The 57,016-nt window shown below is 68.9% G+C and carries 53 protein-coding genes and 7 pseudogenes (1 of these 60 cut by a window edge); 27 read left to right on the top strand and 33 right to left on the bottom strand.

Annotation, left to right across the window (positions count from 1 at the left end):
* On the bottom strand, window positions 1-112 hold the start of the coding sequence (locus tag QMK24_RS23865; RefSeq protein WP_283468719.1) for a hypothetical protein. Its footprint begins 515 nt before the window's first position; the window shows 112 of its 627 coding nt (coding positions 1-112); its start codon is at window positions 110-112; the stop codon falls past the left edge of the window.
* Window positions 113-442: 330 nt separating this feature from the next.
* Here QMK24_RS23865 and QMK24_RS23860 point away from each other — a divergent pair, with 330 nt between their 5' ends.
* From QMK24_RS23860 to QMK24_RS23850, 3 genes are all read left to right on the top strand, one after another.
* Complete coding sequence (locus tag QMK24_RS23860) at window positions 443-616, top strand: polysaccharide deacetylase family protein (protein ID WP_283468717.1); 174 nt, start codon at window positions 443-445, stop codon at window positions 614-616.
* A gap of 381 nt (window positions 617-997) precedes the next feature.
* Window positions 998-2,257 carry a glycosyltransferase family 2 protein gene (locus tag QMK24_RS23855; RefSeq protein WP_349307880.1) on the top strand — a complete coding sequence of 420 codons (1,260 nt, stop codon included), beginning with the start codon at window positions 998-1,000 and terminating at the stop codon, window positions 2,255-2,257.
* Window positions 2,233-2,667 (top strand): S8/S53 family peptidase, encoded by a 435-nt coding sequence (locus QMK24_RS23850; protein ID WP_283468716.1) that lies wholly within the window; start codon window positions 2,233-2,235, stop codon window positions 2,665-2,667. The genes QMK24_RS23855 and QMK24_RS23850 overlap by 25 nt, the downstream gene beginning before the upstream one ends.
* 63 nt (window positions 2,668-2,730) lie before the next feature.
* Here QMK24_RS23850 and QMK24_RS23845 read toward each other — a convergent pair whose 3' ends face one another.
* On the bottom strand, window positions 2,731-3,171 hold the full coding sequence (locus QMK24_RS23845) for a hypothetical protein (protein WP_283468714.1): 441 nt from the start codon (window positions 3,169-3,171) through the stop codon (window positions 2,731-2,733).
* Between the two features lie 327 nt (window positions 3,172-3,498).
* Here QMK24_RS23845 and QMK24_RS23840 point away from each other — a divergent pair, with 327 nt between their 5' ends.
* Window positions 3,499-5,028 (top strand): APC family permease, encoded by a 1,530-nt coding sequence (locus QMK24_RS23840; protein ID WP_283468713.1) that lies wholly within the window; start codon window positions 3,499-3,501, stop codon window positions 5,026-5,028.
* 89 nt (window positions 5,029-5,117) lie between these two features.
* Window positions 5,118-6,800 (top strand): flavin monoamine oxidase family protein, encoded by a 1,683-nt coding sequence (locus tag QMK24_RS23835; protein WP_283468711.1) that lies wholly within the window; start codon window positions 5,118-5,120, stop codon window positions 6,798-6,800.
* A 16-nt stretch (window positions 6,801-6,816) separates the two neighbouring features.
* Here the strand turns inward: QMK24_RS23835 and QMK24_RS23830 are convergent.
* Together QMK24_RS23830 and QMK24_RS23825 are read right to left on the bottom strand one after the other, a co-directional pair.
* Window positions 6,817-6,945: pseudogene (locus QMK24_RS23830) on the bottom strand (IS630 family transposase); the annotation flags it as partial.
* 68 nt (window positions 6,946-7,013) lie between these two features.
* Complete coding sequence (locus QMK24_RS23825; protein WP_283468709.1) at window positions 7,014-7,883, bottom strand: UbiA family prenyltransferase; 870 nt, start codon at window positions 7,881-7,883, stop codon at window positions 7,014-7,016.
* Window positions 7,884-8,023: 140 nt separating this feature from the next.
* Here QMK24_RS23825 and QMK24_RS23820 point away from each other — a divergent pair, with 140 nt between their 5' ends.
* The 4 genes and pseudogenes from QMK24_RS23820 to QMK24_RS23805 form a co-directional block, all read left to right on the top strand.
* The gene (locus tag QMK24_RS23820) at window positions 8,024-9,082 is read left to right on the top strand and encodes a type III polyketide synthase (RefSeq protein ID WP_283468706.1); all 1,059 of its coding nucleotides are present in this window, start codon (window positions 8,024-8,026) and stop codon (window positions 9,080-9,082) included.
* 12 nt (window positions 9,083-9,094) lie between these two features.
* Window positions 9,095-9,646, top strand: a complete 552-nt coding sequence (locus QMK24_RS23815; protein WP_283468705.1) for an isoprenylcysteine carboxyl methyltransferase family protein — start codon at window positions 9,095-9,097, stop codon at window positions 9,644-9,646.
* Window positions 9,643-10,659, top strand: coding sequence for an NAD(P)/FAD-dependent oxidoreductase (locus QMK24_RS23810; RefSeq protein WP_283468704.1), 1,017 nt, complete (start codon window positions 9,643-9,645; stop codon window positions 10,657-10,659). The genes QMK24_RS23815 and QMK24_RS23810 overlap by 4 nt, the downstream gene beginning before the upstream one ends.
* A 190-nt stretch (window positions 10,660-10,849) precedes the next feature.
* A pseudogene (locus tag QMK24_RS23805) lies at window positions 10,850-11,101 on the top strand (LysR substrate-binding domain-containing protein); the annotation flags it as partial.
* Here the strand turns inward: QMK24_RS23805 and QMK24_RS23800 are convergent.
* Window positions 11,071-11,399 (bottom strand): annotated as a pseudogene (locus tag QMK24_RS23800) (transposase); the annotation flags it as partial. The pseudogenes QMK24_RS23805 and QMK24_RS23800 overlap by 31 nt on opposite strands.
* Before the next feature lie 200 nt (window positions 11,400-11,599).
* Complete coding sequence (locus QMK24_RS23795) at window positions 11,600-12,112, bottom strand: nuclear transport factor 2 family protein (protein ID WP_283468703.1); 513 nt, start codon at window positions 12,110-12,112, stop codon at window positions 11,600-11,602.
* On the opposite strand from QMK24_RS23795, the pseudogene QMK24_RS23790 reads away from it, so the two are divergent.
* Window positions 12,062-12,493 (top strand): annotated as a pseudogene (locus QMK24_RS23790) (hypothetical protein); the annotation flags it as partial. The gene QMK24_RS23795 and the pseudogene QMK24_RS23790 overlap by 51 nt on opposite strands.
* A 213-nt stretch (window positions 12,494-12,706) precedes the next feature.
* Here the strand turns inward: QMK24_RS23790 and QMK24_RS23785 are convergent.
* From QMK24_RS23785 to QMK24_RS23770, 4 genes are all read right to left on the bottom strand, one after another.
* On the bottom strand, window positions 12,707-13,306 hold the full coding sequence (locus tag QMK24_RS23785) for a TetR/AcrR family transcriptional regulator (protein WP_283468701.1): 600 nt from the start codon (window positions 13,304-13,306) through the stop codon (window positions 12,707-12,709).
* Window positions 13,307-13,555: 249 nt separating this feature from the next.
* Entirely contained in the window at window positions 13,556-13,900 is a 345-nt protein-coding gene (locus QMK24_RS23780) for a hypothetical protein (RefSeq protein WP_283468699.1), read from the bottom strand.
* Complete coding sequence (locus QMK24_RS23775) at window positions 13,897-14,535, bottom strand: RNA polymerase sigma factor (RefSeq protein WP_283468697.1); 639 nt, start codon at window positions 14,533-14,535, stop codon at window positions 13,897-13,899. The genes QMK24_RS23780 and QMK24_RS23775 overlap by 4 nt, the downstream gene beginning before the upstream one ends.
* A 75-nt stretch (window positions 14,536-14,610) precedes the next feature.
* Window positions 14,611-14,937 (bottom strand): hypothetical protein, encoded by a 327-nt coding sequence (locus tag QMK24_RS23770; protein WP_283468695.1) that lies wholly within the window; start codon window positions 14,935-14,937, stop codon window positions 14,611-14,613.
* 328 nt (window positions 14,938-15,265) lie between these two features.
* Here QMK24_RS23770 and QMK24_RS23765 point away from each other — a divergent pair, with 328 nt between their 5' ends.
* Window positions 15,266-17,659 (top strand): alkaline phosphatase family protein, encoded by a 2,394-nt coding sequence (locus QMK24_RS23765; protein ID WP_349361998.1) that lies wholly within the window; start codon window positions 15,266-15,268, stop codon window positions 17,657-17,659.
* A gap of 540 nt (window positions 17,660-18,199) precedes the next feature.
* Here the strand turns inward: QMK24_RS23765 and QMK24_RS23755 are convergent.
* Complete coding sequence (locus QMK24_RS23755) at window positions 18,200-18,790, bottom strand: hypothetical protein (protein WP_283468693.1); 591 nt, start codon at window positions 18,788-18,790, stop codon at window positions 18,200-18,202.
* Window positions 18,791-18,935: 145 nt separating this feature from the next.
* Between QMK24_RS23755 and QMK24_RS23750 the strand changes: the two are divergent.
* Window positions 18,936-19,612 (top strand): annotated as a pseudogene (locus QMK24_RS23750) (response regulator transcription factor).
* Between the two features lie 397 nt (window positions 19,613-20,009).
* Window positions 20,010-20,150: pseudogene (locus QMK24_RS23745) on the top strand (transcriptional regulator); the annotation flags it as partial.
* A gap of 106 nt (window positions 20,151-20,256) precedes the next feature.
* Here QMK24_RS23745 and QMK24_RS23740 read toward each other — a convergent pair.
* Window positions 20,257-20,661, bottom strand: a complete 405-nt coding sequence (locus QMK24_RS23740; protein ID WP_283468691.1) for a winged helix-turn-helix transcriptional regulator — start codon at window positions 20,659-20,661, stop codon at window positions 20,257-20,259.
* A gap of 34 nt (window positions 20,662-20,695) precedes the next feature.
* Here QMK24_RS23740 and QMK24_RS23735 point away from each other — a divergent pair, with 34 nt between their 5' ends.
* The 3 genes from QMK24_RS23735 to QMK24_RS23725 all read left to right on the top strand — a co-directional run bounded on the left by QMK24_RS23735 (window position 20,696) and on the right by QMK24_RS23725 (window position 23,029).
* Entirely contained in the window at window positions 20,696-20,854 is a 159-nt protein-coding gene (locus QMK24_RS23735; RefSeq protein ID WP_283468690.1) for a hypothetical protein, read from the top strand.
* 218 nt (window positions 20,855-21,072) lie between these two features.
* Window positions 21,073-21,459 (top strand): transporter substrate-binding domain-containing protein, encoded by a 387-nt coding sequence (locus QMK24_RS23730; protein ID WP_283468688.1) that lies wholly within the window; start codon window positions 21,073-21,075, stop codon window positions 21,457-21,459.
* A 394-nt stretch (window positions 21,460-21,853) separates the two neighbouring features.
* Entirely contained in the window at window positions 21,854-23,029 is a 1,176-nt protein-coding gene (locus QMK24_RS23725) for a serine hydrolase domain-containing protein (RefSeq protein ID WP_283468743.1), read from the top strand.
* A 408-nt stretch (window positions 23,030-23,437) separates the two neighbouring features.
* On the opposite strand, the gene QMK24_RS23720 is transcribed toward QMK24_RS23725, so the two are convergent.
* From QMK24_RS23720 to QMK24_RS23705, 4 genes are read right to left on the bottom strand one after another with little or no spacing between them, the layout of a single operon-like run.
* Complete coding sequence (locus tag QMK24_RS23720) at window positions 23,438-24,277, bottom strand: class II fructose-bisphosphate aldolase (protein WP_283468686.1); 840 nt, start codon at window positions 24,275-24,277, stop codon at window positions 23,438-23,440.
* On the bottom strand, window positions 24,255-25,190 hold the full coding sequence (locus QMK24_RS23715; protein WP_283468684.1) for a 1-phosphofructokinase family hexose kinase: 936 nt from the start codon (window positions 25,188-25,190) through the stop codon (window positions 24,255-24,257). Before QMK24_RS23715 ends, QMK24_RS23720 begins: the two co-directional genes overlap by 23 nt.
* Window positions 25,187-26,203 carry an ROK family protein gene (locus QMK24_RS23710; RefSeq protein ID WP_283468683.1) on the bottom strand — a complete coding sequence of 339 codons (1,017 nt, stop codon included), beginning with the start codon at window positions 26,201-26,203 and terminating at the stop codon, window positions 25,187-25,189. Before QMK24_RS23710 ends, QMK24_RS23715 begins: the two co-directional genes overlap by 4 nt.
* Window positions 26,196-27,149, bottom strand: a complete 954-nt coding sequence (locus tag QMK24_RS23705) for an SIS domain-containing protein (protein ID WP_283468682.1) — start codon at window positions 27,147-27,149, stop codon at window positions 26,196-26,198. Before QMK24_RS23705 ends, QMK24_RS23710 begins: the two co-directional genes overlap by 8 nt.
* 369 nt (window positions 27,150-27,518) lie before the next feature.
* Here QMK24_RS23705 and QMK24_RS23700 point away from each other — a divergent pair, with 369 nt between their 5' ends.
* Both QMK24_RS23700 and QMK24_RS23695 read left to right on the top strand, forming a co-directional pair.
* Window positions 27,519-29,507 (top strand): alpha-galactosidase, encoded by a 1,989-nt coding sequence (locus tag QMK24_RS23700; protein ID WP_283468681.1) that lies wholly within the window; start codon window positions 27,519-27,521, stop codon window positions 29,505-29,507.
* A gap of 128 nt (window positions 29,508-29,635) precedes the next feature.
* Complete coding sequence (locus tag QMK24_RS23695; RefSeq protein WP_283468677.1) at window positions 29,636-30,394, top strand: DeoR/GlpR family DNA-binding transcription regulator; 759 nt, start codon at window positions 29,636-29,638, stop codon at window positions 30,392-30,394.
* A gap of 323 nt (window positions 30,395-30,717) precedes the next feature.
* Here QMK24_RS23695 and QMK24_RS23690 read toward each other — a convergent pair whose 3' ends face one another.
* Complete coding sequence (locus tag QMK24_RS23690) at window positions 30,718-31,350, bottom strand: tetratricopeptide repeat protein (RefSeq protein ID WP_283468740.1); 633 nt, start codon at window positions 31,348-31,350, stop codon at window positions 30,718-30,720.
* 80 nt (window positions 31,351-31,430) lie between these two features.
* Between QMK24_RS23690 and QMK24_RS23685 the strand changes: the two genes are divergently transcribed.
* The gene (locus QMK24_RS23685; protein ID WP_283468748.1) at window positions 31,431-32,348 is read left to right on the top strand and encodes a hypothetical protein; all 918 of its coding nucleotides are present in this window, start codon (window positions 31,431-31,433) and stop codon (window positions 32,346-32,348) included.
* A gap of 1,063 nt (window positions 32,349-33,411) precedes the next feature.
* On the opposite strand, the gene QMK24_RS23680 is transcribed toward QMK24_RS23685, so the two are convergent.
* Window positions 33,412-34,989 carry a hypothetical protein gene (locus QMK24_RS23680; protein WP_283468674.1) on the bottom strand — a complete coding sequence of 526 codons (1,578 nt, stop codon included), beginning with the start codon at window positions 34,987-34,989 and terminating at the stop codon, window positions 33,412-33,414.
* A gap of 41 nt (window positions 34,990-35,030) precedes the next feature.
* Window positions 35,031-37,676 carry a hypothetical protein gene (locus QMK24_RS23675; RefSeq protein ID WP_283468671.1) on the bottom strand — a complete coding sequence of 882 codons (2,646 nt, stop codon included), beginning with the start codon at window positions 37,674-37,676 and terminating at the stop codon, window positions 35,031-35,033.
* Window positions 37,677-38,620: 944 nt separating this feature from the next.
* Here QMK24_RS23675 and QMK24_RS23670 point away from each other — a divergent pair.
* Window positions 38,621-39,019: an ArsR/SmtB family transcription factor gene (locus tag QMK24_RS23670; RefSeq protein WP_283468669.1), complete on the top strand. Its 399-nt coding sequence runs from the start codon at window positions 38,621-38,623 to the stop codon at window positions 39,017-39,019.
* Between the two features lie 309 nt (window positions 39,020-39,328).
* On the opposite strand, the gene QMK24_RS23665 is transcribed toward QMK24_RS23670, so the two are convergent.
* Complete coding sequence (locus QMK24_RS23665; protein ID WP_283468668.1) at window positions 39,329-40,024, bottom strand: hypothetical protein; 696 nt, start codon at window positions 40,022-40,024, stop codon at window positions 39,329-39,331.
* 617 nt (window positions 40,025-40,641) lie between these two features.
* Window positions 40,642-40,887: a hypothetical protein gene (locus QMK24_RS23660; RefSeq protein WP_283468667.1), complete on the bottom strand. Its 246-nt coding sequence runs from the start codon at window positions 40,885-40,887 to the stop codon at window positions 40,642-40,644.
* A 1,036-nt stretch (window positions 40,888-41,923) separates the two neighbouring features.
* On the opposite strand from QMK24_RS23660, the gene QMK24_RS23655 reads away from it, so the two are divergent.
* Window positions 41,924-44,143 (top strand): MMPL family transporter, encoded by a 2,220-nt coding sequence (locus QMK24_RS23655; protein WP_283468666.1) that lies wholly within the window; start codon window positions 41,924-41,926, stop codon window positions 44,141-44,143.
* Between the two features lie 376 nt (window positions 44,144-44,519).
* On the opposite strand, the gene QMK24_RS23650 is transcribed toward QMK24_RS23655, so the two are convergent.
* Window positions 44,520-44,840 carry a putative quinol monooxygenase gene (locus tag QMK24_RS23650; RefSeq protein WP_283468665.1) on the bottom strand — a complete coding sequence of 107 codons (321 nt, stop codon included), beginning with the start codon at window positions 44,838-44,840 and terminating at the stop codon, window positions 44,520-44,522.
* Window positions 44,841-45,011: 171 nt separating this feature from the next.
* Here QMK24_RS23650 and QMK24_RS23645 point away from each other — a divergent pair, with 171 nt between their 5' ends.
* The 6 genes from QMK24_RS23645 (at window position 45,012) to QMK24_RS41540 (ending at window position 48,921) form a co-directional block, all read left to right on the top strand.
* Entirely contained in the window at window positions 45,012-45,341 is a 330-nt protein-coding gene (locus tag QMK24_RS23645) for a helix-turn-helix domain-containing protein (protein WP_349307881.1), read from the top strand.
* A gap of 423 nt (window positions 45,342-45,764) precedes the next feature.
* Window positions 45,765-45,953 carry a hypothetical protein gene (locus QMK24_RS23640; protein ID WP_283468663.1) on the top strand — a complete coding sequence of 63 codons (189 nt, stop codon included), beginning with the start codon at window positions 45,765-45,767 and terminating at the stop codon, window positions 45,951-45,953.
* Window positions 45,954-46,284: 331 nt separating this feature from the next.
* Window positions 46,285-46,758, top strand: coding sequence for a carboxymuconolactone decarboxylase family protein (locus tag QMK24_RS23635; RefSeq protein ID WP_283468662.1), 474 nt, complete (start codon window positions 46,285-46,287; stop codon window positions 46,756-46,758).
* Between the two features lie 175 nt (window positions 46,759-46,933).
* Complete coding sequence (locus QMK24_RS23630) at window positions 46,934-47,857, top strand: RNA polymerase sigma-70 factor (RefSeq protein WP_283468660.1); 924 nt, start codon at window positions 46,934-46,936, stop codon at window positions 47,855-47,857.
* A 98-nt stretch (window positions 47,858-47,955) separates the two neighbouring features.
* On the top strand, window positions 47,956-48,294 hold the full coding sequence (locus QMK24_RS23625; RefSeq protein ID WP_283468657.1) for a hypothetical protein: 339 nt from the start codon (window positions 47,956-47,958) through the stop codon (window positions 48,292-48,294).
* Between the two features lie 93 nt (window positions 48,295-48,387).
* A complete protein-coding gene (locus tag QMK24_RS41540; protein ID WP_349307882.1) occupies window positions 48,388-48,921 on the top strand; it encodes a putative immunity protein in 534 nt (177 codons plus the stop codon).
* A gap of 268 nt (window positions 48,922-49,189) precedes the next feature.
* Here QMK24_RS41540 and QMK24_RS23620 read toward each other — a convergent pair whose 3' ends face one another.
* The 11 genes and pseudogenes from QMK24_RS23620 to QMK24_RS23575 form a co-directional block, all read right to left on the bottom strand.
* Window positions 49,190-49,393, bottom strand: a complete 204-nt coding sequence (locus tag QMK24_RS23620; protein ID WP_349307883.1) for a hypothetical protein — start codon at window positions 49,391-49,393, stop codon at window positions 49,190-49,192.
* A gap of 389 nt (window positions 49,394-49,782) precedes the next feature.
* Window positions 49,783-49,971, bottom strand: a complete 189-nt coding sequence (locus QMK24_RS23615) for a hypothetical protein (RefSeq protein WP_283468656.1) — start codon at window positions 49,969-49,971, stop codon at window positions 49,783-49,785.
* Window positions 49,972-50,000: 29 nt separating this feature from the next.
* Complete coding sequence (locus QMK24_RS41900; protein ID WP_502962572.1) at window positions 50,001-50,525, bottom strand: transposase; 525 nt, start codon at window positions 50,523-50,525, stop codon at window positions 50,001-50,003.
* A 225-nt stretch (window positions 50,526-50,750) separates the two neighbouring features.
* Entirely contained in the window at window positions 50,751-51,476 is a 726-nt protein-coding gene (locus QMK24_RS23610; RefSeq protein WP_283468655.1) for a class I SAM-dependent DNA methyltransferase, read from the bottom strand.
* A gap of 74 nt (window positions 51,477-51,550) precedes the next feature.
* Complete coding sequence (locus QMK24_RS23605) at window positions 51,551-52,402, bottom strand: DUF3050 domain-containing protein (protein ID WP_283468654.1); 852 nt, start codon at window positions 52,400-52,402, stop codon at window positions 51,551-51,553.
* Window positions 52,403-52,415: 13 nt separating this feature from the next.
* Window positions 52,416-53,138 (bottom strand): tRNA-dependent cyclodipeptide synthase, encoded by a 723-nt coding sequence (locus QMK24_RS23600; RefSeq protein WP_283468652.1) that lies wholly within the window; start codon window positions 53,136-53,138, stop codon window positions 52,416-52,418.
* A complete protein-coding gene (locus tag QMK24_RS23595) occupies window positions 53,135-54,652 on the bottom strand; it encodes a class I adenylate-forming enzyme family protein (protein WP_283468651.1) in 1,518 nt (505 codons plus the stop codon). The genes QMK24_RS23600 and QMK24_RS23595 overlap by 4 nt, the downstream gene beginning before the upstream one ends.
* A 314-nt stretch (window positions 54,653-54,966) precedes the next feature.
* Window positions 54,967-55,341: a class I SAM-dependent methyltransferase gene (locus QMK24_RS23590; protein ID WP_283468650.1), complete on the bottom strand. Its 375-nt coding sequence runs from the start codon at window positions 55,339-55,341 to the stop codon at window positions 54,967-54,969.
* Window positions 55,342-55,567: 226 nt separating this feature from the next.
* Window positions 55,568-56,188, bottom strand: coding sequence for an L-threonylcarbamoyladenylate synthase (locus tag QMK24_RS23585; RefSeq protein WP_283468649.1), 621 nt, complete (start codon window positions 56,186-56,188; stop codon window positions 55,568-55,570).
* Complete coding sequence (locus QMK24_RS23580) at window positions 56,172-56,348, bottom strand: hypothetical protein (RefSeq protein WP_283468648.1); 177 nt, start codon at window positions 56,346-56,348, stop codon at window positions 56,172-56,174. The genes QMK24_RS23585 and QMK24_RS23580 overlap by 17 nt, the downstream gene beginning before the upstream one ends.
* A gap of 182 nt (window positions 56,349-56,530) precedes the next feature.
* Window positions 56,531-56,692: pseudogene (locus tag QMK24_RS23575) on the bottom strand (GNAT family N-acetyltransferase); the annotation flags it as partial.
* Window positions 56,693-57,016 lie beyond the last annotated feature (324 nt).

The following is a 57,016-nucleotide window of genomic DNA, read 5'->3' as shown; positions in this document are numbered from 1 at the left end:
CCGCGATCGCGGGGGAGGCGGTGAGTACGGCGGTGCCGGACAGGCCGAGGGCGGCCGCGGCCACCGCTGCGGCTCGGATGTGGCGGTGGTGTCGGGGTGCAGAGCGGGGCATGACAACTCCTATGCACGGTGGCGGGCACACTCCCGCCGGGCAAAGAGACTATTAGTCATAAAAAATGCCCATGCCATCTCGACACGCGGGGAGCATTTCGAATTCACGCCGATGGCTCCCGCGCGGAGCCGCCATCTGCTCATCCCGGTCCCCAGGTCCGCGCAGCGACCGAGCTGAACGCCAGGCGGACAACCAGCGCAAAGTCCTCGACCAGTCCCGTTGCGAAGGGCGCCGGAACCAGCCGGCCGGCGACGACTCGGCACCCATGAGTTCGGGAAGCGCCGGACGGGTGCCGGCTCTGGTCGCCCACGGCGGCCCCGTGATCGCAGGTTGCCGCCCGTCCCGATCTCGTTCGGCGCATCCTTCACCCACGCGAACCTCGGCGCGGTCCCCGGCTGGCAGCGCTCCCTGGAACTGCGCGAATGCCAACTCGCACTGGCCGGCGCCATCGGACGGACCAGTTCGCTGATGCGCCCCCGTACTCCTCCGTCAACGATGCCCTGAACGACGGTGATTGGGACGCCGTCCGCGCGGCCGGCCAGGACGGCTATCTGACCGTGCTGACCACCCAGGACAGCGAGGACTGGCAGCGGCCCGGCGTCGACCGGATCGTCGCCAACGCCACTCCGCGCGGCACCGCCAGCCAGATCCTGGTCATGCACGACGCGGGCGGCGACCGCTCCCAGACCGTCGCCGCCCTCGACCAGCTGCTGCCCCGGCTCACCGCCCGCGGCTACGCCTTCAAGACCGTCGGTGACGCCGTCGGCGTGCCCCGGGCCATGAAATCCGCCGCCGTCAAGGACCACTGGCTCGGCCTCGGCCTCATCGGCACCCGTCCGCAAACGGGGCACCGGGTGGGGGCCGCCGGTCACCGCCCCGGTCGGCGTGATCGTGCCCGCGTACAACGAGAGCGCCGGCATCGAGGCCGCCGTTCGCTCGCTGGTCGCCTCCGACCACCCCGTCGAGGTCATCGTGGTCGACGACGGCTCCACCGACGGCACCGCCGGCCTCGTGGAATCACTCGGACTTCCGTATGTCCGCGTCATCCGGCAGCGCAACGCAGGCAAGCCCGCAGCCCTCAACACCGGGATCGCCGCGGCCTCCTACGCCTTGCTGGTGATGGTCGACGGCGACACCGTCCTCGAACCGGAAGCGGTACGCATGCTGGTGCAGCCCTTCGCCGACCACCGCATCGGCGCGGTCTCGGGCAACGCCAAGGTCATCAACCGCGGCGGGCTGCTCGGGCGCCGGCAGCACATCGAATACGTCGTAGGCTTCAATCTCGACCGTCGGCTGTTCGACCTCGCGGAATGCATGCCCACCGTCCGAGGAGCCGTCGGTGCCTTCCGTCATGACGCGCTGCTGCGGGTCGGGGGCGTCAGCGAGGACACCCTCGCCGAGGACACCGACCTGACCATGGCGCTGTGCCGCGACGGCTGGCGGGTGGTTTACCAGGAGGACGCGATCGCGTGGACCGAGGCACCCGCCTCGCTCTGCGCGCTGTGGCGACAGCGCTACCGCTGGTGCTTCGGCACCCTGCAGGCCATGTGGAAGCACCGCGGCGCCCTGATCCAGTCCCGCGCGGCGGGCAAGCTGGGCCGCCGCGGACTGGTGTACCTGCTGCTCTTCCAGGTCCTGCTGCCGCTGCTCGCGCCGGTCGTCGACATCTACGCCCGTCTACGGCCTGGTCTTCCTGGACCGGGTCCGCGTCCTCGGCCTGTGGCTCGCCTTCCTGCTGCTCCAGGCCGGTATGGGGGTGTACGCCTTCCGTCTCGACGGCGAAGGGGCCGGAGCGCTGTGGAGCCTGCCTCTGCAGCAGTTCGTCTACCGGCAGCTGATGTACCTCGTCGTCTTCCAGTCCGTCGTCACCGCCATCGCGGATGGCGTCTGCGCTGGCAGCGCGTGGAGCGTTACGGAAGCCTCCAAGGCCCCGCCCCGACTAAGAACGCCGCCCCCGCGACTCCTGCGACCGCTGGTGGTCCCGCCCCCGACCTGGCCGAGTCATGGCTCCACGACGCGCACGCCGCCTCCGGGGCCGGTGACGTCCGCTACCTCCGCGGCGGGATCACCCCGGGACTGTACGAGGGACCCGGCCAGTACGAGAGTGGCACCACGGCACCGTGGGACGGCGGAACCGGCTACTGACGACCGTCTGGAGCGGCGCCGGCTCCGGCTGCTCCAAGTACGACGCGAAGCCCACCTGGCAGAAGGACACCGGCTGCGCGAAGCGCACCGTCGCCGACGTCTCCGCGGTCGCTGACCCCAACACCGGCGTCGCGGGCTACGACACCTACGGCCAGGACAACGGCTGGGAGGTCTTCGGCGGTACCAGCGCCTCGTCCCCGCTGATCGCGGCGGTCTACGCGCTCGCCGGGACCCCGTCGGCCGGTTCGTACCCCGCGTCCTTCCCGTACGCCCACCCCATCGCGCGCTTCGACGTGGTGAGCGGCTCCAACGGATCCTGCTCGGGGTCCTATCTGTGCACCGGCACCACCGGCTACGACGGTCCGACGGGCCTCGGTACCCCGAACGGCACCAGAGCCTTCAAGGGCTGACAATCCCCTGAAACAGCAGGCGGGGGCGGAGCGGCTCCGGTCGCTCCGCCCCCGCCCGCGTGCTCAGGACGCGGTCGGTATGCGTGCGGCGAAATCCCGGCCGGCGGCCTTCGCGGCCGGCGGGAACACCATCTTCAGACCCTTGTCCTCGCCCTGGACGGAGAGCACGGTCTTGAGGCCGAGGCCGAGCAGCGCCTTGCTGAGCGGGGCCGCGGTGATCATCTCGCGCGGCAGGGCCATGAGCAGTTTGCCCGGCTTGCCGGTGGCGGTCTTGCCGTCGAAGAACAGCAGACGCTGAGCCGTCAGCACCCAGTACATCGGGCGCGGCTGGACGGTGGCGATGACCATGCCCGCGCTGAGCACTCCCACCAGGGCGGTGGTGAGGACCTGGCGCTTGACCGAGACGGTGCCGGTGTTCGCCATGCCCGTGAGCTCGATGTGCTCCTGCGGTGCGAGCGCGGGCTGAGCGATCTCCAGCAACTGCCGGTTTCGTCTGGTGTTCACGGTGTTCCTCAGGTTCGGGTTCGGACTGATGTGCAGTGGGATGTGCAGCAGCCTAGAGGCGGTGCGGGTTCGCCGACTGTGAGCCAGGTAAAGCGGGGGTTGGCATTCCGCAATGTCTTGATCAGAGACCTCCCGGTTGTCCGACGGTGTCCGGATTCCTCCTTGGTGGCCAACGGCACCGTGCACCGACTCCTCGCGCCGACCTTGGCAACCTGACACTTCGTTAACAAGGGCACTCGCAGCCTGTCAATTGTGGCGCGGGTCACGGCGCACCCAAGCTGCCTCCTATCTCGCTCTTCCCTCTCCCTCTCCTCTTCAGGAGGCGCCATGTCCCAGGTGTCCACCAGCGACGGCGGACCGCTGCCCACGCAGCTCGCCGACGCCCCGCAGCCGGCCGGCGCCGGTCAGGTCCAGCGCCTCAAACCCAACTCGGTCGGGCTGCTCGGGGTACTGTTCATGGCATTGGCGAACGCCGCTCCGGTCACCGCGATGGCCGGCAACCTGCCGATCGTGATCGGTTCGGGCAATGGCATCGGCGCCCCTGCCGGGTTCGTCTTCGTCACCGTCGTCCTGACGTTGTTCACCGTCGGGTACGTGGCCATGGCCCGCCACATCACCGCGGCCGGCGCCTTCTACGGCTATGTCTCCCACGGCTTGGGCCGCCTCGCCGGAATGGCCGCCGGGATGCTCGCGGTGCTGGCCTACGTCGTCTTCGAAGCATCGCTGGTGGGGATCTTCGCGTACTTCGCCAAGACCGTCGTCCAGACGCAGTTCCACATCGATCTGCCGTGGCTGGTGTACGCGCTGGTGATGATCGCGGTCACCGCGGCGCTGTCCCATTTCGACCTGGACATCGCCGCCAAGGTACTCGCGGTGTTCCTGGTCGGCGAAGTGACGCTGCTGCTCGTGCTGGCCGTCTCGATCCTGCTGCACGGCGGCGGCCCGGACGGCCTGGTGGTCTCCACCGTCAATCCCACCAAGGCCTTTGCGGGTCCGGCCGCGGGCCTGGGGCTGTTCTTCTGCTTCTGGTCCTGGGTGGGGTTCGAGTCCACGGCCATGTACGGAGAGGAGTCCCGTAACCCCAAGAGGATCATTCCGCGCGCCACTTTGGCGGCCGTGATCGGGCTGGGTGTGCTCTACACCTTCGTCTCCTGGATGGTCATTTCCGGGAGCGGGCTGAAGGGAGTGACCCAACAGGCCGGGATATTCGATGTGTTTACCGCACCGCTCCACCAGTACCTGGGTCAGTGGTCGGTCACCGCATTCGGGTGGCTGATGTGCAGCAGTTCCTTCGCCTGCGGGCTGGCCTTCCACCAGTGCGCTTCGCGCTATCTCTACGCGATCGGCCGCGAGGGCTTCCTCCACCCGGGCCTCGGGCGCACCCACCCGCGGCACGGCTCGCCGTATCTGGCCTCCGCCGTGCAGTCCTGCATCGCCCTGGCGATCGTCGGGGCGTTCTGGGCGGCGGACAAGGACCCCTATGTCGACCTCTACACCCTGATGGCGATCCTGGGCACGCTCGCCCTGCTGGTGGTGCAGACGCTGTGCGCGTTCTCCGTCATCGCCTACTTCCGCCGCCATCATCCCGAGAGCCGGCACTGGTTCAAGACGCTGGTCGCCCCGGCCGCCGGCGGGCTGGGCATGATCGCCGCGATTTACCTGCTGCTGGCCAACCTGGACACCGCCGCGGGAGCGGCGTCCACGTCCCTGGTCTTCAAACTCATCCCCTGGATCGTCGGCGCGGTCCTCCTCAGCGGCCTGGCCGTCGCCGCCTATATGCGCGCCCGGCGCCCGGACCGCTACGAGGTGATGGGCCGGATCATCCTCGAGGACACCCAGGAACGCGCCGACATCTGACCCCGGGCCGCGGTCGCCGACCGGGCGACCGCCTCCGGCTCTCCGACGACCGCATTCGGCTCTCCGATTTCCTGAAGGGACCCACCCTCATGGCACGTACCGCCCCCCTGCGCGCCCTGCACCAACTCGCCGAAGAACACGCCGCGGCCCGCCGGCTGCGCATCCCCGTCGACGACCTGCGCGGCCTGCGCGCCGAAGCCGCCGCGGACCCCTCCTCGCCCAGCCGCCGGGAACTGCTGCGCTGGGCCGGCGCCGCGGGTGTGACCGTGGCCATGGCCGGCTCCGGCGTGCTCCTGCCCACCGGCCGTGCGCACGCCGACACCGCGGTTTCCCCCACCAAGCCCGCCTACCGCAGCGCCCGGGTCGCGGTGATCGGCGCCGGAATCTCCGGACTCACCGCGGCCCTCACGCTCAACGACGCCGGGGTGCCGTGCACGGTCTACGAGGCCAATCCGGCCCGGATCGGTGGCCGGATGTACTCCGAGAGCAGCTACTGGGCAGGCGGGCAGACCTCGGAGTACGGCGGAGAACTCATCGACACCGGCCACAAGAAGATCCTGGAACTGTGCCGCCGGTTCGGCCTGAACACCGTCGACTTCGCCGGCGCAGGACCCAACGGCGCCGCCGACGTGCTCTGGTTCGACAACACCTACTACCCGCGCGCCCAGGCCGACATCGATTTCAAGGCCGTTTACCAGGCACTGCACAGCGACCTGACCTCCGCCGGTGCAGTCACCTGGAACCGGACCACGCCCGCCGGCACCGCCCTGGACAACCTCTCCCTGTACGACTGGATCGAGACCCGGGTGCCCGGCGGCCACTCCTCCCCGCTGGGCCGGTTCATGAACGTGGCCTACAACGTCGAGTACGGAGCCGATACCCAGGGCCAGTCTTCACTGGCCCTGGTTCTGCTCATGGGTTATCAGCCCAACCCCGGCAGCTTCAACATGTGGGGCCTGTCCAACGAGCGCTACCACATCGCCGGCGGCAACGACCTGCTGCCCAAAGCGATCGCCGCACAATTGCCGTCCGGAACCGTGCAGATGGGATGGAAACTGCTCGCGGTGCGGGCCAACTCCGACGGCACCCAGACCCTCACCTTCGACCAGGGCGGCAGCACCAGAACCGTCACCTCCGACCAGACGATCCTCACTGTGCCGCTGCCGATTCTGCAGGGCCTGGACACCAGCCGGGCCAACTTCGACCCTCTGATGACCAACCTGCTGCGGGACGCCCGCATGGGCTACTGCACCAAGCTCAACATGCAGTTCAAGCAGCGGACGTGGGACGGCGCCGGTCCCTGGCCGGGCGTAGCCGAGGGCAGCTGCTTCACCGACCTGCCCTTCCAGCAGATCTGGGACACCACCCAGGGACAGCCCGGCAGCACCGGCATCCTCATCCAGTACGGCGGGGGTTCCCTCGCACACGACCTCAACCCGTCCACGCCCTTCCCTTCCGACTCCTCCAGTTACGTCAGGACTCTGGTCTCCTCCGTCCTCACCGACGTCGACAAAGTTTTCCCCGGCACCCAGGCGCAGTGGAACGGCAAGGCGCTGCTGTCCGCCTGGCACAAGAACCCCTACGCCCTGGGCGCCTACTCCTGCTGGCCCGTCGGCTACCTGCACCGCTACGCGGGCTACGAAGGCACCCGCCAGGGAAACATCCACATCGGCGGCGAACACTGCTCCTACGACTTCCAGGGCTACATGAACGGCGGCGCGGTCGAAGGCGAGCGCGCGGCGAGCGAAACCCTGTCCGATCTGAGAATCTGACCCGACAGCCTGAGCCGGCCACCGTGCTGATGCGGATGACGCGGCCGTGGACTGTGCGCGGGTAAGCGGCGAGTTTGCGGATGGACCAGCGGGTGAAGGGCTGGCCGAGTTTGGTCGGGCGGGTGGTGGCCGTCGCGATGACGAAATGGAACGGGCCCGCTCCATGCCGGCTGCTGCGGCAACCAGCGGGAACTCGCTCGTAGGACCTTGTGCTCACGCGATACTGGTGCCGCGCAACAGCAGCAATGCCACATCCATGGCCGCGACGCAGACCGCTGAGGCGAACGCCGCTTGCTCCCAACGGCGGCCCAGCATCATGCCGGCCACTGAGACCGCCGAGGCAGCTGTGATGGCCGCTACGCCCCACCCGCCGGGCGACCCCGCGGGTCCCATCACCAGGATGGCGGACGCGGCCACCAGCGGTACCGGCAGCAGCAGCCGGGTGTTCCTGGTCCCCAGCCGCTGCGGCCATCCCCGCACCCCTGTCGCCTGATCCCTGCCGATGTCGGGCAGCACATCGCCCAGGTGGGCGCCGATGCCCAGCAGGGCGCCTGCCGTGACGAGCCACCAGGCCGGCCAGGGATGCTGCGGCGCTCCCAGCGCGACGAACGCCGGAAGGCTGCCGAAGCCCACCGCGTAGGGCGCCCAGGACCACACTGTCGCCTTGAGCCGCAGGTCGTACGCCCAGGCTGCTGCCACCCCGCCCAGATGAACGGCGCCCGCCCGGAGACCGCAGGCGAGGGACAGGGGAACGCACAGCGCCAGGGCGAGGAACGCGGCGGACCACGCGGTGGTGACGCTGACCGTACCGGCGGCGACAGGTTTGTCGTGGCGGCCGGTGGCCGTATCCCGGTGCGCGTCGTACGCGTCGTTGCACCAGCCGGCGGACAGCTGCCCGGTCAGGACGGCGGCAGCGGTCAGAATGCAGCGCGGACCGCCCTGGCCTGCGGTGACAGCCAGCGCTGCCATCAAGGTGGTGACTGCTACGACGGGTCCGGGATGGCACGATCCGGCAAGGCCGGTTACCCGGCCTCCCCACCGCGCCACCGCGCCGCCGACGGGTACCTGTTCGGGGGTGACCATCGGCCGATCGTAGGCGTCCCGGCCCGGCCGGAGGACCGCGCCGCCCCCGGGGGACCCGCCGGATGGGCGATCAAGGGTGTCGAGTGCCCGGCCGGGGGGGCATGGATGCTGAGCAAGCTACCCCGAGGCGGGAACCCCACATGACCCGGATCGCAGCCGTTCACGGTGCCCTGGCACCACACCACCATGCCCAGAACGAGATCACGGACATGGTGGCCCGCACCTGCCTGCCCGAAGGGGCCGACCGGCGGGTCCTGGACCGGTTGCACCGCAGTGCGAAGGTCCGCTCGCGCCATATGACGCTGCCGCTGGAGAAGTACACGGAACTGGACGGCTTCGGTGCCGCGAACGACGCCTTCATCGCGGGAGCCACCGCCTTGGGCGCAAAGGCCGTGCGTGGCGCGCTGCATTCCGCGGGCCTGTCCGCAACGGATGTGGATCTGCTGTTGTTCACGTCCGTCACCGGCATCGCCACCCCGTCGATCGATGCCCGGCTGGCGGTCCGCCTCGCGATGCGGCCGGATGTCAAACGGCTTCCCCTGTTCGGCCTGGGTTGTGTCGGCGGCGCAGCCGGACTGGCCCGCGTGCACGACTACCTGCTCGGGCGCCCCGACCACGTGGCGGTCATGCTGTCGGTTGAACTGTGCTCGCTCACCTTCCAGCGCGCTGACGCTTCGGCCGCCAACCTCGTTGCCACGGCGCTGTTCGGTGACGGCGCTGCCGCGGTCGTCGCCTGTGGCGCGGCCCGCTCGGAGGCGCTCCTCGGCCCGACGATCGTGGACTCCCGAAGTCGCTTGTATCCGGACACCGAGCACGTCATGGGCTGGAACATCAGGGACACCGGCTTTCAGGTCGTCCTGGATCCGGCCGTTCCCGATGTGGTGCGCCGTCACCTCGCCGACGACGTCCAGGGGTTCCTCGGGGACCACGGGCTGAAGCCCAAGGACGTGACGGCGTGGGTGTGCCACCCCGGCGGCCCGAAGGTTCTGCAGGCCGTCGCGGAAAGCCTCGAACTGCCCGATGGGGCTCTCGACATCACGTGGCGGCACCTGGCAGACGTCGGAAATCTCTCCTCGTCCTCGGTGCTCCACGTGCTGCGCGACACCCTGGCCGAACGCCGCCCCCCGCCGGGCTCGCCCGGTCTGCTGCTGGCGATGGGACCCGGATTCTGCTGCGAACTGGTGCTGCTGCGCTGGTAGGTCGGAGGACACATGCTCTGGTACGGACTGCTGGTGGCCGCCGTCGCCGCTGAGCGGATCGGCGAACTCATAGTCGCCCGCCGTAACGAGCGATGGAGCGCGGCGCGCGGCGCGACGGTGGCCGGGCAAGGCCACTATCCAGCGATGGTCGCGCTCCACACCGGTCTGCTGGCCGGCTGCCTGGCGGAGGTGTGGCTGGCCGGCCGGCCCTTCGTGGCCGCCCTGGGCTGGCCGATGCTGGTGCTGCTGGTGGCCGCCCAGGGGCTGCGGTGGTGGTGCATCGGCACCCTGGGACCACGCTGGAACACCCGGGTGATCGTCATTCCGGGCCTTCCGCTGGTGACGAGCGGTCCCTACCGGTGGCTGCGGCATCCGAACTACGTGGCCGTCGCCGCCGAGGGCCTGGCCCTGCCGCTGGTCCACACCGCCTGGGCCACCGCGGCGGTGTTCACCGTGCTCAACGCCGCCTTGCTCACCGTGCGCATCCGCTGCGAGAACCGGACCCTGTCAGCCGCGTCCGCATCCGCGCCGGTGTTCGGCACGGGCCGGGACGCCACGACGTGATCGATGTGCTCGTGGCCGGCGGCGGACCGGCCGGGCTGGCCGCCGCCATCCATGCCACGCTCCTCGGCCTGGAGGCCGTCGTCGTCGAACCACGTTCCTCTCCGGTGGACAAGGCCTGCGGAGAAGGCGTCATGCCCGGAGGCGTCATGGCGCTGCGGGCGTTGGGTGTCGACGTCGACGGCCGCGAACTGCGCGGCATCCGCTACGTGGACGGCGACAGCCGCGCCGAAGCGTCCTTCCGCGAGCGGACCGGGCTGGGGATCCGCCGGACGGCGCTGCATGCCGCACTGCACCAGCGTGCACGCGACCTCGGCGTGCGGGTTGTGGCGGACAAGGTCGGTACAGTGCGCCAAGGTGCGCAATCCGTGACAGCGGCGGGAATCACGGCTCATTGGCTGATCGCCGCCGACGGCCTGCACTCACCGCTGCGCCGCGGCTTGGGGCTGGACCTGCCATCAGGCCGCGCGCCCGGCCGCTACGGGCTGCGCCGGCACTTCCGCACCGAGCCGTGGACGGACTTCGTGGAGGTCCACTGGTCCGCCCACGGCGAGGCCTACGTCACTCCGGTCGGCGACGACGTAGTCGGCGTCGCGGTCCTGAGCAGCGACCGTCGCGGGTACGACGAGCACCTGGCCGCCTTTCCCGCCCTGGCATCGGCACTGCGCGGCGCGGCCGCGACCACCGTGCGCGGCGCCGGACCACTGCGCCAGCGAGTGCGGCGACGAGTCGCCGGGCGCATCCTGCTCGTCGGCGACGCCGCAGGGTACGTGGACGCCCTCACCGGCGAAGGCATCGCCCTGGCGCTGGCGACGGCCGGAGCCGCGGTACGCTGCGTGGCCGCCGACCGTCCGCAGGACTATGAACGCGCCTGGACGCGGCTGACCCGGCGCCACCGGTTGCTGACCGGAACTCTGCTGGCCGTGAGCCGTCATCCCCGCGCCACCCGCCTTATCGTTCCCGCGGCCGCCCGGCTACCCCCGCTCTTCTCGGCCGCGGTCCACGCACTGCAGTAATGGCGCTTGTCCAATCCTTTGGTGGAGGCCAGACGCGCTCCGCGCGCGCCGGAGACGCGCCAGTCATCGCGCGCGATGGCCCCGGGCCCGCGCGGTGCGGGGCCCGGCCGTCGGCGAACAGGAGCGCGAGCTGACGGGCTTGCGGAATCTGGCCACCGGGCGGCTGCGGGTGGGCGCCTTCCCGACCGCAATGGCGAACCTGGCACCCCTAGCCCTTGCCGCCTTCAGCCGCCGGTACCCCGACATCGACGTCGACCTGCACGAGGGGACCACCCCCTCCCAACTCAAGGCGCTGGAGGACGCATCAACCGATCTGGCCATCGTCGCAGTCACCGGCGAGTCTCCTGGCGATCGCTTCACCCTCGAGGCGCTGCTGGATGACCCGCTGCTGCTCGCAGTCGAGCGGGGGCACGCCCTGGCCCTGGAGCGCGCCGTGGATCCCGACGATCTGGCTGCCGAGGCGTGGAGCCACTCTCCTCGGGCGCCGTCCTCGCCGCGCAGTAGGAGCTGGCGGCCGTTCCGGCAGGTCATGATCTGGCCGAAGACGGGTTCGACGATGGCTTTGCGGCGGCGGTAGGAGGCCCGTCCGGGCTTGGTCCGCAGTTTGCTGGCCATGTGTTCCTTGAGGGTGGCGCCCGGGGGATACGTCCGCCTGGTGCGGGTGGGACCCCCTCGTCGTGGGCCAGGCGACTCCTGGTCATGAACGTGTCCGTCCCGCAGGTGAGTTGGCGGTCTCTCGCGGGCCAGATGTCCCTCGGGCAGCCAGTCGTCCAGCGACGGCAGCAGCAGGACCTGATGCGGGTCGAAAGCCCGGAACCGCTTCTCCACCCCAGCCGGACGACCCTGCCGTTGCTGCTTCTCGACCGGCTCGACCTCGAACAGCCATCCCCACCACGCATACCGATGTCATCCCGTACGAATGATCACAAACACGGACAGGTTACCGTTCGCCGGCCTGCTCCTCGTGCGGGCGCAGGGCTTCAGCGACCGCCATGGTGTCCCAGTAGAACGGGTGTATTTCGGTAATGAGCCCGTCTTTGACGGTGATCAGTTGCATGACCGAAGTGTCCAGGACCCGGCCGCTGGCGCGGGCCTGCAGGCGGCCTCGGTTCAGCACCACGACAGCGTCTCCATCGACCACGAACCTCTGCTCCAAGAACTCCAACGACTGCCACGCTGCGCTCATCGCGGCCATGAACTCCTCGATGCCGCCCGGCCCGCGCCAAGTGCCCCCGTAGGGCAACCCAGGTGCCTGGTACATCACCACCTCAGGGTCGAGACACTCAGCGATCCCGTCAAAGCTGGCCTTGCCCATACCTCCGGCCGCGATGTAGGACGCTTCGGCCGAGTAGAACTTCTGCAGCACCGCGAAGGCGTCGCCCGGCGCGCGCACGTCTGTGTGCGGCGCAGCGAGCGGATCAGCCGGATCCTTCGGGTTCAGGCCGACCGGCACGCGGAGATGGACCAGGCAGTCGCCGGGGACATCGTCGCGGTGATCGGGCCGAAGGCCGCCCGCGCCGGGGCCACCTTGTGCGTACCCGCGGCTCCGCTGCTCCTCGAACCGCCGACCACGGCCGATCCGGTCGTCGCCGTAGCGGTCGAGGCGCGCAGGACCACCGATACGGACCGGTTGGTGTCGGCATTGGTGCGGCTGGTCGAGGAGGACCCCTCACTGGTGGTCAGGACCGGCACGGCGGTGATCACCGCAGCCGTGCCGCTGGCCGAGCTGTTCGGCTACGCGACCCGGCTGCGCAGCCGGACGCAGGGCCGGGGAACCTTCACCACCCGGCTCACCGGCTACGCCCCGGCCCCGGGCTCGGTGACCGCCCGGTGACCGGCGCGGTGTCCGGCGGGACACCGTCCCGATAGCTCACGGTCGGCCCGATGGCACCCAAGGTTCGGCGCACGCCTCAGTGGCGCACCCACTGGATGGACACCTTCCCTACCCTCTGATTCCCGACCGTCCGAGCGCCTTCAGGCGAAGTGCACCGCGCTGCTCTGAGGCAGCGTCGGCGACGGCAGAGTGCCGGGAGGGCGGGCCGCGTGGTCATCGTGGGCGCAGGCCCTGCACGAGTGACGTGATCGCCCCGCCGACGACGGTGTCGACGTCCCGGTCGAGCATGAGGTCCTGGGCAACCATGGTCGCCAGCCCCTGAACCATCGCCAGGACCGCCATCGCAACGCGGTCGGGATCGCCGGAGACGATCTCGCCGGAGGTCTGCGCCCGCGCGATGAGGTCCATGGTGGTGCTGAAAGCCTCCTGGTTGGCCTCCCGCAGGCCAGGGGCCTCCTTGAGGTCCCGGCGGGACAGGATGAGCCCGATCAGGATCGGATGCTCGGCGGTGAAGGACACGTAGCCGCGCGCGAAGGCCGCCAGCCCCGCTTCGAAGTCGTCGTACGGCCTGGCCATCGCGGCGCTGAGCCGTTCGCCCATTTCCTGCAGCCCGTGCACGGTCAGGGCGTCCAGCAGCGCCTGCTTGTCGGGGAAGTGCCGGGCGGGCGCGCCGTGGCTGACGCCGAGGTCGCGGGCGAGTTCGCGCAGCGACAGCCTGCTCACTCCCACCTGTTCGATCTTGTCTTCAGCCAGGGCGAGCAGCGCTTCGCGCAGGTTGCCGTGGTGGTAAGGGGTGCTCGTTTTCTCGGCCATGCCCCGACTCTATCAAAAAGTGGGCGTTGACTACATAGTAGGCAGTGACTACATTGGGGAATGTAGGCAGGACACCGAGTCGCGGAGGGCGACATGAGTGGCTGTACGTGGTTCATCGCTGGTGCGGGTTCGGGCTTCGGTCTGGAACTCACCCGGCAGTTGCTGGCGGGCAATCCGTCGTGGCCGCCGCGTACGCGGCCGATGTCGTGCGGGACCAGCCGTGAGCGCCCGGCGCGATCCGGACATGATCTATGGCCGACCGGTCACATGGGGGTCCGCAACGGACGGGCTGACCGGGCGGGTAGGTGTGGACGGCGGTGGTTCACTGATGCCCGGGGTGCGGGCGGGCGGCACCGGGGCCGGGTCCAGTGGCCTGCCGGGCAGCAGCACCAGCAGGCACACGGCCACCACGGCAGCAGCCGCACCGAGCGCGGCGAAGGCAACCCTCCGCACCCGGCGCACTCCCCAACTACGTCCCTGCGGGGGTGCGTCGCGGCACAGATCGCGGTGGGTGACGAGCGCGGCGCGGGCGGCCAGCGCGGCGCGCAGCCGGTCCTCGGTCGCAATCCGGCGGTCTTCGGCATCCGGCTTCATCGGCCCGCCCCCAGCTTCTTCTCCAGGACATCCAGCGCGCGGCTCGCGGTGGACTTCACCGTGCCGCGCGACAGTCCGAGCGTCTGCGCGATCTGCGCCTCGGTCAGCTCCGACCAGTAGCGCAGCACCAGCACCTCGCGCTGACGCTGCGTCAATTGCGCCATTGCGTCGAGAACGTGACGGTGCTCCTCGGCGAGCAGCAGCCCCTCGTCGACGGGCGGCCCGTAACCCTGGTGGGGCGGGGTGTAGGCACGGGCGGTGCGACGTCTGCGCAGCACGGAGCGGGCTGCGTTGACCACGGCGGTGTGCAGGTAGGCCCCGGGGTCCTGGAGCCCGTCCAGCGAGGTACCGTGCGTGCGGCATACGGCGGCGAAGGCGTCCTGGACGACGTCCTCGGCGGTGTGCAGATCGTCCACCAGGAAGAGCGCGAGCCGCACCATGTCGAGTCGCCGTGCCCGGTACAGCTCGGTCAGCGTGGGCGGCTCGTCGTCGTACGGCGTACCGAGTGCCCGCAGATGACGTCCCCGTACCGGCACATCCCCGGTCCAGGGCATGCGGGATACGTGGGACGTCCGGGGCATGCGGGAGAGCAGACGGGACCACCAGGGCGGCGCTGCGGGAATGGCATACTGCATGGGCCTCGATCCGTTGCGGGAGGGGCGGGCGGGCCTGCGGAAAGGCCGGCCCGCCCCGTGGTGCTGCCGCTGCTGCTACTTCTGGACTCCGCTGCCCGGCTGGATAACCCGGGGCGCATTCTCGGCCGGGGCGGGCCCTGCGCCGGGCTTGCCCGCATCGGCCGGCTTGCCCGCATCGACGACCTTCGGGGTACCGGTGGGCTTCGAGACGCCGGGCTTCGACGCGGCCTCCGGGGCTGCGTCCCCGGTCGTGGCGACCTTCGGCGCGGCGGGGGCCGGCCTCACGCCGGAGTCGGCGACGGCCTGCGCGGCGAAGCCGCCGCCCAGCAGCAGCGCGACACCGGTGACGGTACCCAGGACCCGGGGGCGGGGGCGGTAGTTCCGCTTGGCGTGCAAAGACATGAGATTCTCCCGAGGAAGTGACGGAAACACGGTCTGGAACAACAGCTGAAGGGCGCCTTCAACCCACCAGACGTGCGACACCCCTCGAGGTTGCGACCACATCCGAGAAACTCCACTCCGTACGCCGCGGGTGATGCCTCGTCGAGGTGAGCGAATGCTTCAGCGGCCAGAACTTTGAACGACCGGGGAGTGAATGACTCGGCAAAGAATGCTCCGGGCTCTTTACGCTGCGCTCGGCCCGCCGGAGCATGGGGGAGTCGTGTCATGTAAACTTCGCGACTCTTCCGGAGGCAGTTTCATGGTCAGGAAGTTGGGGAGCGTTGGCATCGTGGCCGCCGTTCTCTCGATAAGTCTGTTCGCCGCTCCTGTGGGCCTGTCGACGAGTCAGGCCGCAGGCGGGGCCGCTCATCCGGCGACGGGTGTCGGCTCGTGCACCCTCAAGAACTGGAACCCCAGCGCCGACCCAGGCGACGCCAAGGATCTTCCCCAGGGCGCGCGTCCGCAAGGCTACAAGCCTGACGACTACGACTGCACCGGCGCCAAGTTCGCCGCGCCGGGCGTGGAGTTCGCGAAGTTCCCGCAGCCGCACGACTTCCGTGTGGGCAACCAGCGGCCGGCCGGGCCGGCGGGAACGGGTGGGTCGGCGCAGACGAGGGCGGCGGCGCAAGCGGCCACCAATCCGCTCGCCCCGTACTTCCCGCCGTTCACACACATCGTGGTCCTCTACCGGGAGAACCACACCTTCGACGACTACCTCGGTGACTGCGCCACCACGGTCCAGGCCGGCTGCAAAGGCTCGGTGCAGAGCACGAACCACATCAGCTCCGTGCCCAACCTCCATGCCCTGGCCAAGACCTACGCGCTCATGGACACCTACAGCACGGGCACCCAGCCCCCGAGCGGCCCCAACCACTGGTGGCTGTTCTCGGGCCAGTCGTCCTCCAGCTCGCAGCAGCAGTCCTACCCTGCCGCCACCGGGACACAGTTCGACCGTTTCCTCAAGGGCGGCCCCAACGGCACGTACCCGTTCATCATGAACGGCGACTTCTACTGGATGCTCAACAACGGCAGCGGCTACTGGCGCAACCCGGCCACCAACGCCATCGAGGCGCTGCCGGTCAACCGGCCCGGCACGAATATCCCGGAGGAGCTCAACTACAACCACTACACCTGCTGCGGCCAGAACGACCCCGACCAGACCATCGCGAACGACTACCTGAACTTCGTCTCGACGAACGGTCTGCCGACCTACTCCTACGTCGAGCTGTTCAACGACCATCCCGGCACGTACCAGGACATCCCGACGAACGACGCCGTCACCAAGCAGGTCGTCGACTCCATCATGAACAACGCGACCTACAAGGACAACACGCTCGTCGTGGTCACCGAGGACGACACCCAGAACGGCAGCAACGGCCCGGACCACATCAGCAACACCTACCGCGTACCGACCGTCATCGTGGCCTCACCGACCTACATGAAGCAGCACTACGTCAGCCACGTCGCGTACACGACGGACAACGTGCTGGCCGCGATGGAGCGGGTGATGGAGAAGGTCCACCCCGGCGTCATCGACCCCAACAACACTATCGGCCTGTCGACGTTCCCCATGACGACCGCCGACCAGGCGGGCCTCGGCGACCCCCTGGAGGACCTGTGGCTCCAAGGCGCCACCCCGCTGTCGGCCACGGCCTCCGCCTCGCCGACATCCGGTAACTCGCCTCTTGGCGTGTCGTTCGCCGGCACCGCCAGCGGCGGCTCGCCGCCTTACTCCTACAGCTGGAACTTCGGTGACGGGTCGGCGACGAGCACCGTCCAGAACCCGGGCCACACGTACAACTCCGCCGGGACCTACACCGCGACCCTCACGGTCACGGACGGCTCTTCGCCGGCGAAGACGGCCTCGTCGAGCGTCACCGTCACGGCCTCGCCCATCGCGGGGACGCCGCCGGGCGCACCCACGGGCCTGACCGCGAGCGCCGGCAACGGCCAGAACTCCCTGAGCTGGACGGCTCCGGCCAGCAATGGAGGCGTGTCCATCACGTCGTACAAGGTGTACCGCGGCACGTCCCCGGGCACGGAGACCCTCCTGACGTCGGGCGGCTGCAGCGCCCTGGGCACCGTGCTCTCGTGCACCGACACCGGTCTCACCAACGGCCAGACGTACTACTACAAGGTCAGCGCCGTGAACTCCCTCGGCGAGGGCGCGCAGAGCAACGAGGCCAATGCCACGCCGACCGGCGGCTGCGCGCCGCGGCAGTTGCTGGGCAACCCCGGTTTCGAGACCGGTACCGCGTCACCGTGGTCGGCGAGCAGCGGCGTGATCAGCAATTCGTCGACCGAACCCCCGCACTCCGGGAGTTGGGACGCCTGGCTGGACGGCTACGGCACCACCACCACGGACACGCTGTCGCAGTCGATCACCCTGCCGACGGGGTGCGCCAACTACAACGTCAACTTCTGGCTGCACATCGACACGGCGGAAACCACCACGACGAAGGCCTACGACACCCTGAGCCTGCAGGTGCTCAACAGCTCAGGCACGGTGCTGTCCACGCTGGCCACGTACTCCAACCTCAACCACAACACCGGATACGCGCAGCGCAGCTTCAGCCTGGCGCCCTACGCCGGACAGAACATCACCCTGAAGTTCACCGGCAAGGAGGACTACCGGTCCCAGACGTCGTTCGTCGTCGATGACACGGCGTTGAACGTGAGCTGAGCGACGCCTCGGCCCTGCCCGTTCTTTTGTTCCTGGGGTGTGGGTGGTGGGTGGCGTTCCGGGCGGATGCTGACATCCCCTCGTCCGCCGCCTCCTGCCCGCCGCCACCGGACCCGGCCCGGCCCGGCCCGACACCGACACCAACACCAACACCAACACCAACCGGTAGCCGGGCAACAACTCCACACATGTGAGGCTTCGCGTCCGAGGTGGTCGCGCCAGTCAGTGGGTGCCGCCACCGGCACCTGGAAGCGGCACCCACAGATCGTTCCCCATCCCCCGGCGGGCACCCGAGGAGCAGGCAGGGAGGCAGGGCAAGCAGGCGCGAATGCCGGCCACCGTCGGCCTGCCGGACGGAAAAGGTACGGAGAGTCGCCCGTACCCCGGCCGGCACCACAGTGGTGGTCGGATCCGGGCCCGTGGCCCGCCGCTGCTCCCGCAGGTGCCGGTCGCGCCGCGCGAGAAGCCCGTCGGGTACCGCCGCGTACCGGGCCGCTCCATGCGGACCCGGGGTCTCTGTTACGCGTGTGCCGTTTGTGGTCAGCGGAGGGTGTTGGGTACCTCTGCGTCGACGGTGTTGCTGGTGACCGTGCCGTCATTGCCGGCCAGGGCCACGGCGTGCCGCACCCCGTCGGGGCCGAGCACCACGGCCTGCCAAGCGCTTCCGCCGCCTTGCTGAACCACTACCCGCAGCGATTCGACCTTGCCGCCGGACACGGCTGCCGTCGCCTTGTCCACGGCCTGCGTGGCGGGAAGCGTGGGCAGCGGCGCGGGGGCCTGCGCGGATCCTTCCGAGGAGGTCTCATGTCCCTTTCGGCCAAAATCACCGCTCTTGTCAGTCTTCGACCCGGTCCGGCCGTCCTCCGATTCCTTTCCTTGGCGGGATCCGCGGTCCTCGGCGGAGTACCCGCCCCCGGTGCGCTCCTCGTGGCCGTGCTCCGCCGCCGCCACAGCTGCTGCTCCATCGCCGCCGATCAGCACCACAAGACCGAGAGCCACCCACCGCGTACGCCCATGACGGGTCAGCCGGACGAGTCGGCTGCGGCGCCTCGCCGGTGTATCGACCGTGTCGGCAGCCGCTTCATCCGGGCCCGTGGGGTGCTCGGGGGGCTGGGGATGGGACTGAGTCATCTGGCTGCTCCTTGCATTCTTCGGGCACTCCGCCCGCCTCCGGTAGATCCTGAGAGGAGGATGCTGAAGCTCCGCTGAAGCTCCGCTGAAGCCACCTGAAGAACTCTTCAGCAACCCGGTGGCGCGACCTGAGACCCTAGACCTCATGCGCGTACTGGTGGTCGAGGACGAGCGGCGGCTGGCCGCGGCTCTGCAACGCGGGCTGCAGGCCGAGGGCTTCTCTGTGGACGTCGCCCACGACGGCCCGCAAGGGTTGTGGCTGGCCGGTGAGCACGACTACGACGCCATCGTGCTCGACATCATGCTGCCTGGCCTCAACGGCTACCGGGTCTGCGCCCGGCTGCGCGCGACGGGCTGCGAGTCGGGCATTTTGATGCTCACCGCGAAGGACGGCGAGTACGACGAGGCGGAGGCCCTCGACACCGGCGCGGACGACTTCCTCTCCAGTCCTTCTCCTACGTCGTCCTGGTCGCCTGCCTGCGCGCCCTCATCCGGCGCACTGGCCGCCGCAGCCCGCAGATCATGGAGTTCGGTGACCTGGTGATCAACCCGGCAAGGCAGCGATGTACCCACAGCGGGACCGAAGCCCGGTTGACCTCGCGCGAATTCGCCGTCCTGGTGCACCTGGCCCGGCGGGCCGGGGAAGTGGTGCCCAAGCGGGAGATCCTGGAACAGGTCTGGGACACCGCTTACGAAGGTGATCTGAACGTCGTCGAGGTCCATGTCAGCGCACTGCGCCGGAAGATCGACGCACCGTTCGGACGGGCCGCGGTGGAGACCATCCGCGGTGCGGGCTACCGATTGGCAGCCGACGGTGGCTGAACGTCGCGGTCGACAGGATCGGCAGGGCCCGGTCTTGCGCGGGCTCCTTCCACAGGAGATGCGGCGTCGGGCTCTCGCCCGGATCCGGGACCTCGGGCATCGGTTGCGTCCTCGGTCCGTCCGCGCCCGGGCCACCCTGGGCGCGTCCGCCGTGGTCGCGCTGGCACTCGGCGCCGCCTCCTGGGGCCTGCTCGGTCACCCTTACCGTTCAGGGCGGCCTGCCTGAGCACGGCCTCGGCCAGGCCAGACGCGGCGGGCCGGCCGGCCACATCACGGGTGTAAGCGGGCGGAATGCCGGTACGGGACGCCGCGCAGCGCGCCCGCCGCACCTGGGCGCTGGGCGCCGGGGCACCCCGCCGGACCCGGCAGGCCACCACCTCGTCACCTGGGGCGGACGCTGATCCTCGACCTACCCGCCGCCGCCGTGTCCCGCTACACCCGCGACGGACTCGTCGAAGAACTCGGCCCGAACCGCTGCCGGCTCGTCCTGGGCTCGTGGTCATGGCCCGGCCTGGCCGCCACCATCGGCAGGTTCGACACTGGGCCGGTCTCTGGGCTCTGACGCCCCGGTCTCCAGGGGTCCAGCTCCAACGGAAGTTGAGACTGACCTGGAGGTACGCACCCACCTTCAAGTGCGTGCTTGATCAAATCGAGTCCAGGGACGAGCCTGGTAGAGGCGCGCCAAGCCCTCCGATCACCATCGACCTCATCTCCAAGTGCTGCCTGCCCCAGGTGTCCAGGACCTCCAAGGCCTCGTAGAGCAGGACACCCTTGGAGGTCAGCGAGTACTCCACTCTCGGCGGCACCTCGTCGTAGACCTCACGGTGGACGACCCCGTCCGTCTCCAACTCGCGCAACTGCTGCGTCAGCACCTTCTCGCTGATACCCGGCAGCAGCCGCCTCGCCTCGCCGAAGCGCCGCGGCCGCTCGGCGAGCACCCAAAGGATGAACGTCTTCCACTTCCCCTCGATGACATCCACCGCAGCACCAACTCCACAGACGTGTGACTGCTCGACCACGTCCCAGCCCTCCCATTTCCAGCTGACCACCGATCAATTCCCCATCTTTGAACCGGAGCACCAGATGAGCCATTCCCTGATCCCATCGCCTGCCACCGTCACCGTCACCGTCACCGTCATCGGCCTCGGGCCGATGGGCCAGGCGCTGGCCACCGTCCTACTGAGGGCCGGGCACCCCCGCCGTGCGCAGCCGCATGGAGAGGGGAGCTGTACGTATCCCTGAGGGCAGTTGGGCTGTGTGTCCGCCGCTCCGCGCTGTCGCGCGCGAAAAATCTCCCCTGACAGGGCCAGAGCGGAGGCGAGGACGCCGAGTACGGCATCCACCGTGAGGAGGATCAGGTCCATGGGAGGGATCCGTTCTCCGGGACCCCTGACGCGTAGGCGCCGGCCCGGATTCGACGTTCCGCGTCGTCGGCCCCCCGGGATGTTCCCTCGCCCTCCATGATGACGACCGCGGCCGATTTGCGCAACGCCGTCGCCAAGGTGCTGGGCGTGAACTGGAAGGAGGAGCACGGCACCTTCGTGACGATCATCCCGGGCGTGCAGAACGGCAAGTTCGACGTCGGCCAGGGCAACTTCGGCGTCACCGAGACACGCGAGAAGGTGGTGGACTTCGCCAGCTACCTCACCGACGGCCAGTCCTTCCTCAGCGCCAAGAGCCTCGGCCTCAACAAAGTCACCCAGCTCACCGATCTGTGCGGGTTGACCGTGGCCACCAGCCCCGGCTCGACCTTCCAGCAGATCCTCAACGACGGTGCAGGCAAGTGCGCAGGAGTGGGCAAGACGCCGGCGGGCACCCAACAACCTGGACTCGCCGTCGGCCGGTGAGGTCGTAGCCGCGCCCGGCGGCGGCGATCATGTCCGCGTGGGCGGCACGCAATGCGGTGAGCAGCCGACCGGCAGTACCGCCTACTGCAGGGTCAACCATCTCGAGGGGTCCTGCTGAATCGCTCGCATCAACAGGCGGAACATTGAAGCGTCGAAGAGGACGCCGCGGTACGTCTCTCGGGGACTTGCTCACCGTTGATCACGGCGGTGGATGAGCCCGGTCCGCGGCGATCCGGACCGGCCGCGTCCGTACGGGTGGACTCGCCGGGCGGTGTCCGTGAACGCGGGGTCCGGGGCCAGGGCGAGTGGTGACGTTGCCTGGCTAGGTCCCCTCACACCGAAAGAGACGTCCTGCCATGCGCGCCGTGCCCCCACCCGCCGACTCGCCACCGCCCTGCTCGCCCTCTCCACCCTGGCACCCCTTTCCCTGACCGCGTCCCCGGCCCAGGCCGCCCCGCCGACGGCCGCCGTCGCCACCGCCGACCCGGACGTAAAAGACTGCCCGCCCCACGGCCTGGATCCCGCGCTCGTGGCCCGCCTCGACGAGGCGATCGAGCGCGCCCGCAAGGAGACCGGCGTCCCCGGCGTGACCGTCGGCCTGTGGCTGCCCGGCCGCGGAAGTTACGTCCGGTCGTCCGGGGTGGCCAACACCGTGACCCACGCGCCGATGACGCCCGGCCTCAACATGCGGATCGGCAGCGAGACCAAGACCTTCACCGCCACCGCCGTCCTGGAACTGGTCGACGACGGGCTGGTCAAGCTGGACGACCCGATCTCCGCCTACATCGACGGCGTCCCCGACGGCAACCACATCACCATCCGGCAGCTGGCGGAGATGCGCAGCGGCCTGTTCTCGTACAGCGCCGATCCGGACTTCGTACAAGCCCTGCTCAGCGACCCGACCCGCCCGTTCACCCCGCAGGAGCTGCTGGCGTACGCCTTCCGCCACCCGAACGTCTTCGCCCCGGGTGCGAAGTTCCAGTACTCCAACACCAACTACATCCTGCTCGGCCTGGTCGTGGAGAAGCTCGGCAAGATGCCGCTCGCCGACTTCATCCACCAACGCGTCACCGGGCCGGCCCACCTGCACCACACGCTGTTCCCGCAGGGCGCGGAGTTTCCGGAGCCGCACGCGCACGGGTACACGAACCAGACGCTGACGGGCGCGATCGCCGACACGACGCACTGGAACCCGAGCTGGGGCTGGGCGGCGGGCGCGATGATCTCCGATCTGCACGACCTGCACCACTGGGCCAAGGTGGTCGCCACCGGCACCCTGCTCTCCCCGGCCACCCAGAAGCAGCGGGAGAAATTCATCCCCGTACCCGGTTTCGACGGCGCCGGGTACGGCCTGGGCCTCTTCCAGACCCACGGCTGGATCGGGCACAACGGCTCGCTGCCCGGCTACGAGAGCGTGACGATGTACCTGCCGAAGCAGGACGCCACGATGGTGGTCCTGCTCAACACCGACATCCTGCACAACGGCTTTGAGCCGAGCACCCTCTTCGCCCGAGCGATCACCTCCATCGCCACCCCGGACCACGTCTACGACCTCCCGGCCGGGGGCTGACCGCGGCACACCGTCCGCGTGGCAGCGCGGCTACGACCCGCCCGTTCCGGGCGTCCTGTAGCCGCGCTGGCCACTGCATCCCGAAGCCGTAAGAGTCCCTTCAGCGGGCGTGGAGCCCCTTGGACGGCGACGCCGCCATCAGGCACCTGTAGGACCTACCGGTCACCGATGTGGGCCGGCCACCAGAACTGCGGCCGGCCAACGTCTTCTGGGACTGCGAAAGCGCGGCCTACCGTCAGGTGCTCACGTGGATCGGCGGCGACCCGGCCACCCGCGCGGTAAAGGCCGCTTTCCAGCGAGCGACCAGCGAACCCATGGTGGAGCTGCCGGCCACCGGCCACGACTGCGAGGGCACCTGGCGCGTCGTCGTCTACATCTGCAGATGGAGAGGCGTCCGTCGCACCCTGTTCAGGATCCGCCGGCCAGAACCCGCAACAGGCGTGCGACCTCCACCGCGACCGAGTCCCGGGCCGGACCGAGGTACTTGCGGGTGTCGGACACCCCGGCATCGGCGTCGAGATACGCCCGGACCACCCGGGTGAACGCCTTGTTGAGGTGGGTGGAGATGTTGACCTTCGTCATTCCCGCCGCGACCGCCCGGATGAGGTCCTCGTCGCCGACTCCGGAGGAGCCGTGCAGGACGAGAGGGACGCTCACGGCGTCACGCAGACGGGTGATCAGGTCGAAGTCGAGGACGGCGTCCCTGGTGTGCATCGCATGGGAGCTGCCCACCGCCACGGCGAGAGCGTCGACCCCGGTGGCGGCGACGAAGTCACGTGCCTCGTCCGGATCGGTGCGGACTCCCGGGGCATGGGCACCGTCCTTGCCGCCGACCTCGCCGAGCTCGGCCTCGACCCACACCTTCCGGCTGTGGCAATGGGCCGTGATCTCCCGGGTGGCGGCGACATTCTCGGCATAGGGGAACTTGGCGCCGTCGAACATGACCGAGGTGAAGCCGAGTTCCACCGCCTCGTGCACGAGGCCGGCGGATTCCGCGTGGTCGAGATGGACGGCCACCGGGACGCTCGCGGCCCGCGCGATGGCCAGGGAGGCGAGGCCGATCGGTTCGAGGGAGCCGTGGTAGCGGGCGGTGTTCTCGCTGATCTGCAGGATCACCGGACGTCCGGCCGCCTCGGCGCCGGCGACGATGGCCTGGGCGTGCTCCAGCTGGATGACATTGAAAGCACCTACCCCCACGGTCCTCGCGGCCGAGTCGGCGGCGATCTCATGGGTGGCTGCGAGCGGCATGGACTTCCTCCACGGGAACGGTGGTACGGAAACGGCGGTAGGCGTCGGTATCGAAGTCGCCTGCCGTAGGACGCAGGACGGCCGCAGCCGACAGGGCGACGGCCTCGCACAGGATGGCGGGCCACGGTGCGCCGGTGGCGATCCCTGCCGCGAGCGCTGCGACGCAGGCGTCGCCCGCACCGGTCGGGTTGCCGGTCAGCCGCTCGGGAGGCGTGGCACGCCAGGTGCCTCGCGGGGTGATCGCGTGCAGCCCGTCGGGACCGCGAGAGGCCACGACGGTGCGGGCGCCCATCGCCCGCAGGCCGGCCGCCGCGGCCGCGATGTCCTGGCGTCCGGTGACGGCGGCGAGTTCATCGGCGTTGGGCTTGACCACGTCGGGGCCGACGGCCAGCGCGTCACGCAGCGCGGGTCCGCTCGTGTCCAGGATCGCGGCGACGCCTCCCTCGTGGGCAAGGGCGACGAGGTGTGCGTACGCGTCGGTCGGCAGGCCCGGTGGAAGGCTGCCGGAGAGTACGACGACGTCGGCGTCGCGCAGCAGTCGTGCGTACTGCGCGGTGAAGGCTTCCCACTCGTCGGTCGTCACGAGCGGTCCCGTCTGGTTGAACACGGTGGCGTCACCGTCCTCGCGGGAGACGACCGTGAGGGTGCGCCGTGATTCGCCCGCCACGGGAACCAGTTCGTCCCGCAGGCCGACTGCTCGTAATTCGCCGCGCAGCCGGTCGCCGGTGTCGCCGCCGGAAAGGCCGGTCACGACCGCCGGCCAGCCCAGGGCGGAGAGCACCCGGGCGACGTTGATGCCCTTGCCACCGGCGCGCTCGTGCACGGTGTCGACGCGGTGCGAGGTACTGGGCACGAGGTTGTCGACAATGTAGGTGACGTCGAGGGCCGCATTGAGCGTGACGGTCAGGATCACCGGGACCCGCCCCCCGCCGAACCGGCCGTGGCGCCGCGCATGGCGAATTCCACGGCTCCTGTTCCGGTTCCGGCGACGCGCGTGGCGGAGTCGACGGCCTGCCACGCGTACAGACCGGCGCCCAGGCAGCCGGCCATGTCGCCCAGTGCCGCGCGCACGACGGCCGGCCGGCGCTGGAACGTCAGCCGCTGGGCCAGGCGGGCACGGACCGGTTTCAGGAGAACGTCGCCCGCCTGGGCGAGGCCGCCGCCGAGGACGACCAGCTCAGGGCCGAGGAGCGAGGACGCCGTCGCCAGGGCCGACGCAAGCGCGTCGACCGCACGGTCCCAGACCGCGATGGCGTCGGTGTCGCCCTGTGCCACGAGAGCGGACACCTCGTCGGCGCCCTGGACGGCACGGCCGGACCGAGCGGTGAAGGCTGCCCTGATCGCGACCGCCGATGCCACCGTCTCCAGGCATCCGCGGCCGCCGCACTGACACTTCGCGCCGCCGGGATCGACGACCACGTGGCCGAGTTCGCCCGCGTGGCCGCCGGCCTGAACGGGCCGCCCGTCACTGATGACGGCAGCGGCGACTCCGGTGCCGATGGCCACGAAGAGCACATCGCGGGCGCCGCGGGCCGCTCCCAGGACACACTCCGCGAGCCCTCCGGCACGGACGTCGTGCCCCAGCGTCACGGGGAGCCCGGTGCGCCGTTCGAGAAGCTGCGCGAGCGGGAGGTCGCGCCAGCCGATGTTGGCGGAGTAGACGGCGTGGGCGACGTCCTCGTTCACGAGGCCGGGGACGACGACGCCGACCCTGCGGACCAGCAGTCCTTCGTCGCCGGCCTGCCGGGCGAGGGCTCGAAGCGTCTCGGTGACGGCGTCCACCACCGCTTCCGGCCCCGAGGCCCGGGGCGTCGGCCGGCGCACGGTCGCCAGCAGCAGTTCCCGGTCGAGGAGCGCCCCCTTGATGCCGGTGCCGCCGACGTCCAAGGCGATCACGCACTCGCCCGCGTCGTGGCCCTCACGCATGGTGGCCTTCCAGGACGACCGATCGGGTGAGGTTGCGCGGCCGGTCCGGGTCGTAGTCGCGGGACTCGGCGATGGCGACGGCCAGTCGCTGGGCGCGCACGAGGTCGGCCAGCGGGTCGAGGTGTCCGGCCCCGTTCTGGGACTGGGCGACCAGCGTGCCGCCGACCCGGGCGACATCGTCCGCGAGACCCTGCGGCAGCGAGCCGAACATCCACGCCACGCGTCCCGGCCCGGTGATGCTGATCGGTCCGTGCCGGTACTCCATGGCCGGGTACGCCTCGGTCCACGCGCCCGCGGCCTCTCGCATCTTCAGCCCCGCCTCCAGCGCCAGACCGTAAGTCCAGCCGGTGCCGAGGAAGGTGAACTGCTCGGCTCCGCACACCTCGGCCGCCAGTTGCTCGGAGACGGCCCGTTCGGCGTCCCGGGCGGCCTCGGCGAGGGACCGTACGCCTGGCGGCAGCGCATCCTCGGCCTCCAGATGGGCACGGAGCAGGGCGAGCACGGTGGTGGCGAACCGGGTCTGCACGACCGATTCCTCATCGGCGAAATCCAGAACCACCAGGGAGTCGGCCGCCGTCATCACGGGAGTCACGGGGTCGGCGGTGATCGCGGACGTGGGCACCGCCGCGTCGCGCGCCCGGCCGAGCAGGTCCAGCACTTCGGTCGTGGTGCCGGAACGGGAGATCGCGAGGATCCGGTCGTAGCGGCGCCCGCCCGGAAACTCCGAGGCGGCGAAGGCGTCGGTCTCGCCATGGCCGCCGCTCTCGCGCAGCGCCGCGTAGGACTGGGCCATGAACCAGGAGGTGCCGCAGCCGACGACCGCCACGCGCTCGCCCCGGCGGGGGAGGGCGGCGGCATGGGCGGGGAGCGATCGGGACGCCTGCCGCCAGCAGGCGGGCTGGGTGGCTATCTCGACGGAGGTACGGGAGGGGGTGGCGCTGGGCATGCGACGCTTCCTTCAGAGGTGGTGATGACGGCATTCGGGCCATGGATGCTCGAATCTGACTCAATGATGTGCTGATCGAGCAAATGTGAGCAACTCTGCGGTGTCGCGGAGTATTCACGAGCTGGGCGCCCAGGTCCAGTAGCCGTTACCTGAATGTTGCGAACCACCAGGCCGTGAGGGTGCCCTGCCCAGGTGGAGGGGCGCGGCGCCGGTTGCTGCCGCGGGTCCGGCGGCTTGCGCCGCAGACGATATTCGATTGCGCGTAATTGTTGACGCAGTGGCAACTTTGAGCAGATTATGTCAATCGCTCGTAGCGCCCCGACTGCCCGTGCCGTACGGCGACCCCCCACCCCGAAGGAGCCACCCATCGTGGCAAGCAGACTCCTCCGCAGACCGCTCACCGCGTTCCTGAGCGCGGCCCTGATACCCGCCGGCTGTTTCCTGGGCACCGGCCCGGCCGCCGCGAATGACGGCGAGAACCAGCAGGCGGCGAACTACTCGTCCGCGGCGACGCCCAGCACGCCGATCGCCGCTCTGCCGCCGATGGGCTTCAACAACTGGTCCCGTGCGACGTGTGCGCCCCAGGCGCCGCTGGACGGCTCCAGCCGGCTGGACTACTCCTTCCAGCAGTACATGAAGGACAACGCCAAGGGCCTGTCCGACACCGGCCTGATCGCCAAGGGGTACCGGACGATCACCGTCGACGACTGCTGGATGTATCGCAACAGCTCCGGCTACCTGCACGGCGGGCTCAACTGGGGCGGCGCCACCGACGTCCGCGACACCACCAAGCAACCCGGCTTCGACTACGAGCTGACCGCCTACGGCGACTACCTGCACGGCCTCGGTGCGAAGTTCGGCATCTACGAGACCTCCGGCACGCACACCTGCAGCACCGCCACACCGACGGCATCCAACCTGCCCAACGGCAGCGAGTACTACGAGCAGAACGACGCCAACTCCTTCGTCTTCTGGGGTGTCGACCAGCTCAAGTACGACAACTGCGGCGACCAGGAGCCGGTCCAGATACTCGACACCCGCATGTCCAACGACCTGAGGACCGCGGTCACCTCGGCGGCCAACGGCGGCAGGGCGACGCCCAACATCACGTTCAACATCTCCGCCCCGGCCGGATACGGGAACGGCTCCACGAAGTTCGCCTCGATGAACTGGGTGCGCGGGCTCGGCCAGCTCTGGCGGGTGGGCCCGGACATCTGGAACTACGGTGACGGCAAGAATCCGTGGAACGTGCCGTTGGCCGGCTACAACTTCGGCGCGTACCAGAGCTTCGACAACACCCTGGAGCTCAGCCGTTACCAGGGGCCGGGCAACTGGAACGACGCCGATATGTTGCTGATCGGCGACAACGGCATGACGACCGCCGAAGAACGCAGCCAGATGGCGCTGTTCTCCGCACTCGCCGCACCACTGGTGATCAGCACGGATGCCCGCAAGTTCCAGCCGTCGTACATCACCGCCCATCCCGCGGAAGCCGCGCACCTGAACGCGTCCGTCGCGATTCTGGGCAACTCCGACGTGATCGCGGTGGACCAGGACCCGCTGGGCGCCGGCGGTTACCGCGTCTCCGGTGGCGCGGCCAACACCGACGGCTCACCGGCTGCCGCCAGCGGTGTCGATGTCGTCCTCAAGCCCCTGGCCGACGGCAGCAAGGCCGTGGTCGTGCTCAACAAGAGTTCCGCGGCCACGAACTACTCGCTCTCACTCGCCGGCCTCGGCTTCACCACCGCCGGCTGCGGCTACGACGTCCGCGACCTGTGGGCGCACAGCAGCAGCACCTCGACGGGCTCGGTGCCGCTCACACTCGGCGCGCACGACAACGCGATGCTCAAAATCGCTCCTCAGGCCGGCTGCGGCAGCTTCACCCCGAGCGGACAGATCACCGCTTCCCGTGATAACTGGGGCAAGACGTCCCTGTGCCTGGACAACTACCGCTCCGGCACCGTCACCAACAACCCGGTCGACCTCTATCCTTGCACCGGCGGTTCCAACCAGCAGTGGCGGCGCAACTCCGACGGCACGATCCAGCTGCTGCAGTCCGGTAACTCGAACCTCTGCCTGACCGCCCAGAGCGGTACGACGACCGGAGCGATCAACGGGAAGTCCGGTCGGTGGGCCGGTGTCGCCCCGTGCGGATCCGCCGCCGGATCCCAGACCTGGACGTACAACCGGGACGGAAACCTCAAACTCAGCGGCACCGCCACGTGCCTCGACGTCTACGGAGGGGCGACGACCACGAGCGGTACGCCCATCGACCTGTACACCTGCGGAACCGCCCCCAGCTCGATCCAGACCAACCAGAGCTGGGCAGCTCCCGTCGCCACACCGCCGGCCTCCTGACCTGACGGCGATCGGCTCCACCTGAGGGGTCCGCGGCGATGTCCAACGCCACGGACCCCCCTGCCGCCCGCCGTGCCGCCGACAGGATTGCTCATCTCACTGCTCTGACCTGGAGCTAGACTCCCCTCATGCTCAAAGTTGACAGAATCGCCCGTATCCTTGATCACGTTTCCAAGGAGGGCAGTGCCGACGTCCATGTGCTCACCGAGCTGCTCGGGGTGTCGGGGGCGACGGTCCGGCGCGATCTGCAGACGCTGCACGAGCAGGGACTCCTCCACCGCACCCGCGGCGGCGCGGTGACCGGCACGTTCAATCTGGAGCTGCCGTTGCGCCACCGTGCGGGACGCCAGCAGTCCGAGAAGCGGCGGATCGCTCTCGCCGCGGCGCGCCTGGTCCCGGACGGAGCGGTGGTGGGTATGACCGGGGGCACCACGGTCACGGAGATCGCCCGTGCGCTGGGCGAGCGAAGCGGCATCACCGTCGTCACCAACGCGGTCAACATCGCCGCCGATCTGATCGCCCGGTCCGAGATCCGTCTCGTGGTCGTCGGCGGGAACGCCCGGACGGCCAGCTACGAACTGGTGGGGCCGGCTGCCGAGCGGATGCTCGCCCAGTACAACCTGGACATCGCCTTCATCGGTGTGGACGGCCTGACCCCGAGCGAGGGCTGCACCACGCACGACGAGATGGAGGCCCACACCGACCGGGCATTCCTGCGCAGCAGTGCGCGCTCCGTGGTCGTCGCGGACAGCACCAAGATCGGCCGGGTGACCTTCGCGGAGATCTGCCCGCTCGCCGACATCGACGACCTCGTCACCGACGACGGCCTCGACGAGGCACAGGAGCAGGCCATCGTCGAGCGCGGTGTCCGGGTGCTGCGGGCCTGACCGGCCCGCCCGAGGTTCACCACGCGACGGCCAGATCCCGGCCCGACCCGGAAGCCCGCGTCCGTCGAGCCGCCGCCAACCCCCGCCTCCCTCTTGGCCTCATCCCGACACTTCTGGAATGGCCCGAAGGCGTCGAAGGGGGCCACGTCGCCCGGGGGAACACGCTCGCAGGGATTTCGGCGTGGCGATCCCTGTTCGCGATCCGTGCCATTCCAGGCCGACCCGGAAGCTGACTTCGAGGGAATACCTCGCCTGCGCCAGCGAGGCCTGCAGGGGCCACCGTCGCCCTCACATCGCACCCTCCTGCGTCCCGGCCCCGGTCATCAGGTCCCCTTCCTGCAGTTGGATCTCCTTGACATACGGCGAGCTCTCGCCGGGTCCGAATGCGGCGAGGTGCGCTCGCCAGCCGCGAGAGCGCCGTCGGTGTCGTCCAACGCGTAGCGGCTGACGCCGCGCCGGTAGAGCAGGTCGGGATCCAGGCCGCCGACGACGGCGACGGCGATGTCGAGATCCTCGATGGCGCGTTGGTGGTCACCGACGTGCTGCAGCGCGACGGCGCGGTTGGCCCGCAGAGCGGCGTCATCCGTGATCCGGATCGTCCGGTCGAGGTCGTCGACCGCTTGTGCGGGCCAGCCTGTGGAGTATGCCAGCACGGCGCGGTTGGCCCATGCCGCGACGAAGGCCGGGTCTTCCCGCAGGGCGGCGGTGTAGCTCGCGTATGCGGCCTCGGTGTCGTCGCAGTCCGCGAGCAGCTGCCCCCGCGCGGCCAACAGGTGTGCGTTGCGCGGATCCAGGGCCAGGCCCTGATCGATGTCGGTGCGGGCCCGCTCCACCTCACCGCGCGCCAGGAGCAGGTCGGCGCGGTTGAGGAGCGAGTCGACGTGGTCGGGCTCGACGTCGAGCGCGTAGTCCAGATCGAGCAACGCGGCGTCGTCCTCTCCCAGTTCCCGCAGCAGATCCGCCCGGTTGAAGTGTGCCTCGTGGAAGGGCGGGGGCTCAGCCGGATCGCGGTGGCGTAGTCCTCGAGGGCCTGCGGGTGCCGGCCGACGGCGCGGTGTTGCGCGGCGCGTTCGAAGTAGTAGTCGCCGTAGTCTGGATCGCGGCGGATTGCCTCGTCGTAGTCCAGCAGCGAGGCGGCATGGTCCCCGCGGGCGCCTTGAACCTGAGCACGGTTGTACAACAGCACGGAACGGTCCAGGAGTTGCTCGTCCGGCCCGAAGTCGGAGTCGGTGATCTCCATCGCCTCGTCCACGAGCGCCAGGGCGCCGTCGATGTTCGCCCGGTGCAACTCGACGAGGGCCCGTGCGTTGCGCATGAATGCCATGACCAGCACGCGCCGGTTCGGATCCGGGTGGAGGTCGGCGATCGAGATCGCGGTGTTGGCCCAGGACAGCGCCAGATCCTCGTCGTGGATGTCCTTGCGCAGGAAGCGGGTGTAGAGCATCGTCATCAGGTGGCTCGTGCCCATATGGATGTCGGGGCCGGTGGAGCCACGCCGCATCTCCTCGAAGTAGCCGATGGCTTCCTCGGCCCGCCCCAGGTAGGAAAGACACGCGCCGACCTTGTGGGTGCAGTTCCAGTACGCCTTCGGCCGCTCGGCACCCGAGACGAGCCTGCGCCCGCGCAGTGCGAGCTCCACTACCGCCTCGTAGAAGCCCACCGCGAAGCACTCGTTGACGGCCGCGACGAAAGCCTCCACTCCGGCGCCGGCCGGGTCGGTCCCGTGCTCCAGGCGGTAGGGGATGGCCCCGAGCCGCAGGGTCGGTTCGCCGAGGGCGGTCAGTTCCCCTGCGCGGGCGGTGTGCGGGCGGGCCCGCTCCTGCGGCGGCAGGTCGGCGTAGGCGCGAAGGAAGGACGGGTCCCGGCTGATGCCGTCGGAATCGATGAACAGCTGTGCGTGGTCGGCGCCGGGCGGCAGTTGCGACTGGGCGCGGGGCCGCGACGTGACGCGTAGCGCGCCGGCGGCCAGGGCCCGCCCCAGAGGGTCGTCAGTGACGCCGCCGGTCTCCGCGGCAATGGCGTTGTCCACGACCACGGTCAGCAGGCCGGGGTCGCAGCGGCGCAGCAGGACTCTTACCAGGTCGCGGTCGGTGGGGTCGGCGTCGGCCGAGTCCTGGAACGCGATGACCACTCCGCCAGGATGCTTGACGCGGGCCCGTTCCATCAACAGCTCCGCAACACCGTGGGCGATGCGCAGCGCGCGCGTCGCGGAGTAGAACCGGGTGCGTTCCTTGGCGTCGGCGAGGTTGGTGAGCGTCTGCGGCGGCGTCGGGACGATCGAGGTGAGTTCCGGAGCGATGGCGATGACCTCGGTCGCCCGCGCCGCCACCATCTCGGCGTCTTTCTCCAGCAGTTCGGGCACGACACGTCGCAGCAGGAATCCGGCGCCGGTGTACGGCCCGCGCAGCCGGCGGTGACACCGCACGTCGAGGTCCGATTCCGGCGGCGGCGGAAGCTCGCCGTCCGCCCAGGTGTCCGCGGTCGGGACGGACCAGCATCCCCGCGAGGAACGGCAGATATCGCCGCCGCCTTTCCACGCTGAACAGGGAGTCCAGCCGGGTCTCCGCAACGAGGAAATACAGCCGCCGACCGATCCCGAGCGTCGAGGGCAGACCCAGCCGGCGCCCGGCCAGCGCATGAAATCCCTCGTGCACGATGATGCAGGGGATCGCCGCCGCGAATATGGTGATCGAGATCAGCGAGAGGTAGCTGGTAGAGAACACGTGGTGGTAGGAGGGCCGCAGCACCGGCTTGTTCACCATCGCCACGACCGCGGTCACGCTCATGCGGCGGCGCCTCTCTGGTCTCGGCGTGAAGCGGGGTCGGAGCCGCGCCCCCGACGGGAGCCCGACTCCGACCGTGGTGTGTTACTGCGCGGAGATTCCGGAGCATTTACTTCCGTTTTCTCGGATCCGCGGTCCATAGGCGAACCATGCGGCAGCCCCGCCCCGCCACCGGACCACGAAGAAGCCGGTACCCGCCGCGCAAGGCCAGGGCACCGGCTTCGTTTCCGTCGGTTAGTTTCCGGCGGGCACCCCTAGCGGGCTGAGAGCAGCGCAGTGGCTGAAACCCACCTTGGGTGTGGCGTGGTGCGCGTCAGCGAGGAACGGTGTGCCGACGGCCGGGTCGTTGCCGATGTAGGCGTCGTCCAGTTCGATGACGGACCATGCCTGACCGTGCAGTTCGCGGGCCCCGCCGATACCCCGCGTGGCGGGGACCGTGCGGTCGACCGTCACTCCCTCGCCGCGCAGCCTTCTGAACAGCGGGTGGTCGCTGGTTTTGGGATCGGGTGGCACGCGCCCGCTCGAGTGGATCAGCCGCAGTGTGCGGGCGCCGCCGGGTCGGTACCAACCGCCGAGCAGATCGAGGTAGTTGGCCCAGCCCCCCGTGGCCGGGTGGAAACCGTCGAGGTCCCACACCTCCTGCCAAGCGGCGCCGAACGCGGCCTCGGCGCTGCCGCCTCCCGAGGCGCCAGGACTGGTTGGGCAGCCCCAGTAGCGCTGCGGGAAGCCCTGCAGCGTCCACTTGCCCATGACGGATTTCACCGGGGCGATCCCGGTGCTGAAGCCGCTGACCACCACCCGGCCGGGGCGCGGCGGCACGCCGAAGTCCGACGCCCACACGCCGGCTCCGGGGGAGCGGAGTGAGCCGCCGGCAAGCCACATGGTGCGGTCGAGTCCGCCGAGGGTGGTCAGGCCGAGGTTGCTCGAGCGGCACTCGCGGTGCAGGAACAGCGCCACCTCGCGGCATAGCCGGAACAGGCCCTCGGCGGAGGTGAACGGTCCCCAGTCGCCCGCCTTGCAGATCGGCATGACGGCCACGGCCTGGCGGCGCCGCGCGGCGAGGTTGTACGCGAATCCGTACTCCTGCATCAGGTATTTCGTGCCGAGGGACATGTATGCCTGGTCGCCGGGGCTCGCCCCCTTGGTGATGCCGAAGGGGTAGCGGGCGGAGTACGCGCCGGTGTGCGGTGTGTAGAACACGACCATGTCGAGCGCGTCGAGCGGAGTGCCGTGGTTGATGTTCGGCGACCAGACCGCTACGGCGTACTGGGGGTCGGCGGGCGCGGCGGGATACAGGAGCCAGAAAAACCGGCCCAGAGCCGCGGTGTCGGCGGGTGGTTGTGCGGGTTTGCTCTGGAAGCGCCGCCAGCCGACCGTGCCGGAGGGCGGCGCCTTGTCCGGCAGCAGGACCGGCTCGGCGAGCTCGACCGCGAGGGGGTCGTGCCAGTGGTACCGGTAGGCCGACAGGTCGGGGTGGCGAGGCGGCTTGAACAGGATCGCGGCATGGGGATCGCCGCCGGCGGCGGCCAGCTTGGCGACCTCCTGGTCGGGCATCAGCACGGTCGGGGCCGCGGCGCACCGGCCGAGGCGGACGGTCAGCAGGGTGCGTTCTGCGGCCGCCGTTCGCTGTACGAGGGCGTTGTTCCAGGTGCCTTGGCGGATGCCGCCCCGGAATTCGACACGCTCGGTGACGTGGAACGGATGGGACACCACGAGCGTGCGGCCGGTCGCCGGATCCCTGTCCAGCGTGATGGTGCCGTCGGGGCCGGTGACGGCCGTGGTGCTGTCGAGCACGACCATCGCGCTCTCCACCGGGACACCATTTGCATCGAGGACGGCCACCGCCACGCCACTCACAGCTGCTGCCCCGTCCTGGGGTCGTAGTCGACGTCCACGGCCACGATCTGGTCGGTCGGCAGCACCTCCGTCCACTGGTCGAAGACCTGGTAGGGCGCGGCGGGGCGGAACCCGCCGTCCAGCGGATCGAACCCGGTCTCGAACACCTTCTCCGTCGCGCGGGTGCTCGCGATGTCGGTGTTGGACGCCTCAAGGGCGGTGGCCAGGACCTGGAGCACCTGACGGAATGTCTTTCCCTGCCAGTCGGCGGGATCGCCCGGCTGCATCACATAAGGGGTTTCCAGGGATGACTCGCCCTCGACCTTGGCATCCGACAGCCAGGCGAGCGCCGCGAGTTCCTGGCCCGGCCGCACCGGCAGAACTGCCTTGGCCCACGCCGCGTTGAGGAACTCGTTGCGACGCACGTCCCCGTCGATCTGGATCAGCCAGCCCAGCGAGCTGCCGTTGGGAGCCGGTTGGGTCTGCTCGGTAATCAAGTAGTCACTGCGCCACCGCGGGTCGGGCTGCTCCTGGCGGCCCGACGCGTTCTGCGCGTCGGTGCGGGTGTACCAGCCGGCGACGGTCTGGCCGGTGAGATCGGCGGGTGGGCCCGCGGACTCCCACGGGGGCTTGGGTACGGGATAGCGACCGAGCGTGCCGGTGCCCGCCGACGGAACGGGCAGCTTGGCCTTCCAGAAGTCGGGCGCGACGAAGTACAGCATCTCGTCGACATCGAAGATCTGCCGGATCAGTTCGGAGCCCAGATGGTCATCCGCGAAGATCTCCAGGTTGCGGACGAGGTTGCCGTAGACGGTCTGTCGCTCCTCGCTGCGCAGATCCCCCGAGGGACGCGGACGGGAGCTGCTGACCACCTTGAGGCGATCGCGCACCGCGTTGGCGTACGCCTCGCGCTGAAGTTCCGCGACCTGCGCGTCGTAAGCCGCCTTCGCATCGCCGTTGGCTTTGTCGACCGCGTCCTTCGCCTCCTTCGTCGGCTCGTAGACCATGACGGCGTCGAACGGCATGAACTTGCTGCCGCCGAAGTTGGCGTAGGTGAGGCGGACGGTGAGGTTGTTCGTGGCGGGGTTCGGATTGGGCAGCAGGTCGGGCGCATCGACGGTGTACCTGACCTGGGCGCCGTGAAAGTCCAGCGAGCCGATCCGGCTCAGGGCGAAACCCGGTGGGGGCGGCGGCAGCGGGTAGTCGAACCGGAACTGGATGATGTCGTTGGTGCCGACATCGGGCTTGAAGATGCCGTGATCGATGTTCTCCTGCTCGGTCTGGTACGTGTCGCCCGCATCGTGATCGTCGCCCTGGTAGAGGACGAACGGCACGGACAAGTGGTAGGTCAGCTGCTGGGATGTCGGATACGGCAGCGCATCGGGCTTCTTGAGGGAGGTGAGGTCGGGCGCAGGGACAACGTGGACCAGTTCCCCCATGCCGAGATCCCGGCCGGGATCCTCCATGTACACCTGCCAGCTCAACCGCGCCCCGATGTGCTGCACCTGCACGCCGACCTTCCGCATCTTGCGGCGCAGCTCGTAGTTGACGAGGCGGTCGGTGGTGTTCTGCACGACGTAGCGACGACTGGTTGTGTCGGTGGACTCGGTGACCGTACGGAACGAGGTCTTGAAATTCCGCTTGATCTCACTGGTGACCTTTGAGCTCTGCGTGCGGGTGTGCTTGTGCGTCTGCTCCGAGGACCGCTTGACCGTGGTCTCCAGGTTGAAGCTCGCACTCGCGTTGGCGTGGTAGACGGGGGTGTCCACCCCGCCGTTGGCGCTCACCCCGAGCTTGGTGTCGTTGGCGTTGTCCTCCTTGACGGCGTCGGCCACGTCGTCCTGTTGGGTCAGACTCTCCTCGACCTTGCGAGAGGTTTCCTCCGACTGCTCGGTCACTTTCTCCACGAGCGTGCGCCGGGTGCTCGTCTCCACGACCTCGACGGTGCCGCCGGGGCTGATCCACAGATGGCCGGCCGGCGGGCCGAGGAAGGTGTCGAACTCGAAGAAGTATTCCCGGAACAGGTTCACAAGACCCACCGGGGACAGCACACCCTGGGTGGCCGCCGCGACGCCCTCGGGCAAGGCATCGGCCGAGAACGCCGGTTCGGCGGCGGCCCGGAGTGAAGCTTGTCGGCCGAACCATCCCGCCAGGGGTTGATAGACCCCGAACAGCTCGCTCGCGTACGGGAGCGAGCCTAAGAAGTCGGCCGCCGGACGGCCGTTGAACACCGGCGGGATCGCACTGCGCACCGGTGCTGCCAGCGAGTGCACGGTGCCGGGCACCCCGCCCGCACCCGTGGCGTAGGGCTGGGGCGTCCACTGTGCGGCGGGAGCGCGCGTCAGTAACTGCACCTCACTGCGGGCCTCGCCGACTGGGGCGACGAACGAAATGGTTTGCGCACCCGGCGTCGTGACCGATCGGCCCGCGTACACGCGGCCAGAATCCGCGTGACGCTGTACGAACGTGCCCGCGAGCTGCGGGACACCCGGGTATCCCGACGGATCCTGCACATCGGTGTCGTCGGGAAAGGCCAGCGCGACCTGCTGCCCGACGGTCAATTCTCCCGGACTGGACGGCTCGACCCGGTACGACCAGACCTGGTAGCCGGAACCGGCCCCGGGTAACTGCGCCCGGCCCGTGAACGTGACAACAACAGTCACCGCGACCCCCCGTGTGTGTACGTGCAACTCCCCTGTGAACGACGGTAGCTCCGCCTGCCACACCCGTATAGGACGCACTGTCGGATTCACACGGAAGGGTGACGGGGCGGAGGAGGCGGAAGGGGAAGGAGCAGGGAAAAGCGCAAGGAAAATGAAGACCCGGCCAGGCCGGCGCCGTCTGAGCCCAACGACAGTGCACCGTGCGTTCGGCGGCCGCGTCGAACCACTTCGGCTCCGGCCGAAACTGCCCTGGACCGGGTGGGCGCTGGCGGCTGATGATGGCCGTGCTCCGACAGGCCGGGGTGCGGACGGGGGACGGATGCTGCGGCTGCATTTCACTGCTGACGATCTCGCGAGGGTCGTGCTCGTCGCTGAGGCGTTGCCCAGGAACTGCGAGACGGTGATGAGCCTGCAGATGCTGTGCCGAACCGATCAGGAGCGTCGGTTCGGGCCGTGGCGGCGGGGTCTGCGCGGGCGACTGCCGAGCGAGGTCCGGCTGTTGTGGGATCTCGTCCCCTCTCGCGGATGGGTTCCGGATTTCCTCACGCCTTACCGCGAGTCCACGGTGGTACCCGCCGCACTGGCCGCGATCCGCGCCACTCCCCGCAGACGGATCGCGGACGACCTGGATCGACTCCGCACCCGCCATCGGCTACCCGGATGGGTGAGCGGTCTGGCCCAGGGCGACCAGGAGGCATTGGGAGCCGTTACCGAGGGCCTGGCTGCCTATCACGATGTCGCCATCGCCCCCCACACGGACCGGATGCAAGCGGCACTCGACGTGGAGCGAGCGCGCGCGGCGACGACTCTCGCCCAGCGCGGGACCGGGGCGCTGCTGGCTTCACTCCACCCTGCGGTGCACTGGCAGTTTTCCGGTTCTGGCGCTGGCCACCGCGATCGACCAGGACATCCATCTGGCCGGGCGCGGGGTGGCTCTTGCTCCGATGATGTTCTGTGGACAGCAACCGCGCCTGCACCTCGGCGATGCCCACGGTCCGCCGGTCCTGGCCTACCCCCTCACCATCGGCCCCGCAGTGGCCGACCCCCGCCCCGACCCTCAAAGCCATCGGCGTCAACAGGCAGCGGCGCTGGCCAAGGTACTGGGCCCCACCCGCGCCATGATCCTGCGCACCGTCGCCACCATGCCCGGAGTCACCACCACGGACCTGGCAACGCGCAGCCGTATTTCTCTGGCCTCGGCGTCGGAACACGCCACCACGCTGCGCCAGGCAAGACTGATCACCAGCCGCCGTGACGGCAACCGCATCCACCACCACCCCACCACGACCGGGACCGTGCTGCTCAACGCACCCGCCAACGCCACCGGCACGATGGGGCGATGACGACCGGCACCCCCGCAGCCGCCCATCCCCGGCACCCAGTCTCTACCTCTCGACACTCAGACGGAACGCCCTGTCAAGCAGCCCTCCAGCAGATCCAGGCCCGCGCCGACGCGGCCGGTGACATCGACACGCGCTCGACGCGGGCACATGTCGGCGGTGGGCGGCGTTGTCGGATTCCTGCTCGGGAGGCGAGTGTTGCTGGCCGTGGCGCCGGGCGGTGCGGGATGAGTGCTCCGGTGCCCCGGCGGGGCGGATCCATCGGGCGGGTGAGTGCTCGACGCCGTAGCGACGGCTGATCCGCTCGTTCGGTCAGCTCTGGCGGGAAACCGGCACGTTCTGCAGGGTCAGGTTGTGGGAATCGGGCCAGAAAACGTCGTGCGCAGTGATCGTGAGGTGGGTGGCCGATGGGGCTACGTCCCACAGGATGGTGATGAGCCTGCTGGTCTGGTTGAGCGGCGGGTCCTCGTCGACGCTTCCCGGGAGTGGTAGGGGTTCCAGCTTGCTGCTGCTTGCGACGTCGCTGAACCGGTAGGTCATTATCCTGGTGGGGTTGTCGGCAGGCTGTATACGGGTGACGCAGCTGGTGACCGTGATCGATGGCTTGGGCGTGCCCGCCCAGTCGTTGGTCGCGCCGCGGGTTACCGAGACGACCGTGTAGCGGATTCCGTAGCCTTCCACGGTCCATGGCGGCGGGCCGGTCGCCTCGCGCACCGGGTCGGCGGAGGACGCCGTCTTTTTCGGGCATGGTGGCGCGGGCGCGGGCGTGGGTGATGTTGTTCGTTGGGTCGTGCTGTGGCCGGGGGACGAGGTCGGTTGAGCGGTGCTGTGGCCGAGGCCGGGGCCGTGGGGTATGGAGTTGTTGTCGTTTCTATTCGTGGCGAGGTTGACACCGAGCACGGTGAGGACGCCGGCCACCACAAGCCCGGCGATGACCGGGTGGGCGGTGATCTTCCAGAGCCAGGCCAGGATCGATGCGGGCTCTTTGGGCGGGTGGGGGTTGGTCATCGGGCAGTCCTGTCAGCGGGTGGGCACGAGCGTCGTCAGGCTCCGGTGAGGGTTGCCACTGATCAGAAGGGTTCGGCGTAGCCGGCGAGTTGGCGTAGAGGCGCAAGTAGCGGTCGTTGGCGTGGCCGGGTTGGCGTTCAAGTTCAGCACGGTTGTGACCTCCGGTCTCCGAAAACCGATATCCGGTAGCCGAAGGCCCTTGGACAGTGCGGGTGAAGCACACCGAGATGGCGTTCGGGGTCGGTGGTCTCCGCGTCGTGAAGATGAATCGGCCCCGCAGCCGGTCCGCAACGGTATGCCTTCTCCGCCCTGACCGCCGGCCCGATGAAGAATTCTTGCTGAGTGGCTTGTTGCGTTAGGGAGAACGGAAGAACTTCTGGGGGAGCAGGTCACCGGACGACGCCGTCACGAGTGAGCAGGCGATTTCCCGGCAACCATCCGTCCGGTTGCCCCGGTTGCCCCGGGCGCCGTCGGCGGCGCCCGGGGCAATGCCCACCTTCGCCCGGACTCTGCCATGGCTGGACCGCATACGTCAGAGGGTGTGGCTCCTCTTCCGCTCCACCTGACGCCGGTCCCTTTCCTGGCGCAGCGGGAGACATGGGCGATACCCCGGTACGTCAGGTGTCCGAGGGACGCCGATGGCGCGTCATGGGACGCGTCGTCGGCCCTCTGGCACGGGAGTCGTGGCCCGCAGTCGCCTCGTGCTGCGGCAGGGACCGGGCGTCCGCAAAGGGCAAGGGCGGCGCAATGCCGTCACGCTCGCCAGCGTCGACCTCGGCCTGCTTCACCCAGTCCCGCACCGCGGTCTCGGTCAGATCGAAGTCCTTCGGGATCTGACCGACCGAGGGGTCACCACGCAGCACAGCTCGACGATCTCGGCCTTGAACTCCGGCGTGAACGAACGACGAGGCCGAGGCTTCTTCTTCCCCATGCTCTCCATCTGCTCTCCATGATGGACATCCTCCCCGGGGCGAACCCCCAGAGCTCGAATGGCCGTCACAGCGGATCAAGCCCACCCACCAGCTGCACCACCTGTGGCGTCACCGCTGAAGGGCCCCCATCACCGTTCCTACCGGCGTCTCGCGAGCGGCGCCGCACAGGCACCGCAGGATCTGCGGCCGCCTGTAGCCGGTGAGAGGCCGTGCTCGACGCGTCCACGTGCGCGGCCATCGTCGCCCTGCTCACCGGCATCCTGGTGACCCGGAGCCAGCTGTCCCAGACCTTGCAGCCCGTCCTCAGCTGGTCGGCCTGGTCAGGTCAGAGCCGTGAGGTGCCGGACTCCTCGCGGACGGTGGTCCTCATCAACGCGGGCGGTGGACGCGCCGTCGTGAGCTCCGTGACCTACCGCGTGCGGGTGTCCCCACACTATGTGGGCCAGGCTGAGATCCCGTTGGGCTGGATCTCCTGGCACACCGCGATCGAGAACCCTGCGGCGCTCGGGCTGGACTGGGACCACGATTTCTACCTCCTTCACCTGGATTCCGGAGCAGCCATACCGACGACGAGCAACGCCCGGGAAGGACTGGAACTTCTCGTGTTGGGCCCCGAGGCCGTTGGACGGCTGTCCGTACTCGACATCAGATTTCAGGCCACCGATGTGCGGGGGGACGTTCATCAACGCGATCTGCAGTGCATCCGCCCCGGACGAGTTGAGAGCGGACCGCAACCACCCAGTCCGGCAGACGGCGCAGTCACGGGACGGCGTCGCCGTGTGCGGCGGGAGCGGGGGTCGATGCTCGGGCGAGGTGGCTCATACCGCTCAGGGAGCCTGCGACGCCCCGCTCTCGTACGGAGGGCCGCCGGGGGCCATGGACGCCACCGCACCGGCGCTAGGGCGCGGGCACCTCATGAGCGACGCATCTGACGGCGGATGGTGCCACCGCCGGAAGTGATCAAAACGTGCCGACTTACCTGATAGCGGAGGAAATGGACGCTAGACTCGCGCAAACCTACAGCGTGAGGGTGGCCGGTATGCGACGGTGGGCCGAGTTCGTTCTGCGGCATCGCAAGGCGATTGTGGCTTTTTGGGGCCTGGTGCTGTTTGCAGGCGTGCTGCTGGCCGGCCGGACGACGGATCGGCTGACGATCGACTTCTCACTGCCGGGCCAGCCCGGCACCGTGACGGCGCACAAGATCGAGCAGGCCTTCGGCAGCGGCGGCAACACCAGTCCGTATCTTGTCTCGGTCACGCTCCCGGCCGGGCAGACGATCCCTGGTCACGAGGCCGACATCGGCCGGGTGTTCACGGCGGTCGGCGACGCGGTTCCGAACGTGCGGGTGATCGACGAGGCGAACACCGGCGACAAGGCATTCCGGACGAAAGACGACCGCACTGCCTATGCGCTGGTGTTCTACCGGTTCAACCCCTCACCGAGTCAGAAGCTGCTGACCGATCCGATCCACTTGGCGGCTCAGAACGCAATGCCCTCCGGCGCGGCGGTCGGGGTGACGGGTCTGGACACGCTGGCCTCCGGGGGCAATGACAGTGGAGGGCCGGGGGTGCTCGGGGAGACGCTCCTCGGCGCCGTCGGCGCCCTCGCCGTACTCGCCTTCGTGTTCGCGTCGTTCCTCGCCCTGCTGCCGCTGGTGGTGGCCGCGGTGTCGATCCTCGCGACCTTCGTGATGCTGCTGCCGCTCACCTACGCCACCGATGTGTCGTTCATCGTGCAGTTCCTGGTCGCCCTCATCGGCCTGGGCGTGGCGATCGACTACTCGCTGCTGTTCGTCACCCGCTGGCGCGAGGAGCGCGACCGCGGCCGGGACAACCACGAAGCGGTCGTGATCGCGATGGAACGGGCCGGGCATGCGGTGGTGTTCAGCGGCGTGACGGTAGCCATCGGCCTGCTCGCCCTGATCGTCCTCCCGGTTCCGTTCCTGCGCAGCATGGGCTACGGCGGGGCGCTCATCCCGCTGGCGAGCGTGCTGACGACGCTCACCCTCACCCCGGCGATCCTGGGCGGCATCGGGCCGCGGGTCGACTGGCCCAAGATCCGCCACGAGAACCGGGCAAGCCGTGCCTGGAGCCGGTGGACCGCCGCCGTGGTGCGGCGCCGCTGGATTGCGGCCGGCGCCGCGCTGGCCGCGCTGGCGGCCCTGATCGGCGTTTTCCTCGGTATCAAGATCGGCCTTGCCTCCTCGGAATCGCTGGCCAAGAGCGGCCCGGCGTACGAGACCCTGACCACTTTGAAGCGTGGCGGCGTCCCGACCGGCGCGCTGACCCCGATGGAGGTCCTGGTCCGCACCGACCAGGCCCAGCCGGTTGCCGCCGAGCTGGCCAAGGTCGACGGCGTGAGGGGGGCGTTCGTGCCCGCAGGGCCGGCCGGCAACCGGGGCGGACAGAGCATCGTCGTGGTCATCCCGGACGACGAGACGGTGAACTCGAAGAGCGTCGGCGTGGTCAAGCGGGTTGAGAACGCCACGGAGAACTTTCCCGGGGTCGTCGGCGTCGCCGGCATCGGGGCGGCCCAGATCGACTTCATGCACGCCGTCTACGGCAACTTCCCGCTGATGCTCACGATCATCGCGCTGTTGACGTACGTGCTGCTCGTCCGCGCCTTCCGCTCGCTGCTGCTGCCGCTCAAGGCGGTGCTGCTCAACCTGATCTCGCTCGGGGCGACGCTCGGGCTGATGGTGATCTTCTGGCAGAACGGTCACGGCTCCAACGCGATCTTCGGCATCCAGGCCACCGGCGCCATCACGTTCTGGATCCCGCTCATGGTCTTCGCATTCCTGTTCGGCTTGTCGATGGACTACGAGGTGTTCATCCTGTCCCGCATCCGCGAGGAGTACGACGCCCCGCGATCGACCAACGCAGCCGTCATCGAGGGCGTCGGCCGTACGGGCCGGCTCGTCACCAGCGCCGCGCTGATCCTCTTCCTCGCCTTCGCCGCGCTCGCCTCCGGCCCCGGCACCGACCTCAAGACCCTGGCGACCGGCCTCGGCATCGGCATCCTTCTGGACGCAACCATCGTGCGGATGGTGCTCGTTCCATCCCTCGTCTCGCTGTTCGGCTCGTGGAACTGGTACCTGCCGGGCTGGGCAGCCCGTCCGCTGCGCGTACAGCCGTCCTACCCGCACCCAGAGCGGGCGGAGCCCGAGTCGGGGGCACCCGTGGGTTGAATCACCGGCCGCTCCTCCTAGTACTACGGCAGTCCGGGAGCCGGTAACCAGCTGACCGGGCGAATTGCCCAGTGTGCGGGCTTGATCAGGGGTTCGATCCTTGGGGTTCCGACGGGTTGACGCCGTCGTTCGCGCTCTGCGGCTGCTGCTTCATCGAGTTCGGCTATGAGGACGCCTCGAACGCGGGGGTGAGGACCGCGCGAGCCGCATGGATTGGGCGTCAGGTACCGGATCGTGAACGGCCTGGCGAGAGCCTCGTCGAGCACACTGGCCACGTGCGTGAAGTGCGGGGTGGTGAAGCGCAGGTCGAGGGACTCCCTGCCGGTCCATTCTTCGATGATGACCATTCTGGACGGCTGGTTGGGGTCGGCTCCCGTCAGGCGTTGTTGTCGATGGAGGTGGTGGGGTCTTCGATGCGGGTGCCCTTGATGAGCCAGACCGGCCCCTTGGCGAACTTCTCGGTGATCGCGAAGAACTTCGCGAAGTGTTCGCCCTTGCAGTGTGCGTCGAAGGCGGCCTCGTCGTCGTACGCCTCATTCAGGTAGAAGCACCCTGGATTATCCGCATCAGCGATCAGCTCGAAGCGTCGCGTCCCGTGTTCGTCGCGGCCGGAGTTGCGGCCGTCCTCGAGCGCGGCGGCGATGAACTCCTCGCGGTGCTCGGCGGGGACATCGAAGGAAACGGCAATGTGGTACACGGAATTCTCATTTCTGTATCTGTCGTGCGCGGGTGCGGTCGAGGAGGTTTCCCTCCCCGCCACCCGCTGTGTGCTCCATCCTGCTGCGGCGCCGGGCGACCACCCAGGGCTGAACTCGTACCGGGAACCCGGCAACCTGGGTACTGGCAGAACCCCTTTAAGGTCTCCGGCATGGACGGCAGAGCTGAACTGGGAGCGTTTCTCCGCTCGCGCCGGGCGCGCATCAAGCCCGAAGACGTGGGTCTTGGCAGATACGGTGAGCGCCGCCGGGTCCCCGGGCTGCGCCGCGAGGAGCTCGCCCAACTGGCGGGCGTGAGCGTCGACTACTTCGTACGGTTCGAGCAGGGCCGTGGCGAGAACGTCTCGGATGCGGTGATCGGCTCCGTGGCCAGCGCCCTGGGTCTGACCGGGACCGAGCGGACCCACCTGTTCAACCCGGCCCGTGCCGTCAGCCCGCGCCCCGCCGCCGCACCGCAGCGCCAGCAGCTGCGTCCGGGCTAAGCGATCTTGAATACGTGGGCTGCGGCGGGTTTCGTCGCGGCGGCCGGCCGTGTCAGGGCACGGCCGACGGCGGTGCGCAGTTCCTGGGGCACCGACGAAAGTCGCTGACCGGTGCGGACCGCCGTCGTTCGCGGTCCCGGTTCCCAGGTCGTGGGTGATCGTTTCCCGTTGCTCGATCGACCAGCCCGGCCAAGTCCGGTGACATGAAGATCCCTGCGCTCAACAGTGGCCGCCGCGCAGGGGAAGCAGTGGTTCGAGGTCGACAGCGCCTACGACGAGTTCGCGTTCAGCGAGCCGGAGCTCGCGTTCGCTGGCCGCGTTGCGCGAGCGCGCCGCATCCTGGGCGGTGGATTTCGCACCCAGCTGGGTGGGGCGGCCAGAGGATGATTCGACCTGCGCCCTCTCATGTTCGGGGACTTCGGGGTGCACTTGTTCGGCACGGGGGTGCGCGCCGACAAGCTCCACAACCAGTTCTACTACCTCCCCAGAATCGCGGCCAGAGCTTTGAAAACGGCCACCCCCTGCTCGGGGGTGACCCACACCTGCTCGATGGATCTCCTCACCCATATGGCACCTGACCTGCGGCCGGACGCCACAAAGGAGGGCGCATGACCCAGATACGCCGCCCCGGACGGCTACGGCCAGGCGTCCTGACCGCCCGCTCACAGGAAGGCTCCGCCATGTCCGCTGAGCAGTTCGGACGCTGGACCAGCGTCGATGCCACCGACTTCGTCAAGGAGCGGCCAGGACACCGCGCGCGCGCTGGCGTGCAGCCTGTACGCCCTCATGCTGGGAGCCGTCACCTTCCCCCGGGTACTGGAGTACTTCGTCGGCTGACGCCCCCCGGCGGCGGGGAGACACAGGTCACATCCGTCCATGTCACAGGGGGTCGGGCTACCACGTCTCAGGGGTGTAGCCACTGACGACCACGGAGGAGCACACCATGGACGCGCGACTGAACTACTTCGCCAGCCCCACCGCCGGCAAGGCCCTCAAGCACGTCATGTCGGCGGGCAAGGCGATCAAGGACTCGCCGCTGCCGGCCGCGACGCAGGAGCTGGTGGCGCTGCGCGTGAGCCAGATCAACGGCTGCGCCGTCTGCATCGACATGCACACCAAGGAGGCCGCCGCTGCCGGCGAGACCCCGGTGCGGCTGAACCTGGTGGCGGCGTGGCGGGAGGCCACGGTCTTCACCGAGGCCGAGCGTGCCGCGCTGGAGCTGGCGGAGCAGGGGACGCGGATCGCGGATGCGGCCGGCGGGGTCACTGACGAGGTGTGGGCGTATGTCGCCAAGCACTACGACGAGGAGCAGCTCACCGCCCTGGTGGTCCTGGTCTCCTTCATGAACATGGCGAACCGGCTGAACGTCATCACCCAGCAGCCGGCCGGCAACTACGAACCCGGGCAGTTCCACTGAACGCCACGGGCACGGGCATGAGCACGGGCAACTGGCCCGGGGGCCGGCTGCGGGCCACCGGGCCCCGGGCTCGGGGGCGTTACTCTGGCCTGCCGGTGGTCCGGCTGATCACAGGAAGCTGCCTGCGCCGGCCAGTACGGTCAGGTGGGAGGGGATCAGGGGGAGGGGAGTCGGCGTGAGTAAGGTCGAGGACTTCGAGGAGCTGCGGCCGCTGCTGTTTTCGATTGCCTACCGGATTCTGGGCAGCGTGAGTGAGGCCGAGGATGCGGTGCAGGAGACGTGGCTGCGCTTTGACGGCTCGGCGACCCGGCCCACGTCGACCAAGGCTTTTCTGTCGGCCGCGGTGACACGGATCTCGATCGATGTGCTGCGTTCTGCGCGGGTGCGGCGGGAGGAGTACGTCGGGCCGTGGTTTCCCGAGCCGCTGTTGAGCGATCCGTATCAGGATCCGGCGCGGTCGGTGGAGCTGGCCGACTCGGTGTCGATGGCGGCGCTGCTGCTGCTGGAGCGGCTCAGCCCGCTGGAGCGGGCGGTGTTTGTGCTGCGGGAGGTGTTCGGCTTCGGGTTCGACGAGGTCGCCGCGGCGGTGGGGCGCTCGGAGGCGGCGTGCCGGCAGCTGCTGGTGCGGGCGCGGCGGCATATGGAGGCCGGGCGGCCGCGGTTCGCAGTGGACCGTCAGGAGCGGCAGGAGCTGGCGACGCGGTTCTTCGACGCGCTGAGGAACGGCGATGTGGGCGGGCTGCAGAATCTGCTGTCCGCCGACGTGCAGTTGGTCGGGGACGGCGGCGGCAAGGCCCCGCAGCTGGCCAAGGCCATCATGGGCGCGGAGAACGTGGCCCGGGTGCTGGGCACGGTCTTCCCCTGGCTGATCCGGATCGACGTGACGTTCGAGCCGCACGAGGTCAACGGCCAGCCCGGCGCGATCTTCCGCGACCGCGACGGCAAGATCCTGCAGACCCTGGTCCTCGAGGTGCTCGACGGGCAGATTCAGACCATCCGCGGGGTGATCAATCCCGACAAGCTCGGCCACCTCGGGCCGGTCGCCGACGCCTGGGCCATTGACCGCGAGGTAAAGCAGGCCCGCCGACAGATGAACTGACCTCGACTGCGGTGCAGGCCGGCTCGTTCACCGGAGGCGGTCCGCGTTGGCGGACTACCTCGTCGGGGCGGCCCAGCGCGTGCAGCAGGTCGGCGCGGGTGGCGTGGAGGAGAGCGCCGCAAGCGCGGCAGGACATCGGCGGCGCCAGCGTCGCCGATGAGTCCATGCCGTCCATGGCCCTCCCCCTGCGCGAGCAGGAAATGAGCCTGCGCGACATCGCCAAGAAGCTCGTCATCATCAAGGGGGCGAAGAAGGGCCAACACCCCTCGCCCGCGACCGTCATACGCATGCTGCGCGAGCACGACGAACAGACCGCCGCCGACGACGTAGACGTGCCCGTCAGGACTCCAAGATCATGCCCGTGGCGGGTTTCTGGGGCGGTCCCAACCGGTCAGTGCATCACCCGCGACCACGCCAGCGTGACCGCGGTTCGCTGAGGGAACGGCTTGCGGGCGGTGGTCGACGGTGACCGGAGATGAGCTCGCGAGAGCGTCTCGGCACCGATTGGCGAGTTGCGGCAAGATTGAGCCGTGCCAACTGAGTCAGACAAGATTGAGCTGAGCGAACACGAACTTCGTGAGATCGCGGGCTACGCCGCTGATTGTGCGCGCAGGGCGCTGTCGATCTTCGAACAGAGTCTTCCTGCTGACCCGCGCCCTCGCGACGCGATCGATGCAGCACTCGCTTACGCTGGGGGCGGCCAGCGCACGGGCGCTCTGCGGCAGAGCGCGTGGGCGGCGTACAGAGCGGCACGAGAAGCCGCTTCACCCGCTGCGGTCGATGCGGCACGAGCGGCAAGCCATGCGGCCGCCGCTGCGTACCTTCATCCCAAGGCAAGCGCTCATCAGGTGAAACACATTCTCGGTGCGGCAGCGCATGCGGCACGAGCAGAAGAGTTGGCATCCGGAGAAGACCAGCGTGTCACTGCGGGGACCCTTGAATGGGCGCGTCATCACGCACCAACAGCGGTCACCGCGGTGCTCGGCCGTCTGCCCGCCGCACCTCCCGGAGGCGGGCGCGTGGGAGAGTTCATTCGCGATCTCGACGCCGCTCTCCGCGCCTGAGGGTGATCAGTTGCCAGAGGTCCGCAGAGGGATCCCCTACGGGTGTCCAGCGGCCTGCAGCTGGTGCCCGGAACCGCTCGGGCGCGGTGTCCCAGTCGAGGACGCGGCGCGGTCGAGTGTTGATGCGTTCTGCGATGTCGTCGAGGTCTCGCAGGGAGACCGGCGCAGGTCGTCACCCTTGGCGAGGTACTGCCTCCCAGGTCAGCGAACGCCGAAGGCTCGCCGCCACCGGGTCTCCCCCCGCCCTACCATCCTCACCCTGAAAACCTCAGAAACGGCGGCGGTTGAGTACGCCGATAAGTATGGCCAGGTCAGCGGCGCCCTCAGGGTCATCCGCGTAGCGGGTGGTCTGGAGGGGACCCACCTCGGGAAGGACAACGTCCTCGCGGGCCAGGACGTGGACCAGGGTCAGCAGGGCCGCGCGGGCATTGCCGTCCGTGAAAGGATGGAAGAACGCCACGTCGAGGTACACACGGGCAGCGCGGGCCGCGAGCGGGACCCGCCGGTCAGTCGCCTCGCGCAGGCAGGCGGCGAAGTCAGCCTGGGTGCGCGGGGTCAGGCCGTAGCGCTCGCGCCGCCCTTCGCATAGGCGTCACCCGTACGGAACGGCGCCTCTGTCCCGCCGAGGACCTCGCGCTGCCAGCTGGCCAGCAGAGCGAAGCCAAGCGGGGCGCGGCGTGCGGCATCGGCGCGGGCCGGGTGTGAGCGGAGAGCAAGCGCTCGGCGCGGGCGGGGTCGCGTCGGCGGACCGGCCCTGCGCACCAGGCCCGGAAGCCGTCGCGCGCAGGCAACTCCCGTCGCAAGGCGGGTGCGCGGCGCCAGTCGGCCTCGCATCGAACGCGCAGCCAGGTCGTGAGGCTGTCAACGGCGGTCAGGGAACTCCTCCAGAGCGGCCCGCTCGCGGTGGTCCTGGTAGGGGAGATGGCCGGTGAGGGCGACGGCGAGGTCCTCGCCGACCGAGTCGATCAGTATCCGGCCGGGGGTGACCCAGCTCTTGAACTGGCCGCCGATCGCGGTCTCCACCGCCTGATCGGCTTCTGCCTGGTCCACGCAGGTGGTGGTGAGAAACCAGCGCAACGTCAGTCCGGCCAGCCCGTACCAACCGCCCTCGGCACCCGAGTCCAATCGGACCGAGGCCCGCGCCAGATGCCAGCTGCGATCCTCGGGAGAGGCTTCTGGCGGCGGCGCCAGCTCTGCAAAGCACTGAGCCAGACTCTCCAACCACTCCCGCCACTCCAGCAGCGCGGCGACGACGCGGGCGGCCTTGTGGCCGGTTGTGGTGCCGACTCGAAGCAGAGGTTGCGGCTGCGGGTGCGTTGGCGGCGCTCAGTAGCGGCCTGGCGGCGGGCGGCTGCTTGCTGGTCATGGTGGGGGCGGATGGTGAGATTCCGCCCCAGCTTGTTCTTGGTGCACCGCTCCCGCAGTGGGCATGCGGTGCACTTTTGGGCGAAGAAGGTTTTGCGCTGGAGATGCTGGCCGGCGGGCTCACCGAGCGGAACGGTGTGGCCGGCCGGGCAGGTCACGGCGGCGGTGTTGATGAGGAAGTAGTCCAGGGTGAACCCGCCGGGGATGGCAGGCTTGAGCGCGGCGGGTTTGCAGAACATTCGGTGTCCGGCCGCGGTCAGCGCGGCAGCCCTTCACCGCGTCCTGAGCGAAGGATCCGAGCTTGCGCGGGGCTGACTGGATGACAGCGACGCTACCGAATGGCACCAGGAGGTGCAGCTGACCCTCCGGGCACTGGAATAGCGGTGATTACCCGCGGTGGCGTCTCCACAGAACAAGAGCCAGAGCCCGTGAAACTGACACAGCCATCTCGTGCGAATCCCGGGTCATTCCTTGTACGCGCTGAGAAGGAGGCTCGGCGGGCTCTTCAGCAGCCGACTGAGACGTGCGGCGCTGTCGGAGGAGACGGGGGAGTGTGTCATCTCCTCCCAGCCGACGCGGGTGAATCCAGCGGATTCCACGGCCCGTGCGAGACTCGCCGCCGGCCAATAGTGCACCTGCACCGATGCGGGGGGAGTCGCGGGAATCGTGACGGTGAAGGGGTCTCCCTCACGGGCGTCGGCCGGGCGGTCCACGAGGAAACCGAAATCTCGTGCCGTATCCGTGTCACATTCCGCGTTCCCGACGTAGGCCAGCAGCCTGCCGCCGGGGGCGAGGTTCGAGGAGATCCGCTTGCACATGCCGTCCAGCTTCGCTCTGCTGTCCGCGTAGTGCAGCACGTTGACGGCGATTACCAGGTCGAACGAGCCCAGCGTAGGCATCGTCGCCACGTCATGCACGTGGTACTGGATTCCCAGTGGCTGCTCCGTCTCGGCGACTTCGGCCAGCCGGATCATCTCACTGGAAGAATCCATCCCCACCACATGCTCGGCGCCTCTCTGCGCAACCATCCGCGCATAGAGGCCATCGCCGCAACCCACGTCCAGCACCCGCTTTCCATGCACCGGCCCCAAGGCACGGAAGAACGAAGGAAACTCCACGTTCTCGCGATAGAAGTGGATGGGCTTCTCGATATCGGCGAGTCGTGCGGCGAGCGTGTCGTACTGCGTCATGAGTGCCCCTCACAGTGGAGTCGAGATGAAGATCAAGTACAAGGAGACCTCGCGCGGCGTCCTCGCGGTCAACGTCATTGAGTGCTGCCGGAATCGGCGCCTGCCGCCTCTCGCAGGGCGCTCAGGGAGTGGTCCGACCCGGCCGCATCGAGGGCGGCCATGATGCCGTCCCACAGGGCGCGGCGCGCGCGCATCGCCGTGCGGACGGTCTCGGCGCACTCCCGCCACTTCGCCTGGTCGTCACCGCACAGGTCGGCCAGCATCGCCATGGCCATCGGGGTGTGCTCCTCGCCGTCGACCTCGATATGGCGGGCGAGATAGTCGCGGAAGATGCTCAGTCGGCCACCCTGGTCGTCGATCTTGACGATCTGATCGAACATCTCCGGGATGAGGTCCTCGCGTCCGAAGGCGAACGCGGCCGCCTGGCAATGGACCGGCGCGGCCTCGACGAAGCCCCAGGTGGCATTGACGAAGTCGGCCGCGGCCGCCGGCACGTGCGCGTTCTTGAGCGCGGAGCGGACGTCCTCGCCGGCGCGGATGCGGGCCAGAAAGTCGTCCATCGGTCCGGTGTCGGCACCGGCCTGGGCCATTCCGTCGAGATAGAGCTCGAAATGGCTGGTGAAACCGTCCCCCAGTGCGTCGCTCTCCTCCACCAGCACGATGTCGTTGATCAGGCGGCGGCTCTCGGAGGACCCTCGCGGTACCCAGGGCACATCGACACAGGTGAGCTCGCGCTGGAGGCACTTGAGCAGGGACATGAAGTCCCAGACGGCGAAAACGTGGTTCTCGGTGAATGTGTTGACGTCCCCGAGGGTGTTCAGGTGCCGGTACACCGGGTGGCCGACCACCTCCGAGCGAGCGGACGAAACAGCGGCCCGCAGCTCGTCGATGGCCGGATTCTGCCTGCCCCAGTCGTAACGTGACATCGAAATCCATTCCTCACTGAGTCGGGCGAATGGTGGCGTACGCCTGTCGGGGTGACGCCTGGATCAGGGACTTCCCGGAGAAGATGAGCTCTGCCAGTGGAAGTTGCCGGTGGTAGAAGTTCAGCGACGACGGGACACCGAAGATGTCGCTCGACGCCAGGAAGAAGGGGAGTTCGGCGGTCAGGTACCGCATGGCCCGTTCGATCTGGTCAGCGGTGAGCGGCCCGTCATGACCCCTGGCAGCGAGGACCTCTCGGCTCATCTCGGCACATGTCTGCCAAAGGACGCTGTCCTCGTTCAGTGCCTGCTCGCACTCCGCCAGCTTTTCACGGTAGACGGCGCCGGAAGCCAGATCCGACATTCGATGCAGACCGTCGACCGCCCGCGGTCCTCCATTGCTCTTCCAGGCCCGAGCCACTCTGTTGCACAGCACATTGATCTCGCCACGTGTCTTCTTCGCCGCGCGCTGCGGGTCGTAGCCGAGAGCGTGGTAAGTGTGCTCCAGCGCGGAATCCGGAATGACGACATCGACCTGGGCGAATTCCTCGCAGAGCCAGCCGAGGAGATCTGTCAGCCGTGCGAGCTGGAAGTAGCTGTTTCCGGGACTGATCCCGCAGACCACGTGCTGTCGCTGCTCCCAGATCAGACGTGATGCCCCGGTGAACGGTTCGACGGTGAAGGGCCCTCGCTGGAACACCCGGTTCAGATCCGCATCGTCGACCCGTGCCGTGGTCATGTCCACCGGCCGGTACCGGGGTAACCGGCTCCGGTCAGATACCGCCGACGGAGTTCCTCCCGGAGGATCTTTCCGGTTCCGGTGCGAGGCATGTCCTTGAAATCGATCACGATCGGCTCTGCCAATTCGGGCAGCCGGCGCACCGCCTGTCGCCAGTGCTCCCTGTCCAGCCGACCGTCAGGTGTGGCGACAACAGGTACCGGGGGGCCGTCGGGCACCGGGAGCAATGCCACGTCATGCCCTTCGGGCAGGTAGTCGACGATCACGTCCTCCTGCTCCAGGCAGCTCCCCCCGGGCGCGTAGTTGACCTCGCGGTCGAGGAGCTTGAGGGCACCGGTCCTGGTCTTGACGCCGATGTCACCGGTGTTCCACCACTCACCCACGGCCTTCTCGTTCCAGCGTTCGGGCTCCTGGTAGTAACCGACGCACCGTGCCTTCGTCCGCGCGAGCACCAGTCCTGGTCGACCGTTCGGCACCGGCTTGAAGGTCTTCGGGTCCACCACCTTGAGCTGGACAAAGCCGGGCATCGGCCGGCCCACCTTGCGGGGACCCGGTTGCTGGTCCCGCCGCTTGTTCGCCCTGTAGCGCGTGATGACGGTCATTCCCATTCCACCGGTCTCGGACTGCCCGTACCCCTCCCGCCACAGGGGGAACCGATGGTCGGAGGCGTTCAGGAACGTGCGAATCGTCGACCAGCGCATCGCGTCGAAGTTCCCCACGAACATGCGCACCGAGGAGAAGGCGTCACCCTGGTTTTCCTTGGCGAGTTTCTCCATCCGGAGAAAGTCGATCGGCAGCGCCTCGATCACCGTGGGACGGTGCTTCCGGAACAGCGGACCGACGACCTCGGAGTCGTTCTCGCTCATCAGCAGAACTTTGGCGGGCGACAAGGTCAGCACCGAATAGATCCAGGTGAAGGAGCGGGCGTGCACGTATGGCAGGAACATCGCCACGGTGTCGTTGCGGCGGTCGGTTATCGGCGGCAGATGGCGACATTCCAGCCTGGCCATCCGGCCCTGGAGTTTAGCCGGGGTGTACATGATGAGCTTCGGAATGCCGGTCGTGCCCGACGTGTGGGTGAGCATCATCAGCTCGTCGTCGCCGCGCGGAGCAGGGGACGGATCAGTGCCTCCGAGGACGTCCGCGAGGGCCATCGCGTTCGACACGCCCCCGTCAAGGCACAAGGTTCGCTCCGCGAACGAGGAGAGTGAGCTTCCGTCACCGCCCTTCTGTTCCAGCAGCCGCTGGTTGCTCACCAGTAGCTTCGGTTCGACACGCTGAAGCAGCGGGCGCACCGAGTCGGGGGGCAGCAGTCCCGACAGCATGACCGGAATCGCACCGATCCTGATCCCGGCAGCGGCGAGCAGCAGGCAGTCGAAGTGGTTGTCCTTGTACACGGCGAACCGGTCGCCGGGGCGGACCCCTGCCGCGTGCAGCGCGCCAGCGGTATTCCTTACGCATTCGGCGATCGCCGCCACGTCGAGGATCGTCTGACCGGTAGGGTCGATATCCATCGGGCGACTGAGGCGGAAAAGCATTGACTTTCCCTTTTCCGCCCTGCGGTCGAAAAGGAGCCCGACGCTCGACTTCCACAATTGGCTTCCAGGCACTGATTCCCCCGTTTCAGCTGAGTAACCCTGACGATCGGATAGGCTATGGTCGGATTATGCGGCCGGTCAAGAAGCGCGATTGACCTCGGCAAGATTCGTGAATTCCTCATGGAGCGCCTATGACTTTTGCATCCGGTGAGGCACCGAAAATCACCAGGGTTTGCCCTCGTTCTTCCTGCTCGAATTCTCATGCCGCCGCCCCGGGACCGCTGGGTGGTTCAGCGCCGGTGGGCCGTGCTGGTGACCTGCCAGCCGCGTTCCGCGAGCCACAGCGCGTCGGCGCCCTCGCCGCTGCCGACGTCGAGGGCGCGGCCTGGAGCGAGCCCGCTCGCCTCGGCGACCATCTGCGGGTTTGCCCTGCCGCTCCGCAGCGCCGGGCGGGCGCGGTAGCGGTCCTCCCAGGCCTCCCGCTCGAACAGGATGCGCAGCTGCTCGCGGTAGGACTCCACCGCCTCCCGGGTGTCCGCGGCGACCACCTGCGCGCTGCCGTCGGCGACGTTTCCCGCCACCCAGACCCCCGGCAGCTCCGTCGCCCCGGCCGGATCGCAGGGGATGCGGCTGCCGACGACCTCGCCGCCGAACTCGATGTCCACGGCGTGGTGAACTCGGGAGGCTGCGCAACGGGCAGTACACCGTCGGCGATCTCGCCGGCCAACGCGAGCATCTTCGCGCCGTTCCCGCCAATGATCCGGGGATAGGCCACATCGGGCGCGGGCGGCAAAGTCGGCGCGTCCATGCGCTCCAGGTAGTCGCGCATCATGGACAGCGGGCGGCCGAACTCGCGACAGGTGCTCGCCGCCTGCTGCGGGCGGGACGCGGCTACTCGAACCGCGTGAGGGCACCAGCCCCGCGGCGCAGGATCTGGCTCTCGCCGCTGGAGAAGTCGACGACGGTGGTGGGCTCGGTACCGCAGTCGCCTGAGTCGACCACGGCGTCCACCACGTGGTCGAGCCGTTCTTTGATCTCCCAGCCCTGCGTCATCGGCTCGGCCTCGTCGGGTAGCAACAGGGTGCTGGAGACCAGCGGCTCGCCGAGTTCGGCAAGCAGTGCCTGCGTCACGACGTGGTCCGGGATGCGGACGCCGACGGTCCTCTTCTTGGGGTGCTGCAGCTGACGCGGCACTTCCCTCGTCGCTGGCAGGATGAAGGTGTAGCTGCCCGGCGTCGCCGCCTTGATCGCCCGGAACACGTCATTGTCGATCTGCACGAACTGCCCCAGTTGCGCGAAGTTCTGGCAGATCAGAGTGAAGTGGTGCCGGTCATCGAGGTTCCGGATCGACCGGATGCGGTCGATGCCCTCGCGGTTGCCCAGCCGGCAACCCAGGGCGTAACAGGAGTCCGTCGGGTACGCGACAAGCGCACCCGACCGAATGCTGTCGGCCACACCGCTGATGATGCGCGGCTGGGGATTTTCGGGATGTACGTCAAAGTATCGTGCCATCGGCCAAGCCTAGACCGCAGGTGGAGAAACGCGTGTCCAGCCAGCGTGGGTGGGTTGGATCGACGTCGAGCAGTTCGAGGAGTTGGGCCTGGAAGCCGGTGTTGATGATGACCACGGGCGGGCTGGTGGCGGTGCCCGGTCTGATGCGGAGGTCGGACACGGCAGTGAGGATCAGATCGCCGGTGGGGCGGAAGGCGCGGGGGTTTCGAGGTAGAAGCCGCGCAGGGTGCGCTTGGATCCCAGGGCCTGGCGGACGCAACCTGCATGCCCGCTCGCAATCCCTGTGGGGCGGACGGTCTGTCAGGGCCCTGGCCGTCACTGAGGTCCTTCGGAACTGCCCGGTCACCGGGCAGATGCCGGCTGGCCGCGGTGACGCTCCCACTCGGGAGCGAGGATCGACGTCACAAGGTCGTCGACCCGCACGCCGTCATACAGCAGCGCATCGCGCCGGACGCCCTCCACGACGAACCCCGCCTTCTCATACACACGGCGGGCGCGCGGGTTGTCCGGCCCTTGCAGTTGCGGGTACGTCTCCGAGCGTCCCAACCGGAGCACTCGCACCATGCCCTCCGCATTCTCCGAAAAAGACAGGATTCAGCAGCGGCAAGGAACCCGGAGTACCTCGACGCCCGCGGGCTACCCCGGCCCCTGTGGTGGCGCCAAGGTAAATGACCTTGGAACCTCAAGATCCACGACTGAGGTCTGAGGTTCCCCCGGGATGCGGGAAGTGGTGACAGGCTGTCAGATGGGTCTCATGAGAGGAGCCCAGACGATGTCTGCCCCGAGGAAATACCCGTTGGAGTTGCGTGAGCGTGCGGTCCGGATGTA

This window comes from Streptomyces sp. PH10-H1 (genome assembly GCF_030063355.1).
Classification (GTDB): Bacteria; Actinomycetota; Actinomycetes; order Streptomycetales; family Streptomycetaceae; genus Actinacidiphila.
This window is presented reverse-complemented; position numbering and strand designations above follow the sequence as displayed.

Excerpts from the sequence above, each read along its gene's own strand:
- QMK24_RS23735 (WP_283468690.1), top strand. The coding sequence starts at position 20,696 with ATGAGCCATTCCCTGATCCCATCGCCTGCCACCGTCACCGTCACCGTC.
- QMK24_RS23695 (WP_283468677.1), top strand. The coding sequence starts at position 29,636 with ATGCTCAAAGTTGACAGAATCGCCCGTATCCTTGATCACGTTTCCAAG.
- QMK24_RS23835 (WP_283468711.1), top strand. The coding sequence starts at position 5,118 with ATGGCACGTACCGCCCCCCTGCGCGCCCTGCACCAACTCGCCGAAGAA.
- QMK24_RS23840 (WP_283468713.1), top strand. The coding sequence starts at position 3,499 with ATGTCCCAGGTGTCCACCAGCGACGGCGGACCGCTGCCCACGCAGCTC.
- QMK24_RS23585 (WP_283468649.1), bottom strand. The coding sequence starts at position 56,188 with ATGGCACGATACTTTGACGTACATCCCGAAAATCCCCAGCCGCGCATC.
- QMK24_RS23665 (WP_283468668.1), bottom strand. The coding sequence starts at position 40,024 with ATGACCAACCCCCACCCGCCCAAAGAGCCCGCATCGATCCTGGCCTGG.
- QMK24_RS23635 (WP_283468662.1), top strand. The coding sequence starts at position 46,285 with ATGGACGCGCGACTGAACTACTTCGCCAGCCCCACCGCCGGCAAGGCC.
- QMK24_RS23610 (WP_283468655.1), bottom strand. The coding sequence starts at position 51,476 with ATGACGCAGTACGACACGCTCGCCGCACGACTCGCCGATATCGAGAAG.
- QMK24_RS23720 (WP_283468686.1), bottom strand. The coding sequence starts at position 24,277 with ATGCCGCTCGCAGCCACCCATGAGATCGCCGCCGACTCGGCCGCGAGG.
- QMK24_RS23815 (WP_283468705.1), top strand. The coding sequence starts at position 9,095 with ATGCTCTGGTACGGACTGCTGGTGGCCGCCGTCGCCGCTGAGCGGATC.
- QMK24_RS41900 (WP_502962572.1), bottom strand. The coding sequence starts at position 50,525 with ATGTTCTGCAAACCCGCCGCGCTCAAGCCTGCCATCCCCGGCGGGTTC.
- QMK24_RS23670 (WP_283468669.1), top strand. The coding sequence starts at position 38,621 with ATGATGTTCTGTGGACAGCAACCGCGCCTGCACCTCGGCGATGCCCAC.
- QMK24_RS23595 (WP_283468651.1), bottom strand. The coding sequence starts at position 54,652 with ATGGATATCGACCCTACCGGTCAGACGATCCTCGACGTGGCGGCGATC.
- QMK24_RS23755 (WP_283468693.1), bottom strand. The coding sequence starts at position 18,790 with ATGACTCAGTCCCATCCCCAGCCCCCCGAGCACCCCACGGGCCCGGAT.
- QMK24_RS23705 (WP_283468682.1), bottom strand. The coding sequence starts at position 27,149 with ATGCCCAGCGCCACCCCCTCCCGTACCTCCGTCGAGATAGCCACCCAG.
- QMK24_RS23600 (WP_283468652.1), bottom strand. The coding sequence starts at position 53,138 with ATGACCACGGCACGGGTCGACGATGCGGATCTGAACCGGGTGTTCCAG.
- QMK24_RS23820 (WP_283468706.1), top strand. The coding sequence starts at position 8,024 with ATGACCCGGATCGCAGCCGTTCACGGTGCCCTGGCACCACACCACCAT.
- QMK24_RS23770 (WP_283468695.1), bottom strand. The coding sequence starts at position 14,937 with ATGTCTTTGCACGCCAAGCGGAACTACCGCCCCCGCCCCCGGGTCCTG.
- QMK24_RS23785 (WP_283468701.1), bottom strand. The coding sequence starts at position 13,306 with ATGGCCGAGAAAACGAGCACCCCTTACCACCACGGCAACCTGCGCGAA.
- QMK24_RS23605 (WP_283468654.1), bottom strand. The coding sequence starts at position 52,402 with ATGTCACGTTACGACTGGGGCAGGCAGAATCCGGCCATCGACGAGCTG.
- QMK24_RS23780 (WP_283468699.1), bottom strand. The coding sequence starts at position 13,900 with ATGAAGCCGGATGCCGAAGACCGCCGGATTGCGACCGAGGACCGGCTG.
- QMK24_RS23825 (WP_283468709.1), bottom strand. The coding sequence starts at position 7,883 with ATGGTCACCCCCGAACAGGTACCCGTCGGCGGCGCGGTGGCGCGGTGG.
- QMK24_RS23775 (WP_283468697.1), bottom strand. The coding sequence starts at position 14,535 with ATGCAGTATGCCATTCCCGCAGCGCCGCCCTGGTGGTCCCGTCTGCTC.
- QMK24_RS23730 (WP_283468688.1), top strand. The coding sequence starts at position 21,073 with ATGATGACGACCGCGGCCGATTTGCGCAACGCCGTCGCCAAGGTGCTG.
- QMK24_RS23710 (WP_283468683.1), bottom strand. The coding sequence starts at position 26,203 with ATGCGTGAGGGCCACGACGCGGGCGAGTGCGTGATCGCCTTGGACGTC.
- QMK24_RS23645 (WP_349307881.1), top strand. The coding sequence starts at position 45,012 with ATGGACGGCAGAGCTGAACTGGGAGCGTTTCTCCGCTCGCGCCGGGCG.